The following is a 57276-nucleotide window of genomic DNA, read 5'->3' as shown; positions in this document are numbered from 1 at the left end:
AGAGGTGCCAGAGGTGCCAGAGGTGCCAGAGGTGCCAGAGGTGCCAGAGGTGCCAGAGGTGCCAGAGGTGCCAGAGGGGGCCCGCCGACCGATGCGGCCCGGCCGCCCTGGCCGACCGTCCTGGGTGATCCTGATCCGACCGCCCTGGCCGACCGCCCCGTTCCGGCGGAACCCCTTCCCCGATCGATTTCTTGATCCGTCTTTTGAGGCCCTGCCGAGCAGGGCCTTTTTTATTCATGTGTGATCATTTGCGCGCGATCGCTGATCTACGGAAAATGTTTCTGCCCCATTACTGCATTCGGGTCGATCCGGCCGTTCGATCATTTGCCGATCGGCTGATGAAGGTCGATTTCATTTACCGCGCACTGTTTTGATCGGCTTCCGCTCCTTACAATCCGTCCACGTCTTGAGCGCTCAGCGTCAAGGAGGACGTATGGCGGAGTTCTTCAACACCCCACTGGCAGGACCGGCGCAAGATTCCGCATTTTCCGCATCTTCCGGCCGATCCACTTCTCTGGCGGCCGCGGTTCTCACTGATGACAATCGCGTCATCGTGATCGCCGTCGCGGTCGTCGCCGTCGCCGCCCTGGTCGTCGCCAGGCTGCTGGTGCGCCAGGTACTGGCGGCCGGCGAGGGCACCGACCGCATGAAGGAGATCGCGGCCGCCGTGCAGGAAGGCGCGAATGCCTATCTGGCCCGGCAGTTGCGTACCGTCGGCATCTTCGCCGTCGTGGTCTTCTTCCTGCTTCTGCTGCTACCGGCCGACAACTGGTCGCAGCGTGCGGGCCGTTCGTTGTTCTTCCTGGTAGGTGCGCTTTTCTCGGCGACCACCGGATACATCGGGATGCGGCTCGCGGTACGCAGTAATGTCCGTGTGGCCGCTGCCGCGCGTGAGGCCACTCCCGCAGAAGGCGAGCCGGAAAAGGATCTCACCGCCGTTTCGCACAGGGCGATGAAGATCGCTTTTCGTACCGGTGGCGTGGTCGGCATGATCACCGTGGGACTCGGCCTGCTCGGCGCGTCCTGCGTCGTGCTCGTCTATGCCGCCGACGCCCCGAAGGTGCTGGAGGGCTTCGGTCTCGGTGCCGCGCTGATCGCCATGTTCATGAGGGTCGGCGGTGGCATCTTCACCAAGGCGGCCGACGTCGGTGCGGACCTCGTGGGCAAGGTCGAGCAGGGCATTCCGGAGGATGACCCGCGCAACGCGGCCACCATCGCCGACAACGTGGGCGACAACGTCGGTGACTGCGCCGGAATGGCGGCGGACCTCTTCGAGTCGTACGCCGTGACGCTCGTCGCCGCGCTCATTCTCGGCAAGGCCGCCTTCGGCGACTCCGGGCTGGCCTTCCCGCTGATCGTCCCGGCGATCGGCGTGATCACCGCGATGATCGGGATCTTCGCGGTCGCCCCGCGGCGCTCCGACCGCAGCGGCATGACCGCCATCAACCGCGGGTTCTTCATCTCCGCGGTGATCTCGCTGGCGCTGGTGGCCGTGGGTGTCTTCCTCTATCTGCCGTCCTCGTACGCGGATCTGGCAGGGGTCGCCGACAGCGCCATCACCTCGCACGGAGGTGACCCGCGCATCTTCGCCCTGGTCGCCGTGGCCATCGGCATCGTGCTGGCCGCCCTGATCCAGCAGTTGACCGGCTACTTCACCGAGACCAGCCGACGTCCCGTCAAGGACATCGGCAAGTCCTCCCTGACCGGTCCGGCCACCGTCGTACTCGCCGGTATCTCGATCGGTCTGGAGTCCGCCGTCTACACGGCGCTGCTGATCGGCCTGGGCGTCTACGGGGCGTTCCTGCTGGGTGGTACGTCGATCACGCTGGCGCTCTTCGCGGTGGCCCTGGCGGGGACCGGGCTGCTGACCACCGTCGGTGTCATCGTCGCCATGGACACCTTCGGCCCGGTCTCGGACAACGCGCAGGGCATTGCCGAGATGTCCGGTGATGTCACGGGCGCCGGTGCGCAGGTCCTCACCGACCTGGACGCCGTCGGCAACACCACCAAGGCCATCACCAAGGGCATCGCCATCGCCACCGCCGTCCTCGCGGCGTCGGCGCTCTTCGGTTCGTACCGCGACACGATCGCCACGGCAGTGGACGAGGTGGGGGCCAGGGCCGGGCAGATGACGCTGAGCCTGGACATCTCGCAGCCCAACAACCTGGTGGGCCTGATCCTCGGTGCCGCGGTCGTCTTTCTCTTCTCCGGTCTCGCGATCAACGCGGTGTCGCGGTCGGCCGGGGCCGTGGTCTACGAGGTGCGGCGGCAGTTCCGCGAGCACCCCGGGATCATGGACCACAGAGAGAAGCCGGAGTACGGGCGTGTGGTCGACATCTGCACCAAGGACGCCCTGCGCGAGCTCGCCACGCCCGGCCTGCTGGCGGTCATGGCTCCCATCGCCGTCGGCTTCACACTCGGTGTCGGGGCGCTCGGCTCCTATCTCGCGGGCGCCATCGGGACCGGCGCCCTGATGGCGGTCTTCCTCGCCAACTCCGGTGGCGCCTGGGACAACGCCAAGAAACTCGTCGAGGACGGTCATTTCGGCGGCAAGGGCAGCGAGGCCCATGCCGCGACCGTCATCGGCGACACGGTCGGCGACCCGTTCAAGGACACCGCGGGGCCGGCGATCAACCCGCTGCTCAAGGTGATGAACCTGGTCGCCCTGCTGATCGCCCCGGCGGTGGTGCAGTTCAGCTACGGGCAGGACGCGAGCGCCGGTGTGCGCGCGGTGGTGGCGGTGCTCGCCGTCGCGGTCATCGTCGGCGCGGTCTATGTCTCCAAGCGGCGCGGGATCGCCGTGGACGACGGGGAAGTGCCCGGTGACCGGGACGGAGGCAGTCCGGCCAAGTCGTCGGGCCAAGCGGCCGTTTCGTGACATCGGGGCCGGGGCGGGTGGTCGGTGCACAGCCCGACTCGGCCCCGATGACCGGGCGGGCGGCGCATGGTGATGCTCCGTCCGCCCGGTCGCATCTCGGCCGATGCGCGGGTCTGTCGTCGGCCTGCCGCCGGTATGTACCCCGTTCGTGTGGTTGTTCGTGCGGGTGTTCCCGAGTGTCGAAGGCTGTGCGGGTGAGTTGTATCTCCCTCATTTCCCTTGGTGCAAATGGCTACAAAAGGTCACTCATCGGACACCCGGCACCCGGGCGGAGGGCGCTCGCCGTGTAAGTTCCGGGGCCGAGAGCCTCGGAAGGGACCGATCCGGTGAACAAGAAGCTTGCGGCCGCGCTGTCCGGCGGTGCGGTACTGGTACTGACGCTGTCGGGCTGCAGCAGCGACGACAACAGCGACAAGGTGAACGACTGGGCCAAGAAGGTCTGCGACCAGGTGCAGCCCCAGCTCCAGAAGATCGCGAACGCCAACGCCGCCATCCAGCAGCAGACCGCCGACAACAGCAAGCCCGCCGATGTCCAGAAGACCGACTCGGCCGCCTTCCAGCAGATCTCGCAGGCGTACAAGGCGCTGGGCGGGGCGGTCGACTCCGCGGGCCCGCCGCCGGTCGACGGCGGTGAGACCACGCACAAGAAGGCCGTGAAGGAGCTCCAGGCGTCCTCCGCGGCGTACGCGAACCTGCAGAAGAAGGTCGACGCGCTCGATACGAAGGACCAGGCGAAGTTCGCCGATGGGCTCAAGGGCATCGCGGACGAGCTGAACAAGATCAGCACCAGTGGTGACGAGGCGTTGAAGAAGCTCCAGTCCGGCGAGGTCGGCACCGCGATGGCGAAGCAGAAGGGCTGCCAGAAGCCGACGGCCTCGGTGCCGCCGAAGTCCGCCGCCTCGCCGTCCACGGAGCCTTCCGCCTCGTCCGGCAAGAAGTCGTGACCGGGCGGCGGCAGCAGCGGTTGTCAGCGGGAGCGGCCACAATGGGTGGGTGAGTACGACCAGTCTCCCCGTGCCCGGCCGTTCGCCCCGGCTCCGCGAAGCCCTGCTTGCCGCCGCCTTCACTGCCGACGGACTCCTCGACCTGCTCGGCGCGCCCGCCTACGCCGCGCTCGCCCGCAGCGAGACGGTCCCGGCGTTGCGCGCCACCCGGGGCGACTCCCCGCTCGAAACGCTGGTGCGGCTCTTCCTGCTCCAGCACCCCGTGCCGTACGGGCGGGCCCGCGCCGCGCTCCCGCTGGCCGAGTGCGTCGAGGACGGCTGGGTGACCCGAGCCGGCGACGAGGTGCGGGCGGCGGTGGACGTCCGGCCGTACAGCGGGCCCGAGGGGCAGGACTGGTACATCGTCTCCGACCTGGGCTGTGCGGTCGGTGGCGCGGGCGGCATCGGTTCGCGCGAGGAGGGTGTGGTGCTGGGGGTCGGCGGGGCGTCCACCACGCTCGCCGGGATCACCGTCCGTACGCCTGTCGCCTCCGCGCTCGACATCGGTACGGGCTCCGGCATCCAGGCGCTGCACGCCTCGCAGCACGCCACCAGGGTCACGGCCACCGACCTCAACCCGCGTGCGCTGGACTTCACCCGGCTGACGCTCGCGCTGTCCGGCGCCGCCCCGGCCGAACTGCACCAGGGCTCGCTGTACGAACCGGTCGGCGACGAGACGTACGACCTGATCGTCTCCAACCCCCCGTTCGTCATCTCGCCCGGCGCCCGCCTCACCTACCGCGACGGCGGCATGGGCGGTGACGATCTGTGCCGGACGCTGGTGCAGCAGACCGGCGACCGGCTGAACGAGGGCGGATACGCCCACTTCCTCGCCAACTGGCAGCACATCGAGGGCGAGGAGTGGCAGAACCGGCTGAGTTCCTGGGTCCCGTACGGCTGCGACGCCTGGATCGTGCAGCGCGAGGTCCAGGACGTCACGCAGTACGCCGAGCTGTGGCTGCGCGACAGCGGCGACCACCGTACGGACCCTGCCGAGTACGCCGCGCGGTACGACGCCTGGCTGGACGAGTTCGAGGCCCGCAAGACCAAGGGCGTCGGCTTCGGCTGGATCACCCTGCGCAAGTCCGCCGCGGCCGCCGCCGGTCATCCGTCCGTTGTGATCGAGGAGTGGCCGCACGCGGTGGAGCAGCCGCTCGGCCCGGCCGTCGAGGCCCACTTCGCACGCCAGGACTACCTCCGCGAGCAGGACGACGCGGCGCTCCTGGCCGGGCACTTCACCCTGGCGGCCGAGGTCGTGCAGGAGCAGGTCGGCCTGCCGGGCGCGGAGGACCCGGAGCATGTGGTGCTCCGTCAGAACCGGGGCATGCGGCGTGCGACGAAGGTCGACGCCGTCGGCGCCGGCTTCGCGGGCGTGTGCGACGGGACGCTGCCCGCGGGCCGGATTCTGGACGCGATCGCCCAGTTGATGAACGAGGACCCGGTGCTGCTGCGTGACCGGACCCCGCAGGCGATCCGGCTGCTGGTCGAGGAGGGCTTCCTGGAGCCGGTTCCTCCGGCGGGCTGATCGGCGCCGGTCCGGTCGGGCGGGGCCTGTGGTGCGCCGGCTGTGCGGCCGGTCCTCCCGGGCTCCGTTCCCTTTCGGGCGCGTGGTGCCGTACGTAAAGAAAGGGTGCTGCGATCAGCGGCTTCCGGTTCGTCGCCGTCCGGTGCGTCGCGGAGGACGCGGATTCCGGATGATGCGGGGGCGAGGGTTTTGGACGGCGCCCGGGTCGGCCCGTCGGCCGGTCCGCGCCCGGGGTGCCCACCCCGTGTCCGTCCCCGGCCCGCCCCATGGCCACGGGACCGGACGGAGCCGGGTGAATCCGGCCATTCACCCGGGGTTCGCATCGGCGACGCCCCGGGGTGGCAGCCTCCCCGGACCGGAGGGCACCCGCCCCGGCCGGGCAGGGACAGGGAGGCGCACGGGCATGGAGAGCGGACCTGCAGTCTTCGCCGGAGCGGCGTTCACGCTGTTCGGTGCCGCGCTGCTGCTGTGGACGGGGGCGCGCGTGCTGCACCGCGCGCCGGTGGCGCATGGTGTGAGCCCCGTCGCCTCCGCCGCTCTCGCCACTGTGTTCGGCGTACTCTTTCTCGTCCTCGGCGTGTGGTGCTTCACCCGTATCTGATCCACTTCCCACCGGCCCGGCCGGCGGCCCGCAGAACACGGGGGCAGTGGCGGGGAACACGCCCGGACCGTACGCGGCCCGCCGCCGGGGACCGCAGCGCCGCAACAGCACCCGGAAACCCGCAGGCAGCGACCGCGCACGCGGCGTACCGGACGGTCCGGGCGGCAGGAATGGCGGAAGTCGGGTTACCGTTCGAGTGGCCGTTGCGGGCTTTTGCCGTTTGACACGGGGGCGGGTTGTACCGTCACACTCCGCAGCGACAGCACCGTCGGCAGCGTCATCGCGCTGCCCGGATGCCCACCGAGCGTCGACCGGAGAGAAGAGCGAAGTTGTCCCCGACCAGCGAGACCGCACAGGGCGGCCGCCGACTCGTCATCGTCGAGTCGCCTGCCAAGGCGAAGACGATCAAGGGCTACCTCGGCCCCGGATACGTCGTCGAGGCGAGCGTCGGGCACATCCGCGACCTGCCGAACGGCGCCGCAGAGGTTCCGGACGAGTACACCGGCGAGGTCCGTCGGCTCGGCGTCGATGTCGAGCATGACTTCCAGCCCGTCTATGTCGTCAACGCGGACAAGAAAGCGCAGGTCAGGAAGCTCAAGCAGCTGCTGGCCGAGTCCGACGAACTCTTCCTCGCCACCGATGAGGACCGCGAGGGCGAAGCCATCGCCTGGCACCTGCAGGAAGTCCTGAAGCCCAAGGTCCCGGTGCACCGGATGGTGTTCCACGAGATCACCAAGGACGCGATCCGGGCCGCCGTCGCCAACCCGCGCGAGCTCAACCAGCGCATGGTCGACGCCCAGGAGACCCGCCGCATCCTCGACCGCCTCTACGGCTACGAGGTGTCGCCGGTCCTGTGGAAGAAGGTCATGCCGCGGCTGTCGGCCGGCCGTGTCCAGTCCGTGGCGACCCGGCTCGTCGTCGAGCGGGAGCGCGAGCGCATCGCCTTCCGCTCCGCCGAGTACTGGGATCTCACCGGCACCTTCGCCACCGGCCGCCCCGGTGACGCCTCCGACCCGTCGGCCCTCGCCGCCCGCCTGAGCACGGTCGACGGCCGCCGCATCGCCCAGGGCCGCGACTTCGGCCCGGACGGACAGCTGAAGCCCGGCTCCGGCCAGGTGCTGCACCTGGACGAGACGAACGCCCGCGCCCTGGCCGCCGCGCTCGCCGACGCCACGTTCGCCGTACGGTCCGTCGAGTCGAAGCCGTACCGCCGCTCGCCGTACGCCCCGTTCCGCACGACGACCCTCCAGCAGGAGGCGAGCCGGAAGCTGGGCTTCGGGGCCAAGGCCACCATGCAGGTCGCGCAGAAGCTGTACGAGAACGGCTTCATCACCTACATGCGTACCGACTCCACGACCCTCTCGGACACCGCGGTCGCCGCGGCCCGCGCACAGGTCACCCAGCTCTACGGCGCCGACTACCTGCCGGACAAGCCCCGCACGTACGCCGGGAAGGTCAAGAACGCGCAGGAGGCGCACGAGGCGATCCGCCCCTCCGGCGACCGCTTCCGCACCCCCGCCGAGACCGGCCTGAACGGCGACCAGTTCCGGCTGTACGAGCTGATCTGGAAGCGGACCGTCGCTTCCCAGATGAAGGACGCGGTCGGCAACTCCGTCACCGTCAAGATCGGTGGCCGGGCGAGCGACGGCCGGGACGCCGAATTCTCCGCGTCCGGCAAGACGATCACCTTCCACGGCTTCATGAAGGCGTACGTCGAGGGCGCCGACGACCCGAACGCCGAGCTCGACGACCGCGAGCGGCGACTCCCGCAGGTCGCCGAGGGCGACGCGCTGTCCGCCGAGGAGATCTCGGCCGACGGCCACGCGACCAAGCCGCCGGCCCGCTACACCGAGGCCTCGCTGGTCAAGGAGCTCGAAGAGCGCGAGATCGGCCGCCCGTCGACGTACGCGTCGATCATCGGCACGATCCTGGACCGCGGCTACGTCTTCAAGAAGGGCACGGCGCTCGTCCCGTCGTTCCTCTCCTTCGCCGTGGTCAACCTGCTGGAGAAGCACTTCGGCCGGCTCGTCGACTACGACTTCACCGCGAAGATGGAGGACGACCTCGACCGTATCGCGCGGGGCGAGGCCCAGGCCGTGCCGTGGCTGAGGCGTTTCTACTTCGGCGAGGGCGACGACGCCGTCAGTGGCGCGGCCTCCGCCGCGGGCAACGGCGACGGCGACCACCTCGGCGGTCTGAAGGATCTCGTCACCGACCTCGGCGCGATCGACGCCCGGGAGATCTCCTCCTTCCCCGTCGGCAACGAAATCAAGCTCCGCGTCGGCCGCTACGGCCCGTACATCGAGCGCGGTGAGAAGGACGCCGAGGGCCACCAGCGGGCGGACGTGCCGGAGGACCTGGCGCCCGACGAGCTGTCCGTGGAGTACGCGGAGGAGCTGCTGGCCAAGCCGAGCGGCGACTTCGAACTCGGTGCGGACCCGGTCACCGGCCACCAGATCATCGCCAAGGACGGGCGCTACGGCCCGTACGTCACCGAGGTGCTGCCCGAGGGCACCCCGAAGACCGGCAAGAACGCGGTGAAGCCGCGGACCGCCTCGCTCTTCAAGACCATGTCCCTGGACACGGTCACGCTGGCCGACGCGCTCAAGCTGATGTCGCTGCCGCGGGTCGTCGGCGAGGACGCCGAGGGTGTCGAGATCACCGCGCAGAACGGCCGCTACGGCCCGTACCTGAAGAAGGGCACGGACTCGCGCTCGCTCACCTCCGAGGACCAGCTGTTCGACATCACCCTCGAAGAGGCCCTCGCGATCTACGCCCAGCCCAAGCAGCGCGGCCGGGCCGCCGCCAAGCCGCCGCTGAAGGAACTGGGCACGGACCCGGTGAGCGGGGCTCCGGTCGTGGTCAAGGACGGCCGTTTCGGCGCGTACGTCACCGACGGCGAGACCAACGCGACGCTGCGCACCGGCGACAGCGTCGAGGACATCACGCCGGAGCGCGGCTACGAGCTGCTCGCCGAGAAGCGTGCCAAGGGGCCCGCCAAGAAGAAGACGGCGAAGAAGGCCCCGGCCAAGAAATCCGCGGCGACCGCGAAGAAGACCGCTGCCAAGAAGACCACGGCGGCGGCCAAGAAGACCGCGGCGAAGAAGACGACCGCGAAGAAGACGGCCGCCAAGAAGACGACCGCGGCGAAGAAGACGACTGCGGCCTCGTCCACGGAGGACTGAGCGGCACGGGCGAACGCCCCGGGGGCCGGATCTTCCGCCCCCCCGGGGCGTTCGCGTGCGGGTGCCCGAGCGCCCGTATGTTCGGACGGGGCCTCCGGGGACCCCGCCGCTCCGGATAGGCTGGGCGGATGACGCGAGCCGAGCAGCCAACGGTCGTGAGCCCCACCTCCGACACACTTGCCGCAGACTCACGCGAGCGCGCCGTACGAGCCCTGTTGCGTGTTCCTCCGCTGAAGCGGTTGTGGAGCGCACAGTTCGTCGGCAGTACCGGCGATGCACTCGCCCTTCTCGTGCTGGTGCTGATGTCGCTGCAAGCGGCGGTCCTGGAGGGCTCATTCGGAGCCGGGTACCGAGGTGCGGCCTTTGCCGTCGCCGCGGTGTTCGGTGCCCGGATCCTTGCCACCCTGCTCTTCGGAGCCGTACTTCTCGGGCCGCTGACGACGCTCACCGCGCCCGGAGGACCGCTGGACCGGCGGTGGCTGATGATCGGGACGGACGGTCTGCGGCTCGCCCTGCTGGTCGTCGCGCCGCTGTGGATCGACTGGATGCCCGACAAGGCACTCATGATGATCCTCATCACCGTCTTCGTCGTCGGCGCGGCCGAACGCCTGTGGACGGTCGCCAAGGACGGCGCCGCGCCCGCGCTGCTGCCCGCCCCGCCCCCCGAGGGCGCCGCGGTCCGCCCGCTGCCCGACCACCTCGACGCACTGCGCCGGCTCTCCGTCCGTACCGACTTCGCCGCGATCCCGGTCGCGGCGGCCGTCCTGCTCGTCGCCACCCTCGTCGGCAACCTGCTGGGCTCGGGCCTGGAGTGGTTCTCGCTCCACCAGGCGGCCCTCGGCTCGTACGTAGCGGCCGGGCTCTTCTCGGCGTCGGTCTCCATCCTGTACTTCCTGGAACTGCCCGGTACGCAGACCCCCCGCCCGCGCTCGCCGCTGGAGGGCCTGCGGCGGCCGTCGGCCGACAACGGACCCGACCGGGGCCGCACCGGAGCCGTCCCGCTGGTCGTCGGCGCGTCGGCCGCGGTCGCCGGGGCCATCGCCGCCGCTGCCGCGGTCTCGGCGCTGCACGCCGCCGACCTGGGCGGCGGACCCGTCACCCTCGCGCTGCTGATCCTCGCCCTGACCGGCGCCACGGGTGCCGGCATCCGGACCGCGGGCAAGGTGCTGCCCACCCTGTCGCGGCGCAGGCTCCTCGCACTGGCCACCGCCGTCACCGGTATCGCGCTGCTCGCCATGGGCCTGGTGCCGGACACGGCGACCGTGCTGATGATCGCGGTGCTCGCCGGGTACGCAGCGGGCGTCGCCGCCCATACCGGTCATGTCCTGGTCGACCAGGAGACTGAGGAGCCCCGCCGGGCCAGGACCACCGAGCACCTCCAGGCCGTCGTACGGGTCCTCATCGCGCTCGGCGCGCTCGCGGGCCCGCTGCTGGCCGCCGCGATCGGCACCCACCGGCTGGTCTCGGGCGACTTCGTCTTCGAGCACGGTGGAGCGGCCTTCGCCCTGATGCTGATCGGCGCGCTGCTGCTGCCGGTCGCCGTGATCGTCCTGGCCAAGACGGACGACCGCTCTGGAGTGCCGCTGCGGCGCGATCTGCGTGAGGCGCTGCGCGGCGGCGACCCGGCCGTCGCTCCAGCCGCGACCGGATTCTTCATCGCTCTGGAGGGCGGCGACGGCGCGGGCAAGTCCACCCAGGTCGAGGCGCTCGCCGAGTGGATCCGCGCCAAGGGCCACGAGGTCGTCGTCACCCGCGAGCCGGGCGCGACGCCGGTCGGCAAGCGGCTGCGCTCGATCCTGCTCGACGTCTCGTCGGCCGGGCTGTCCAACCGGGCCGAGGCGCTGCTGTACGCCGCCGACCGCGCCGAGCACGTCGACTCGGTCGTCCGCCCGGCGCTGGAGCGCGGTGCGATCGTCATCTCCGACCGCTACATCGACTCGTCCGTCGCCTACCAGGGCGCGGGCCGCGACCTCTCCCCGACCGAGATCGCCCGGATCTCGCGCTGGGCGACCAGCGGGCTCGTACCGCATCTGACGGTGCTGCTGGACGTCGATCCGGAGACCGCGCGGGAACGCTTCACCGAGGCGCCCGACCGGCTGGAGTCCGAGCCGCCGGAGTTCCACGCCCGGGTGCGGTCCGGCTTCCTGACCCTGGCCGCGGCCGACCCGACCCGCTACCTGGTCGTCGACGCGGGCCAGGACCCGGAGTCGATCACCACGGTCGTACGTCACCGGCTCGACCAGCTCCTTCCGCTCTCCGAGGCCGAGATCAAGGCCCAGGAGGAGGCCCGCAAGGCGGCCGAGGAGGAAGCCAGGCGCAGGGCCGAGGAAGAGGCGGCCCGCAAGGCCGAGGAGGAGCGGCTGGAGCGCGAGCGGCAGGAACAGCTCGCCAAGCTCCGTGCCGAGGAGGAGGAGCGCAAGGCCCGCGAGCTGGAGGAGGCCCGCCGGCGCGAGGCCGAACGCCAGGCGGAGGAGGCCCGGCAGCGGGCCGAGGAAGCCCGGCGGGTGGCCGAGGAGGAGCGGGTCCGGCGCGAGGCCGAGGAAGCGGCCCGCGAGGCCGAGCAGGCCAGGCTCCGCAGGCAGGCCGAGGAGGAGGCGCGGCTGCGCAAGGAGGCCGAGGCCCTGCGGCTGGAGAAGCAGCGCAAGGCCGAGGAGGCGCTGCTGCGGGCCGAGGAGGCGCGCAGGCGGGCGGAGGCCGAGGCCGCCGCAGCGGCGGAGAAGGCACGGGCGGAGGCCGCCGCAGCGGCATCCGTGCCGGAGAACGAGATCACGGTGCCGACGCCGATCGTCGACCCGAACGACGTGACGCAGCAGGTGCCCGCACCGGACAGCCCGGCCACGCCCTCCGACCAGGCCGAGACGGCAATGATCCCCAGGATCCAGGACCGCCCGGAGCGGCCCGGCGCGGCGGACGAGACGGCGGTGCTTCCTCCGGTGCGGGACGTGCGGGAGGTCAGGGACGCGGATCCGGCGGACCGGATTCCGCGGGGCATCTTCCGCGACGAGCGCCCGGCGGGCCCCGCGCCGGAGAGCGAGAACGAGCGCACCCGTGAGCTTCCGCAGATCGGCGATCCGCACGCGGGCGCCCCGCAGTCGGCCCAGGACCACTGGGAAGGCCGGGAACGCCAGGAGCGGCTCGCCCGCCGTCCTCGCCCCGACTGGGCCGAGGAGACCCCGCTGGACGATCTGCCGACGCTGGCGGACGAACTGCTGGGTGATCACCGTGACCAGCACGACGACGGGGAATCGGGTCGCTCGGGCCGGGGACGCCGCCCGCGCCGCTGATCCATGCCGGCTGCCGGAGCGGGCGGTCCCGCCCCGGCAGCCGGACCGCCTGGGTGCCGGGATTGTCAGACCCGTCCCCCACAATGGGGGTCGGATCGGGGAAGCCGGACCGACGGGCGGCGACAGCAACGCCGCAAGCAGTGACATCGGAGCTGCGCGGCTCCATCGCACGTCGGCCGCGTGGCACGCACACCACCGGAAGGGCGGTGACTCATGACCGTATGGGACGACCTGGTCGGCCAGGACCGGGTGCAGGAGCAGCTCGGCGCCGCCGCCCGGGACGCCGATGCGCTGGTCACCGCCCACTTTGCGGGGGAGCCTGTCCCGCCGGGGTCGAAGATGACCCACGCCTGGCTGTTCACGGGGCCGCCGGGCTCCGGCCGTTCCACCGCCGCGCGTGCCTTCGCCGCCGCCCTCCAGTGCACCAGCCCCGACCGTGCCCTGGGCGGAGCGCCCGGCTGCGGCTTCTGCGACGGCTGCCACACCAGCCTGATCGGCACGCACGCCGACGTCGAGGTGGTCCGGACCGACCTGCTCTCCATCGGTGTGAAGGAGACCCGCGACCTGGTCCGCCGCGCCCAGCTCTCCCCGGCCGTCGGCCGCTGGCAGGTCATCGTCCTGGAGGATGCCGACCGGCTCACCGAGGGCGCGGGGAACGTACTGCTGAAGGCGGTCGAGGAGCCCGCGCCCCGTACGGTGTGGCTGCTCTGCGCGCCTTCCCTGGAAGACGTGCTGCCCACCATCCGCTCCCGCTGCCGTCACCTCGCGCTGCTCACGCCCCCGGTCGACGCGGTCGCCGACGTCCTGATCAGGCGGGACGGCATCGATCCGGAGCGGGCCGCGTCCGCCGCCCGGGCCACTCAGGGCCACATCGGCAGGGCCCGCCGGCTCGCGACCGACGAGCGGGCCCGCTCGCGCCGCGCCGCCGTGCTCAAGCTCCCGTTGCGGGTCGAGGACATCGGGGGCTGCCTCAAGGCCGCCCAGGAGCTGATCGACACCGCCGCCGAGGACGCCAAGCAGGTCTCCGAGGAGGTCGACGCCAAGGAGACGGAGGAGATGAAGGCCGCGCTCGGCGCCGCCGCCGGGGGACGGCTGCCGCGCGGTACCGCCGGAGTGATGAAGGAGCTGGAGGACAGGCAGAAGCGCCGCAAGACGCGTACGCAGCGCGACAGCCTCGATCTCGCGCTCACCGACCTGACCGGTTTCTACCGTGACGTACTGGCCATCCAGCTCGGCTCGCGGATCGCCATTGCCAACGCGGACGCCCAGGACGCCCTCGACCGCATCGCCCGCTCCTCCACGCCCGAGCGCACCCTGCGCCGGATAGAGGCGGTGATCGCCTGCCGCCGGGCGCTGGACCGCAATGTGGCGCCGCTGCTCGCGGTGGAGGCGATGACGATGGCACTGCGCGCGGGCTGACGCGGCCCCGTTGCCCACTGCCGGGGATGCCCGGAGTCGGTCCACGACCGCCCACCCGCCCCGGCCTGCTCACTATCCCTCATTCACGATCGCTCATTCACTCGTACGAGGAGCGAATCGGGCGAACCGTCACACGGCGACTACGCTCCGGGGATGGACACCAGGCGCCCGCTCCGTATTCTCGCCACCGTGCTCGGCACTGCCGGCCTTCTCATCTCCGGCTGCTCCGGCGGCAGTTCGAAAGGCACCTCACCGTCCGAGTCGGCCACAGCACCCGCGCCGCCCGTCCCTGCGGGGCTCACGTCGTACTACGCGCAACACCTGGAGTGGCGGGACTGCGGCGTCGAGGGGTTCCAGTGCACCACGATGATCGCGCCCCTGGACTACGAGAAGCCGGGCAGCGGCGACATCGAGCTGGCCGTCTCCCGCAAGGAGGCCACCGGCCCCGGCCGACGGGTCGGCTCCCTCCTGGTGAACCCGGGCGGCCCCGGCGGCTCCGCCATCGAATACCTCCAGAGCTATGCGGCCGTCGGCTACCCGGCCCAGGTCCGGGCCCGCTACGACATGGTCGCCATCGATCCGCGCGGTGTGGCCCGCAGCGAGCCCGTCGTATGCCTCAGCGGCCCGCAGATGGACACGTACACGCAGGTCGACCAGACCCCGGACGACGCCCGTGAGGTCACCACGCTGAACAACTCGTTCAACGAGTTCGCGGACGGCTGCGAGCGGCACTCCGGCGAGATCCTGCCCCACGTCTCCACCGTCGAGACCGCCCGCGACATGGACATGCTGCGAGCCCTGCTCGGCGACGAGAAGCTGCACTATGTCGGGGCGTCGTACGGTACCTTCCTCGGTGCGACGTACGCCGGGCTCTTCCCCGGCCGGGTCGGCCGGCTGGTCCTCGACGGTGCGATGGACCCGTCGCTCGATGCCGCCCAGCTCAACCGCGAGCAGACCGCAGGCTTCGAGATCGCCTTCCAGGCCTTCGCCGCCGACTGCGTGAAGAAGAAGGACTGCCCGCTCGGCACCACGTCGACCGCCGATGCGGCCCAGCGCATGAAGCGGTTCTTCACCGACCTCGACGCCCGGCCGATCGCCACCGGCGAAGCCCGCAGGCTCACCGAATCCCTGGGCACCACGGGGGTCATCGCCGCCATGTACGACGAGTCGGCCTGGCCCCAGCTCCGCGAGGCCCTCTCCGCCGCCCAGAACGGCGACGGCTCCGGCCTCCTCTCCCTCTCGGACAGCTACTACGAGCGCCGGCCGAACGGCACCTACGCCAACCTCATGTTCGCCAACGCCGCCGTGAACTGCCTGGACCTGCCGCCCGCCTTCACCGGCCCCGAGGCCGTCATCCGGGCCGTTCCCGACTTCGAGAAGACGTCCCCGGTCTTCGGCAGGGCCTTCGCCTGGGCCGCCCTGAACTGCGCCGACTGGCCGGTCCCGCCCACGGGCGCACCCCACCGCATCGAGGCGAAGGGCGCGGCCCCGATCGTGGTGGTCGGCACGACCCGCGACCCGGCGACCCCGTACAAGTGGGCCCAGTCCCTGGCCGGACAGCTCGACTCCGGCACCCTCCTCACCTACCGGGGCGACGGTCACACGGCGTACGGCCGCGGCAGCGACTGCATCGATACGGCGATCAACACCTACCTCCTGGAAGGCACCCCGCCGACCGAGGGCAAGAAGTGCTCCTGACCACTCCGCCTCACCACTGACCTGCGAGAACCGCCCAGAACGAGGCTGGTACGGAGCACCCCCGGAAACTGTGTAGACTTGGCGACGCTGCTGATCGCACCATGGTGCGACAGGGCGTGCCGCCTTAGCTCAGTTGGCCAGAGCAACGCACTCGTAATGCGTAGGTCTCGGGTTCGAATCCCGAAGGCGGCTCCGATGAAGACCAGGTCAGACGTTGTCTGATCTGGTCTTTTTGTCGTAGGCCTGGGCCGCCGGAGGTGCGGTCTCCGGCCACCGGCATGCTGCTCAGCCCGGTCACTCAGGCCGAGTGGCTGAGGACGGAGCCCAGCGATCTGCCGGACACCGGCTACGGCCGGGGTCTTCGACGCCCATGGCCGGATCGGGCACATCGGCTCGCTGTCGGGGTACGAAGCCCTGGTCGTCCATCTGCCGGAGCCGAAGGCGACTCTGGTCGTGCCCCTCAACTCTCAGGTCGTCAATTCCACGATCAGGGATGTCGCCCGGCCGATGAGTGCCACCTCGTGCGGGCTCGTCGTCGGGTTGGCGGCGCGCTGCGAGGCGGCCTCGGCGAGGTGAGGGGCGGGGATGCCGCCGGATGCGGAGAGGTGCGGGAGCAGGGCATTCAGCAGGGCGCGGGCGCCCGCCGCCAGGGGGGAGCGGGAGTCGACCGCAACCTGGGCCAGGATCAGGGAGGACATGGCCCGGTCCGCGGCCGGAGCGCCCTCCCTGGTGTTGCCCCAGTCGATCACCACCGGGCCCCGGTCCGTCAGCATCACATTGCCCGGATGCAGGTCGAGATGGAGGATCCGGTCCTCGGGGTCCGGGGAGAGCCGGGCCGGAACGGTGTGGAGTTCGGCGAGCAGGCCGGCCAGCACGGCCGCCGCGTCGGCCGCCGACAGGTCGCCGGTCAGCACGGAGTCCAGCATCGTCGGGCCGGTCAGGCGTTGCAGCACCAGGTCGCAGGGCGGCGTCTTCGCGTCCCGGGGGCCCAGGCGGGGGAGCGGGTAGCCGTGTGCGCCGAGGTAGGACATGACCATCCATTCGGGAGTGGCGTCCATGCCGTCGCGGTAACGGCGCAGGACCCACTTCTCGTCCAGTGCGTACACATCGGCGGACCGTCCCGCACCCAGTAGCTCACCCATTCGCATGGAGCGAACCTACGGGGCGGACGCCGGGTGCGGGGGCGTGGTGCCGATACAGGGCCGAAGTCGCTGGTCAGGGGCGCCATAACGTGAAGTGAGGGGGCGGACGGGATCTCCTGGGGATGACGTGTACGCGGCTACCTTGGCGGCAATTCCCCCGAAGTCAAGGAGAGTTCCGTGGAGAGATCCATGCTCCGCAGACGTGCCCTGGCCGCGTGTACCGCCACCGTGGCCGTCGGTGTGCTCGCGCTGGCAGGTCTGACCGACAGCGCGTCCGCCGATCCGGCCCCCGACCTCCGTACCCCCACCGCCACCGGGGCCGAACAGCTCTCCCCCGGTCTGCTGAAGGCCATGCGACGCGATCTCGGGCTGAATGCCGACGAGGCGCGCAGCCGGATCGGCCACGAGACCCGGGCGGCGGCCGTCGCCGCCGGGCTGGAGCGCTCCCTCGGCGCGGACTTCGCCGGTGCCCGGGTGAGCGGTGACGACGCGGCCCTGACCGTGGCCACCACCGACGCCTCGGACGCCGCCCGGATCCGGGCGGCCGGCGCCAGGCCCGTCGTCGTCGAGCACAGCCGGGCCGAACTCGACACGGCCAAGGCCGCGTTGGACCGGTTTGCGCTGCGCAGAGCCCCCGCGGGCGTGCCCGTCCGGTACGTCGACATGGCCACCAACCGGGTCGTCCTGGAGGCCGTCCGCACCTCTGCCGCCGACCGGCTCCTCGCCGATGCGGGTGTGTCGCGCGACGTGGTGACGGTACGTCAGTCAGTGGGGCAGCCGCGTACGTTCGCCGATCTGCGCGGCGGTGACGCGTACTACATGAACGGCTCGGGGCGCTGCTCCATAGGCTTCCCGGTCAAGCGCGGCAGCGGCCAGTCCGGCTTCGTCAGCGCCGGGCACTGCGGAACACCCGGGGTCGGCACCAGCGGCTACAACCAGCAGGCGCAGGGGTCCTTCCAGGGGTCCACCTTCCCCGGCCGCGACTACTCCTGGGTCGCCACCAACACCAGCTGGACGCCGCGCGCCCTGGTGAACGGTTACGGAAACGGCGATGTGACGGTCACCGGGTCCACCGAGGCGCTGGAGGGTGCGGCGGTCTGCCGCTCCGGATCGACGACCGGCTGGCACTGCGGGACGGTTCAGCAGCGCAACACCAGCGTCACCTACCAGGAGGGCACTGTCTCCGGGGTCACCCGCACCAATGTGTGTGCCGAACCCGGTGACTCCGGCGGCTCGTTCATCTCCGGCAGCCAGGCGCAGGGCGTCACCTCCGGTGGCTCCGGCAACTGCTCCCAGGGTGGTACGACGTACTTCCAGCCGGTGAACCCGGCGCTCCAGGCGTACGGGCTCACCCTGGTCACCAACGGCACCCCGACGGACCCGCCCACCGACCCGCCCACCGAGCCGGGCGGCACCTGGGCGGCCGGCACGACGTACGCGGCGGGCGATGTCGTGACGTACGGCTCCGACAGCTACCGCTGCCTCCAGCCGCACGTGGCGCAGCCCGGCTGGACGCCGCCGAACGTGCCCGCCCTCTGGCAGCACGTCTGAGGGCCGCCCTTCGACGGCTCCGGCGGCTCCGGCGGGGCCGCCACCGGAAACCGCGCCCGCCCGGCTTCCGCTCCGGCCTCCCGGCCGGGCGGCGCGCCTCCCGCCCCGCTCTGTGTCATGCACGTGCCCTTCCCCCACCCTGAGGAATCAGCCATGACCCCGGAAACGACCGAAGATACCGGCGGCGAAGACTGCCGGATCAGCCGCAAGACACTGCTCAAGGCCGCTCTCATGGCCGGTACCGTCCCGCTGCTGGCGGGCGGAGGCGTCGCGCTGGCCCGTGACGCCGGGGCCACCGGCCGGCCGCCGGCCCCCACGCCGAACTGCGACGACGGTGACGGTCCGACCCACGACCAGATGGAGGGGCCCTACTTCAAGCCCAACTCCCCGCTCCGCACGAGCCTGGTGACGGACAGCACGCCCGGCGTCCGGCTGACCGTGAGCGGCTATGTCTTCGGGCGGGCCTGCAAGCCCATCCCCGGAGTGCTCCTGGACTTCTGGCAGGCCGACACCAACGGCGCGTACGACATGAGCGGATTCGCCTTCCGCGGGCACCAGTTCACCGACCGGTCGGGGGCCTTCGGCCTGACCACGATCGTGCCGGGGCTGTACCCGGGGCGTACGCGCCACATCCACGTCAAGGTCCAGGCACCCGGCTCGTCCGTCCTCACCACCCAGCTGTACTTCCCCGACGAGCCGCGCAACAACACCGACACACTCTTCGATCCGGCGCTCCTGATGAACGTACGGGACGCCGGATCGGCGAAGCAGGGGACGTTCGACTTCGTCCTCGACATCGCGCAGACCCCGACGGACCCGCCCACCGATCCGCCGACCGACCCGCCCGGCTCCACCACCTGGGCGGCCGGGACGCTCTACAGCGCGGGAGACCGCGTCACGTACGGCGGCGTCGCCTACCGCTGTCTGCAGGCGCACTCGGCCATGGCCGGCTGGGAACCGCCGAATGTCCCCGCGTTGTGGGAACGCGGTTAGACAGGCAGGCCGGCGGGGCGCAGGCCGCGCCGGGGCCGGGCCGGAAGCACCTCCGGCCCGGCCCCCTTCTCACCCCCGGTGCCTGTCCGGGCGGGGAGCCGGGCGGCGGAGTAGCCTGGATGCGTACGGCTCCCGGTGAGCCGCTCCGGTCGGCCTGCGTATCGAAGGGGGCCGGTATCGCATGGACACCCTGATCATGGTCGTGGTCGTCCTCGCGATGATCGCGGTCGCGGCGTTCATCATCCATCTGCTCAATGCCCGCCACCGGCATCAGCATCTGCGTCCGGCGCACTACGACCACGGGCTGGCCGGGTTCGACGAGGGGCCGGGCAAGGGGCAGGGCAAGGGGCCTACTTCGCGTCCGAATAACGCTCCACCACCGCCGTAGTGAACGGGAAGCGCACCGGAGTCGTGCCGAAGGCGGTCCGCCCGGCCAGCTCACCGGCCGCCCGGATCGCCGCCACCACCGCCTGGGCCTCCTCCCGCGGGCAGTGCACGATCACCTCGTCGTGCTGGAAGAAGACCAGCTCGGCGCGGAGGCCGGCGGAGCGGAGCGAGCTGCGCAGGGCGGCCAGGAGCAGCAGCGCCCAGTCGGCCGCGCTGCCCTGCACCACGAAGTTGCGGGTGAAGCGGCCCCGCGCGCGGGCGTTCGTCGATGCGTAACCAGGGGTGAACCCCTCGTCGCCGAAGGACGGTTCGGTGCTCTCCTGCGGGATGCCGGCCTCCTCGTCCGCCCCGTTGCCGGCCGCCGGGGGGCTGGTCCGGCCCAGCCACGTCCGTACCAGGCGTCCCTCCTCGCCCGCCTTCGCGGCATCGTCGACATAGGCCACGGCCAGCGGGAATCTCCGGCGCAGGGCGGCCAGGTTCTTCAGGCCGTCGCCCGAGGTCTGGCCGTAGACCGCGCCCAGCAGCGCGAGCTTGGCGTGGTCCCGGTCGCCGTGGAACGCCCGGTCCGACAGGGCCGTGTACAGATCGCCGTCATGGCCCGCCACCTCCATCAGGCCGGGGTCCCGGGAGATCGCGGCGAGGACCCGGGGTTCCATCTGGTCGGCGTCCGCGACGACCAGGCGCCAGCCCTCGTCGGCGACGACCGCCTGCCGTATCACCTTGGGGATCTGGAGCGCCCCTCCGCCGTTGGTCGTCCAGCGGCCGCTGACCGTGCCGCCCGGCAGGTACTCGGGGCGGAAGCGGCCGTCGCGCACCCAGTCCTGGAGCCAGCTCCAGCCGTGAGCCGTCCAGATCCGGTACAGCTTCTTGTACTCGATGAGGGGCTCCACCGCGGGGTGGTCCAGCTCCGCCAGCTCCCAGCGGCGGGTGGACTTCACTTTGATGCCGGCCTGCGCGAAGGCCTTCACCACGTCGGCGGGGAGGTCGGGGCGGACCCGCCGACCGAAGGCGGCCGACACCTCGTCGGCCAGTTCGGCCAGTCTGCGGGGCTCGCCGCCGCCCGCGTAGCGCTCGCCGAGCAGGTCGTGGAGGACGGCCCGGTGGACATCGGCGCGCCAGGGCAGACCGGACCGGTTCATCTCGGCGGCGACCAGCATGCCGGCCGACTCGGCGGCCGTGAGCAGGCGCATTCTGCCGGGGTGCTCGGTGGTGCCGTGCCGGCGGAGCTGGTCGGCGTAGACCTGGAGCAGGCCGTCGAAGGACAGCTGCGCGCCGGACCGGGGCTCGAAGAGCGAGGACTGCGAGCCGGGCTCCGCGGCGCGGGGCGGAGGATCGGGCGGTACGGGGGCGTTGTGCAGGCGGGCGTGGGCGGCGGCCGCGGAGCGGGGCTCGCCGAGGCGGCCCTCATGGGCGAGCAGGAGGGATTCGGCGACCTCGATGTCGTAGCACCGGCTCACGGGGACGCCGGCCGCCAGCAGCCGCGGGTAGACCTCGGCGGTGGAGCGCCATACCCAGCGGGTGACGTCCGGCCGGGAGCGGACCGCCGCCACGAGGTCGGGCTCGGTGACGACCGGGGCGGCGGGCAGGCCGGAGGGGGTCAGCGGGGCCAGGAGGGCGCCGCCGGTCTCCGTCATGGCCAGAGCCCAGCGTTCGGTCATGTCTTCGAGTCTGGCATCCGGCACTGACAGCGCCCGGTGGGCGGGCGGTGCGTGTCCCCCGGTCCGCAGGTGCCGGGAGGCGGCACCGCGGCCGGGGGAGCGGAGGCGTCAGGACTCGGATTCGGAGGTCCAGGTGCCCAGGGAGATCTCGGCGGTGATGCCGGGGCCGAAGCCGGCCATCAGGCCGCGATGTCCGTCGAGAGCCGATGCCTCGTCGAACATGCGGCCGAGGGCGTCGAGCACCACGGCGCTGGCTATGTTGCCGTACTCGGTGAGCGTGGCGCGGCTGAAGCGGAACGCCTCGGGCGGCACGTCCAGGAAGCGGCTCAGGTCGTCCAGGATGCGCGGGCCGCCCGCGTGGATGATGTAGAAGTCCATCTTGCCGGCGTTCCACTGGTTCTCCTCGGCGACCGCCTCCAGGGCCGGTGCGAGGGGTTCCATGGTTCCGGGCACCCGCTTGTCGAGCTGGAAGTGGAACCCGGTGGACCGGACCGCGTAGGAGATCCAGTCCTCGGTGTCCGGGATGACGAACGAGCCGTTGCGTTCCAGGCGTACCCCCGTGCCGCCGCTGCCCCGGAGCACGACGGCGGCTATGCCGTCGCCGAACAGTCCGTTGGACAGCAGCGATCCCACACCGAGGTCGGTGGGCTGGTAGCAGAGCGAGCAGAACTCGCAGGCCACGATCAGCACATTGGCGTCGGGGTAGGCCGTGCAGAAGTCGTGCGCCCGGTTGACGGCCGCACCGCCCGCCGCGCAGCCGAGCTGGGCGATCGGCAGCTGCCGGGTCTCCGGCCGGAAGCCCATCTCGCCGATGAGCCACGCGGTCGGCGGCGGCATCATGAAGCCGGTGCAGGAGACGTAGACGATCAAGTCGATCTGTCGCGGCTCCAGTTCGGCCTGGTCGAGCGCCCGGCGCACGACCGCCGGAACCCGGGCCTTGGTGTGTTCCTCGTACGTGATGCTGCGGGCGTCGAAGCCCGGGTGCTGCAACACCTTGTCGATCGGCTGGATCAGGTGCCGCTTCTGCACCCCGGTGTGTTCGATCAGACGAAGGACCAGGTCGAGCTGCGGATGGTCGCCGTGCAACCGTTCAGCCAGCTCAAGGGTTTCCTCGTTGGTGATGACGTACTCGGGAACCGCGATGGCCGGCTTGCAGAGAACCGCCATGGAACTCCTCCTAGCGGACTTGGTCCACACGGCCGGCCCGAAGGGTTCCGGGGCGTCCGCCTGCCGGAGACGGCCACTGCGGCTCCGTACACGCGGCGTCGCGCGGACGTGGAGCGCTGGTGGATTCCGGCGCCGGGTCAGGTACCCCTGGAACGGGCGCGGACGGGCCGACCGTCGAAGACTGAGTTCCAGCCGTTCGTGAGCGGAAAGCGGATCCGCCACGGCTGGGGTGGCCGTCGGATTCACGTTACGGCAGGCCGATCGGGGCCGCACGTCGAGCGCGCGTCGTCACGTGCTTCACCCCCGCCCGGCGAGCGTGCGGCAGGGCCGCGCGGCCCTGCCGCACGACCCGGCCGCGCGGCGGGCCTTCGCGCCGGAACGCTCCGGGGCGCCCGGCGCCCCGGAGCGTTCCGGGTTGCGGCCGGCCGCGGGCCGGCGCATCATCGATGACGGCCCGGCGTCGGCCACGGCCACGACGGCGGGTCACCCGCGGGCGGCTCGCCGGCGCTCCCCGGTCACCAGGTGACGGGGAGTTCGAGGGGATAGCGCCAGATCGACGTCTTGTTCCAGCGCACCTCCTCGGCCGGTGTCGCCAGCTTCAGGGCGGGGAAGCGCTTCAGCAGCGTTCCGATGGCGACCTGGAGCTCCGTGGCCGCGAGCGGGGCGCCCAGACAGTGGTGCCCGCCCCATCCGAAGGTCATGTGGGACGGTCCCTCACGCTCCAGGTCCAGCTCGTCGGGACGGTCGAACTTCCGGCCGTCGCGGTTGGCCGTCAGATAGGAGACGTGCACGATGTCCCCTTCCCGGATCCGCACCCCGCTCAGCTCCACGTCCTCAAGGGCGACCCGGGGGATGCCGACACCCTTGCGGAAGGGGATGAAGCGCAGCAGCTCCTCGATGGCCTGCGGAAGCATCTCGGGGCGGTCGCGCACCATGGCGAGCTCGTCGGGCCTGGTGAGCAGCGTGTAGGCGATGTTCCCGATCTCGTACGTGGTGGTGTCCTGGCCGGTGATGAGCAGGACCATGGCCATGACGGTCAGTTCTTTGTCGTTCAGGATCTCGTCCCCGTCGCGCGCCGTGGCCAGCGCGCTGATCAGGTCGTCGCCCGGGTCGGCACGCCGTTCGGCGGTCAACTTCGCGAAGTAGGCGCGGAGATCGGCCTTGGAGCGTACCGCGGCGGGCTTGTTCTCGACCGTGGTGTCCATCATGGTCCGGGCGTGGGCCCGTAGTTGGGCGTGGTCGTCCTGCGGGATGTCGAGGACCTCGCAGATGGTGGTCAGCGGCAGCGGGGCGGCCAGATGCGCGAACAGGTCGGCCGGAGCGCCGTGCTCCTCCATGCGGTCCAGCAGCTCGTCGACCACATGCTGCGTGCGTACCCGCATGCGCTCCATGTGGCGGGGCGCGAAGCCCTTGGAGATCAGGCTGCGCAGGCGGCTGCTGCCGGGCGGGTCCATGACGTTGATCGCCTCGTCCTGGACGATCGGTTCGGGGGTCATGCGCGGGAAGTTCCGGCCGATGATGGCGCTGCGGCTGAAGCGCCGGTCGGTCGTCACCGTACGCACGTCGTCGTAGCCGGTGACGAGCCATGCCTCGCCGTCGCCGTGCGGGAGACGGATGCGGGAGACGGGTTCTTCGGTCATCAAGTGCCTGAGCACCGGGTCGAATTCGAGGGCCTCGGCGTAGTCGAACGGGCAGTGCCGGGCGCCGGCGGCTGGTTCCATGCGGAGCTCCAGATGGGGATCTGACGGGTGGTTCGCGGAAGGTGCGGGCTGGTCGGGACATGGGTGCCCGATCGCCCGAGGGGCCACGCGCCGCTCCGGGCCGATTGGTCCATATGCAGAACGGATTCGGCGATGCCGGTCGCTGGACCGGCGCAATGCGGTGCGGCGACCGGCACGGGCCCGGTGTGTCGTACGGCCGGTCTCAGGCGTTCGGTACGTTCGGAACGACGTCGGTGCCGTCCACCGCGCAGCGCAGGGTGCGGGCGAGCCGGACGCCGTCGCCCACCGCCCAGAAGTGGGTGAAGAACAGGCGGGGTTCCTCCGACAGATGGTGGTTGTGCAGCTCGACGAGCTTGATCCCGCCGCGTCGCAGGGCCCTCAGCACGTGCGGGATCTCGTGGGCGAGCATCGCGCAGTCGCCGCTGAGCGCGGCGCGGCCGCCGCCCACCGGCTGGAAGTTGAACGCGCTGGTCGACCCCAGGCCGGGAGGCAGGATCAGATGGCCGTCCACAACGGTCTCGCGGCGGACGAAGAGGACCTTGTAGAGCCCGTTCTCGATGGCGCCCCTGGTGCCGAGCACCGCCTCCATCCCGGCGATGTCCAGGTCGACCGGGCCCGACCCCGGCGGCGGCACGGGCGGCGGGGTGCCGGTGCGGTCGAGGCCCGCGCGCAGCCCGCGGGCCAGGGCCACGGCGTTGCGGCCGTGCCCGTGGACATGGGTCCACCAGATGTCGGGGGTCTGGGAGAGCAGGTGCTTGTGGAGCGCAGTCTGTTCGATCCCGTGCGCCTGCCATGCGTCGGTCACCCGCTGGAGCTCGTGCTCGGTGACCGCCACATCGCCCATGAGCATCGTGGTGCCGTCGGCGTAGCGGACGAAGGCGACGTGTGTGGCCAGCGCGAGCTCCGGTGTGACGACGACGCCGTCGGAGACCACGCGGAGATCCCGTCGGGGAAAGCCCGTGTGGTAGATCCTGCCGCGCAGCATGTTGCCGGGGCGGCCCAGCGCCCTCGCCACGGCCGCCCAGTCGGCGAGGTCGGTCGGCACCGGCTCGACCCGCTTCCCGTGACCCGTTTTCCCGTGCCTGGCCCTGGTCGTTCCGGTGGGCGTCGTACGGGCGGACGCGGGGCTCGCCGCCGTCAGCACGGGCGCGAGAGCCGCGGCGGCGAGTACCCGCCGCCGCGACGTGGCCGAGCGTGCGCCGCTGTCCTGCTGTCGGTCTCCGGTCATCGTCCGATCGCCTCCATGGGTCGCTTTCATGAGCGAGATGAAAGCATGCGAAATCAGGATAAAAGGAGGAAAGCGGATACATCGTCAGCGGGTGCCGCTGGATGGACTAAACGCGTGGTCCGGCCGGGCCCGGGCCCCTTGTTCCGGGCGTCGCCCCTCAGCCCGCCGCCGACGAGCGGCGCCGCACCGCCCCCACCGCGACCAGCGCGCACACCCCCGCCGCACCGCCCATCAGCGACCACTGCGCCGACACCACGACCGGCGCCGACACCGAGGCCGGCGCGGCGGCCAGGCCCGCCAGGTGCACCGCGGCCACGGGCAGGCCGAGCAGCGCCCCGAGCCCGACCGCGAACAGGGGCTCCCCGGCCACCACCGCGAGGACCCGCGACCGGGTGGCGCCCGCCAGCCGGAGCGCGGTCAGCTCGGCGGACCGTACGGACCCCGCCATCACCATCGTGTCGGCCAGCACGATCACGGTGTAGACCAGTGCGATGCCCAGGATCACGGCCAGACCGGTCCGGGTCTGCGGACTCGTGCGGGGGGTACGTCGCGGCCAGCCACTGCTCCGGCGGCCGCACCGTGCCGCCGGTCGCCCGCAGCCGCTGCGCGACCAGGGCGCGGTCGGCGCCGGGCGAGAGGCGTACGTCGATCCGGTCCACGGCCGCCGCCGGGGCGTTGGCCCTGGTCACATAGGCGCCGTTGTTCCCCGTGCCGAGGGCCAGCACCGCCGCGATCCGCAGTGAGACCGGCCGCCCGTCGCCGAGCCACACCCGTACCACCGAGCCGACGGTGTGCTGCTCCCACTCCTCGTTCACCACGATCGAGCCGTCGTCCAGATCCCCGATGTCGCCCGCCACCACCGGCAGCCGTGCGACCCGCGCCAGGGCCTTCGCGTCGTCCACCGCACGGGCCTCGGAGGTGATGAGCGCGGAGCCCTCCTCGCGTACGTGGACGGCGGTCGGGGCGGAGGCGGACAGCGTGGCGCCGGGCACCGGACGGACCCTCAGCGCCTCGCCCGTCACCACCAGATCGGCCCGGGTGCGCTCTCGGGCCTCCGCCGCCCTCGCCGCCGGCACCGTCATCGCGGAACCGGCCACCGAACCCGCCAGCGCCACGGTGACCAGCACCGGAGCGGCCACCGAGGCCGTACGCCGCAGCCGTGAGGTCGATGCCGGCGAGGGCGGCGACGCCGCCGTGGACGCGGCGCACGGAGCGAAGCCGTACGGCGTCGGCGGCACTCGGGGGCGCGGCGGAGGCGCGGGAGGAAGTCATGCCTTCGATCGAAGCGTTTCCACGCCTCGCGATCACGACCACCAGAGCCCGTCCGGAATGTAGGGCCAGCCCTACTCCGCCGCACCGCCCTGCCTACCCTGACCTCATGGAACCGGTGACCGACCAGGCATTCGCGGCAGCCCTCTACTCGGACGGCGACGCCGGTCTCGACACCGGGGCCTCCCTCCTCGCCGCCGCCCCGGCGGCCGACGCGGAACTGGTCCGGCGCGGCGAGGAGTTCGTCCGCCGGGCCTGGGAGCGCGGCTGGCAGCCCGCCGATGTCGTACGCGTCGTCCGCCGCGAGCTCGACGAGACCGCGGCCGGCCTCGCCGCCGGGCTGATCGGCTCGGAGACCGCACGGTACGAGCGGCTTCCGCCGCGCTGGCAGGCCCAGCTCGACGGGCTCCCGGACGCCCCGCCCCGCAACCGCCCGGACCGCTTCTCCTACGCCTCTGCCGTCCTCGCCCTGTACCGGCTGCTGCTCCGGCTCCCCGCCATCGAACCGGTCGGGCCCCCGCCGGGCACTGCCCCGCACGCGCTCCGGCTGCCGCCCGCGCACGACGAGCCCCGGATGCTGACCCGGATCCGCGCTCTGCTCGCCAAGGCGGAGGCGACCGGCTACCCCGAGGAGGCGGAGGCCCTCACCACCAAGGCGCAGGAGCTGATGGCCCGGCACTCCATCGACGAGGCCCTGCTCGCCGCCCGTACCCACAGCAAGAAGGAGGCGCCGGGGGCCTGCCGGATCGGGGTCGACGCGCCGTACGAGACGGCGAAGGCGATCCTGCTCGACGCGGTGGCCGCCGCGAATCGCTGCCGTGCGGTGTGGAACAGCGACCTCGGCTTCTCCACGGTGGTCGGCTTCGAGCCGGACCTGGATGCCGTGGAACTGCTGTACACCTCCCTGCTGGTCCAGGGCACGGCGGCGATGACGAAGGCGGAGGCGGGCCAGCGGGCCGGCGGACGCAAGCGGACCAAGGCGTTCCGGCAGTCGTTCCTGATGGCGTACGCCCAGCGGCTGGGCAGCCGGCTCGCTGCCGACACCGCCCGGGTCACCGCGGCGGCCGAGGCCGAGCACGAGGCCGGACCGGCCGGGTCCGGTGCCCCTCGGCTGCTCCCGGTGCTCGCCGCCCGGGACCTGGCGGTCACGGACACCGCCGAGCGGATGTTCCCCGAGACCACGACCACCCGGGTCCGGGGCGCCACGGACCCGGACGGCTGGACCCACGGCACGGCCGCGGCGGACCGGGCGCGGATGGGCGGAGGCGGTCCGGAGCTCCGCGGCGGACGCGGGAAGCGTTAGTGCCGCGACCGGCAGGGTTTGCCCCGTCGCGGCGGCCGGCACTTCCCCAAGCTCTCAGCTTCGTTCGAGCAGGGGAGCCCCCATTGCTCGCGGCGTTGGCCAAAAGCCCAGGTAGCGCCGCTACCTGGGCTTTTGGCCGCCTTGCGATCACACGCACCGGCCACCGCTCCTTGACGGGCAGACCCTGCCGGTCGCGGCACCAGGCACCGCCCCGCGGGACAAGAGGGCAAGATCCGACAACTCGGGCCAAAGGGTAATTCCGGATAGGCTCTGGGCATGAGCTGGCTCCGGGCGCTGAAGGCGACCGCCCGCTCGGGCCTGTCGATCGAGCGGCGACGCCTCGAACCGCTCATCGCGATCCGCGGCGCGGCCGGGCTCGCGCTCGTCATCGGGATCAGCCTCGTGTTCTTCGGGCCCGTGGTCGCCGCGAGTTCCGCGTTCGGCGCGTTCCAGGCGGCCATCGCCACCTTCCAGCGCAGCTGGCGCCCCCGGCCCGTGCTCGCCCTGGTCTCCGGGGCGAGCCTCGCCGTGTCGACGTTCCTCGGCTATCTCACCGGCTCCCGGCTGCCGCTGTTCCTCGCCCTGCTGGTGCTCTGGACGTTCGTCGCCGGCCTGTCCTGGGCGGCCGGGCCGACCGCCGGCATCATCGCGGCGTCGAACGTGGCGATCATGCTGGTCACGGTCACCCTGCCCACCTCCGTCGCGAACTCGGCCGTGCACGCCGCGATGATCCTGTTCGGCGGCCTGGTGCAGGCGGTGCTGATCGTCCTGTTCCCGGTACGCAGATGGGGCGCCCAGCGCGACGCCCTCGCCGACGCGCTGGCCGCCGAGGCCGACTACGCCCGCCGGCTGCGCCACGACCCGCTCGCGCCCTTCGACCCGGTGCCGCTGATGACGGCCCGCAACGCGGCGGCGGTCACCCCCCGCCAGGCCCGCCGCCGGCCGCCCGAGCTGCGCGGCCCGCGAGGAGTCGCCGAGCGGATCAGGCCGGTGCTCGCCTCGCTCGCAGACCCGTCGCTGGGCGTGCCGTCCGAGGGGCCGGAGCGGGAACGGGTCCGCGAGCTGCTCGCCGCCGCCGGGTCGGTGCTCGACTCGGCCGCCCGCGCGATCCGGCACGGCGACCCGGTCGAGCTCGCCCCGTCCGCCGTGGCCGCGCTGAAAACCCCGGACACCGGCACCCTCCTCACCGGCCCGCCGAGGCGTGCCGCCGGCCGGCTCGGCGTGCTGCTCTCCGATGTCATCGAGACGGCCGAGGGCGAGGGCACCAAGGAGCAGGAGACCAGGGCCGAGCAGGCCGCCGAGGCCATCAAGGCACCCGCGGACGGAACGCCCGCCGCCCCGCACCGACGCCGCCCCACCCTGCTGCGGATGGTCCCCGTCGTCCTGAAGGCGATGCGCGCCGAGCTGCGCCCGGGGTCGCCGATCCTGCGGCACGCCGTCCGGGTCTCCGCCGTCGCGGCCGGCGGCTATCTCATCGGCACCGTGCTGCCGTTCGGGCACGGCTACTGGGCGCCGATGGCCGCCGTCATGGTGATGCGGCCGGAGTTCTCCCAGACGTACGGGCGGTCCGTGGCCCGGTTCGGCGGCACGATCGTCGGCGTCTCGCTCGCCACCGCGATCGTCGAGACCGCCAGCCCCGGGGTGACCACGGCCGCGGTGCTCTCCGTGCTCTGCGCACTGTCGATGTATCTGCTGATGCGCACCGGGTACGTGGTCGGCCAGGCCTGCGTCTCGGCGTATGTCGTCTTCCTGCTCGGCATGGCGGGCGACAACTGGTCGCAGACCGTGTTCGAACGGGTCGTCCTCACCCTCGTCGGCGGTCTCCTGGCGATGATCTCGTACGCCCTCTACCCGGCCTGGGAGACCCCGAGGCTCCGGGGCAGGCTCGGCGACTGGCTGAAGGCGGACGGGCGGTACGCCGCCTCGGTCGTCGACCAGTACGCCGAACCGGCCGCGCGCGGCCACGACGACGTGCGCACCGCGCTGCTCGACACCCGCGAGGCCCGGGTCGCCTGGCAGGAGGCGCTGGCCACCGCCCAGCACGAACCGGTGCGCAACCGGGGTCTCTCCCGCGCCGCCGCCGACGACACCCAGCACGCGCTCGCCCAGCTCGGCCGGGTGGCGATGCTGCTGGAGGCCCATCTGCCGGGCGGCGGCGCCACCCCCGTACCGGACGCCGCGCGCCTGGCCGAGGCCTTGCGCCGGGCCACCGAACAGGGTGCGAAGGCGGTGCGGGAGCGGCGGGTGCCGGACTGGACCGAGGTGCGCGAGGCGCTGGCGGAGTGGGACGCGCGGCAGCGCGCGGACGAGGAGGGCAGGCACGCGGACGGGGGCGAGGCGGACCCCTTCGTACGGGAAGGGGCCCACCTCCTCCTCGAAGCCCTGGAGGAGTTCTCCCGGGGGCTGGACGGGAAACCGGATCCGAGCCGCAGCCCGTCGGGGGAGCAGGCGGTCTGACGGTCGCCCGTGCGGCGGCCGTCAGGGAGTCGGCAGGCCCTCCAGGTCCGGCAGGCCGGACGGCAGTGCACCCGGGTCGGTCTTGGCCAGGGTGTCCGTGACCCCGCTGTCCCAGGACACCACGACGGTCTTGCCGTCGTTGGACTCGACGGCCCCCGTGCTCCGGTCGTCGCCGCCGTCGACGCACTTCAGCGTGAGCGTCACCTTGCCCGAGCCCTGCACGGTGCCCGTGCAGGCGTGCTGCTCGGTGACGAGCACGGCCTTCCCCGCAGACACCGACAGGACGACCGCCTTGCCGTCGGTCCGGCCGGCCCAACCGCCTTCCAGCGTCGCGGCATCGGTCCCGGAGCCGCCGTCGTCGCCACCGGGAGCCGGGGTGGTCCGCCCGGCGCCGGAGCCGCTGCCCCGGTCGTCGCTCTTCTCGCTGTCACTGCTGCAGCCGGTCAGTGCCACCGCGGTGAGGATTCCGGTGGCGATCACGGCCCCGGTACGTACGCCTCTGCGCATCGGTAATTCCCCCTTGTCGATGAAAGACCGGGCCAAGTTATCAGCGCGATACGGCGGGATGGAGAGCTCGAACGGGGGTAGACGGAGCCGAAACGGCATCAGATACGTCTGTCTCTGTGGATGTTCGTACGGAGTAAAGCTGTAATCGCGAGAACACCCCGCGTGCACGTGCATCCGCACATGCATCTGCCCATGCAGGGAATTTTGAACACAGCTATGATCCGAGACAGTTGACACTTGCACCTTGCAAATCGGGGAGCGTCCTGTGCACCACGTGTACAACGGCATGGCGGCCACAGAGCTTCGCGGAGTCGTCTGGCAGAAGAGCAGACACAGCAACTCCCAGGGTTCCTGTGTGGAGTTCGCGAAACTGCCCGACGGCGATGTGGCGATGCGGAATTCGCGCCACCCCGACGGGCCGGCGCTGGTCTATACGCCGGCCGAGATAGAGGCGCTGCTGCTCGGCGTGAAGGACGGGGAGTTCGACCACCTCATAGCGGGCGGCTGAGCACGTCCCACGGACCTGCGTCCGGCCGTGACCGCCGGCCGCTGCTCGCGGCCGGGCGGGTCACACGCCGTCGGAGAGCCGGAACAGCGCCCAGACCACCTTGCCGCGCGATGCCGACGGGGCGTTCGGGTTCTCCGGCCCCGGGACGGGGTGCCATCCCCAGGAGTCGCTGAAGGATTCCACGAGGAAGAGGCCGCGGCCGGATTCGGCGCAGTCCGGCGCCTCGGAGGCGATCGGGCTCTCCTGGCTGGGGTCGCGCACGGCGCATACCAGGCGCGAGCTCCAGCGCATCAAGTGCAGCCGTACGGGCGGTTCCTGAGGACCCGGCGCGGTGCTGTCCGAGGGCAGGGCATGGCGCAGCGCGTTGGTGACGAGTTCGGAGACCACCAGTGCGACGTCGTCGAAGCGCTCGGACAGGCCCCATCCGTTCAGCGTCGTCCGGGTGAACCGCCTTGCTCCGCCCACCGCTTCGTAGCGGGCGGGCAGGGTGCAGGTCGCCGATCCGGAGACGGCTGAGGGATCGATGGGGGGAAGCCCCTGCCGTAACGGCTCGAGCATCGTCGATCCATTCGTCCCCATGCGAGGCACTCCCGGGATTCGCGGCTGTATCGGTACTGCGGGGGGTACAGCGGCACAACACGAACGAGCACGCAGGTGCGCGAGCCCCATGGTTCCCAATGCGTTGGGCAGATGCAAGGGCAGATGCACGTGCACGCGCCTGACCTGTCCGAAACCGTGCCGGTTCTTGGTCATTTCTTCCCATAGGTATTTTCGCAGCTTTCTGGAAGGCTTCTCATTTCCGTAATCGAATGAGTACGGGCTGAAGCGTTTTGATGGCAGAATCCGGCACTTGGGGTTCAGGGGGGAGCCCCGGTGCCCGGGAAGCGATGGGGAGGGCCGGACCAGTGGCGGCAGGCGAGTCGAGTGGATCGGTGGTGCGGCGCATCCTGCTGGGCTCGCAGCTCAGGCGGCTGCGCGACTCGCGCGGCATCACCCGTGAGGCGGCCGGCTACTCCATCAGGGCCTCCGAATCGAAGATCAGCCGCATGGAGTTGGGACGGGTGAGCTTCAAGGCCAGGGACGTCGAGGACCTGCTCACGCTCTACGGAGTCACGGACGACGCGGAGCGGGACGCTCTGCTCGGCCTGGCCCGTGAGGCCAATGTGGCGGGCTGGTGGCACAGTTACGGGGACGTGCTGCCCGGCTGGTTCCAGACATACATCGGCCTGGAGGGTGCGGCGTCGCTCATCCGGGTGTACGAAGTCCAGTTCGTCCACGGGCTGTTGCAGACCGAGGCCTACGCGCACGCGGTCGTCACCCGCGGCATGGGTGCGGCGCCCGCCGTCGAGATCGACCGCCGCGTGGCACTGCGACTGGAGCGCCAGAAGGCCCTCGTCGCCGAAAGCGCACCCCATTTCCATGCCGTACTGGACGAGGCGGCGCTGCGCCGGCCGTACGGCGACCGCGATGTGATGCGCGCGCAATTGCGGCATCTGATCGAAATGTCGGAACAGCCCAACATCACTCTCCAGGTCATGCCCTTCAGTTTTGGCGGGCATGCCGGCGAGGGCGGTTCCTTTACGATGCTGCGATTCCCCGAATCCGATCTGTCGGACATTGTCTATTTGGAGCAGCTGACAAGTTCGCTCTATCTGGACAAGGCCGAGGATGTCGCCCAGTACGAAAAGGCCATGACGCGACTGCACGAGGACAGTCCCGGGCCCGAGGAGAGCCGCGATCTGCTCCGTGGTCTGCTCCAACTCATCTGATTCGTCAGTACGATGACGGTTCGACGGAGTCTGCACCTGAATTAAGGGATCGCATGTCCTTCTTCTACGAGCTGGCCGACCAATACATCGACGGTGAGTGGCGGACCGGAACCGGCTCGTGGGACATCATCGATTTCAACCCCTACAACGGGGAGAAGCTCGCCGCGATCACCATCGCGACGGCGCAGGAGGTCGATCTGGCCTACCGTGCCGCCGAACGCGCCCAGCGGTCCTGGGCCGCCACCGGAGCGTACGAGCGCCGCGAAGTCCTGGAACGCGCGCTGCGGATCACCGGGGAACTGCGCGACGACATAGTCGACGCGATCATCGACGAACTGGGCGGCACCCGGATCAAGGCGGAGTACGAGGTCCGTGTCGCCGAGGAGTTCCTGCGCGACGCCATCCACCGGGCGCTGTGTCCGCCGGGCAGCATCATGCCCTCGACGGCGGACGCCAAGGAGAACCGCCTCTACCGGCTGCCGGTCGGTGTCATCGGGGTGATCAGCCCCTTCAACTTCCCCTTCCTGGTGGCGATGAAGTCCGTCGCACCCGCCCTCGCTCTCGGCAACGCGGTCGTCGTCAAGCCCAACCAGAACGCACCCGTCGTCGGCGGCACGCTGATCGCGAAGATCTTCGCGGACGCCGGGCTGCCCGCCGGGCTGCTCAACACCGTGATCACCGATGTCGCCGAGATCGGCGACGCGTTCATCGAGCACCCCGTGCCCAAGGTGATCTCGTTCGCGGGCTCGGACCGGGTCGGCCGCCATGTCGGCGCGGTCGCGGCCGGGCACTTCAAGCGGACGGTCCTCGAACTCAGCGGCAACAGCGCTCTGGTGGTGCTGGCGGACGCGGACATCGACTACGCGGTCGACGCGGCCGTCTTCAGCCGCTTCGTGTACCAGGGGCAGGTCTGCATGGCCGCCAACCGCATCCTGGTGGACCGCCGTGTCGAGCGGGAGTTCACCGAGAAGTTCACCGCCAGGGTGGCCGCACTCAGGACCGGTGACCCGCGGGACCCGGAAACCCGGATCGGCCCGGTCATCAACACCTTCCACGCCGACGCGCTCACCGCCCTGGTCGACCGGGCGGTCGCCGAGGGGGCCACCGCGCTCGTCCGCGGCCGCACCCGCGGCAACCTCGTGGAGCCGACCGTGCTCACCGGGCTCCCCGAGGACTCCCCGCTGCTGTCCCAGGAGATATTCGGCCCGGTGGCGCTGCTGGTGGCCTTCGACGGCGAGGACGAGGCCGTACGCATCGCCAATGACACCCCGTACGGGCTGAGCGGCGCCGTGCACACCCGCAGCGTCGAACGCGGGGTGCGCTTCGCGCGGCGTGTGGTCAGCGGGATGTTCCACGTCAATGACTCCACCGTCCAGGACGATCCGCTGGTGGCCTTCGGCGGCGAGAAGTCCTCGGGGACCGGCCGGCTGAACGGCGAGGCGACCGTCGACGCCTTCACCACCAGGAAGTGGATCTCCATCCAGCACGGCCGGAGCGAGTTCCCTTTCTGATCCTGAGTTGAGGACCGGATCTGACCGCAAGGGTCCGTAGCTTGGCCGGTGTCAGGAAGAACCGGCACGGATCATCAAGGCGGACACCATGGTCACTCACGTTCCCTCGGAAGCTCCCGGCGACGAGCGCGGCATGTTCCTCTCCTTCATCGAGGCCCAGCGCGGTGCGATCCGGCGCTCCCTGATCGGGCTGACCGACGAGCAGGCGGCAAGCCGCCCCAGCGCCAGTGAGCTCTCCCTCGCCGGACTGGCCAAGCATGTCGCCGAGACCGAGCTGAACTGGCTGCGGATGGCCCAGCAGCAGCCGAACGAGAAGGCCCGGGACGAAAGCAACTGGGCGGAGAGCTTCCGGCTCGTCGGTGATGAGACGGTGAAGGGGGTGCTGGAGTTCTGGGACGGAGTCGTGGCCGAGGTGGAGGCGTTCATCCGCGCGGTGCCCAGCCTGGACGACACCTTCCCGCTGCCCGAGGCGCCCTGGTTCCCGAAGGACGGGCGGGTCTCGATGAGGTGGCTGCTGGCCCACCTCGTCGAGGAGCACGCCCGGCACGCCGGGCACGCCGACATCATCCGGGAGTCCCTGGACGGCCGGACCGCGTTCGAGCTGGTCGCCGAGGCAGGGGGCTACTCTCATCGGAGTTGAGTAGAAAGGGCGCGTGAGATGTCCGCGATCCGGCTGCTGGTCCTCTGCGCCGTGCGCCAGCACGGCCGGGCGCACGGCTATCAGGTCCGCAACGACCTGGAGTACTGGGGCGCGCACGAGTGGTCCAACGCCAAGCCCGGGTCCGTCTACCACGCGCTGAAGCAGATGGCGAAGCAGGGACTGCTGCTCGCCCACGAGACCGCCCCGAGCACGGCGGGCGGCCCGCCCCGTACCGAGTACGAGATCACCGAACGGGGCGACGAGGAGTACTTCACGCTGCTGCGCGCGGCGCTGACCTCGTACGACCAGAAGCCGGACGTGCTCTCGGCGGCCCTCGGCGGCATCGTCGACCTGGAGCGGTCCGAGGCGGTCGCGCTGCTCAAGGAACGCGTCGCCGGCCTCGCGGCCTGGCGGGCCACGGTCACCGAGCACTACGTGCCGGAGGCGGGGCCCGAGTCGGTCGGCCACATCGGCGAGATCATGAACCTGTGGGTCCACTCGGCGGACGCCGGGGCCGAGTGGACACGCGGGCTGATCGCCCGTATCGAGGGCGGGGCGTACACCTTCGCGGGGGAGGGCGAGCCCTTCGTCGGGGTGCTCGCCGAGGGGCAGCGCAACCCGTACGCGACGGGGATCCCGGACCCCGGCGACGACGACTGACCGGGCGCCGGTCGCGCTCAGTGGTGGAAGGCCGTCGCCGCCTGCCGGTCGTGGCTCATCGGGTACGGCTGGCGGCGCAGGTCGGGCAGGATCAGCCCGATGTCCTCCAGCAGCAGCGCGGCGAGGTCCGACGAGAAGCCGTTGCGGCACACCACCCGGAGCACCGCCAGGTCCTGCCGGTCGGCCGGGAAGGTGTAGGCGGGCACGAGCCAGCCCTGTTCGCGCAGCCGCCGCGACACGTCGAAGACGTCGTACGCCGTCACTTCCGGCGCGGTCGTCAGTGCGAAGACGGGCAGCTGGTCGCCCCGGGTGAGGAGCCGGAAGTCGCCGATCGCCTCGATCCGCTCCGCGAGCCCGACGGCCACGTCCCGGGAGGCCTGCTGAACGGCCCGGTAGCCCTCCCGGCCCAGCCGCAGGAAGGTGTAGTACTGCGCGACCACCTGAGCGCCCGGCCGGGAGAAGTTCAGCGCGAAGGTCGGCATGTCGCCGCCCAGGTAGTTGACCCGGAACACCAGCTCCTCGGGCAGCTCGGCGGGGGAACGCCACAGCACCCAGCCGACGCCCGGGTAGACCAGGCCGTACTTGTGCCCGGAGGTGTTGATGGAGGAGACCCTCGGCAGCCGGAAGTCCCACACCAGGTCCTCGTCCAGGAACGGCGCCACCATCGCCCCGGAGGCCCCGTCCACGTGGACGGGGACGTCGAGACCGGTGCGCTCCTGAAGGGCGTCCAGCGCCGTGCACAGCTCCGCGACCGGCTCGTAGGAGCCGTCGAAGGTGGAGCCGAGGATGCCGACGACGCCGATGGTGTTCTCGTCGCAGAGGTCGGCCGCGGCCTGCGGGTCGAGGTGGAAACGGTCGCCCTCCATCGGGACCGTCCGCGGCTCGACCTCCCAGAAGGTGCAGAACTTCTCCCAGCAGACCTGCACATTGATGCCCATGACCAGGTTCGGCCGGGCGGTCGCCGGATAGCGGTCGGCGTTCCGGGCCGCCCAGCGGCGCTTCAGCGCCAGTCCCGCGAGCATGCAGGCCTCGCTGGAGCCGGTCGTCGAACAGCCCACGACCGTCGAGGGATCGGGGGCGTTCCAGAGATCGGCGAGCATCGCCACGCAGCGCCGCTCCAGCTCGGCCGTGCGCGGGTACTCGTCCTTGTCGATCATGTTCTTGTCGCGGCACTCGCCCATCAGCACCCCGGCCTGGGGCTCCATCCAGGTGGTGACGAAGGTGGCGAGGTTGAGCCGTGAGTTGCCGTCGAGCATCAGCTCGTCGTGGACCAGGCCGTACGCGGTCGACGGCGCCATCGGCCCGTCGGGCAGCCGGTGCCGGGGCGGCGCCGACTCCATGCCGGCGACCGGGTCGGCCTCCCCGTAGAACGGGTTGAGGGCGAGCCGGCGGCGGGCGTCGGACGGTTCCGTGGTCTGGGGCGAACCCTTGTGCAGAGGCATCGGCGGACAGCCCTTCTCGGCTCTCGGCGGTCCGGGCGGCGGCAGGGTCTGCTCGAAACCTCCGACGGACCTGACGGGGCAAATCCATACGGATGCGACGATACGGAAGGGCCGGCCATCCGGCGCGTCGGGCGTGGGGCCCGGCTCACCTCAGCGGCGTACCGTCCTCGTGCAGTTGCATCTGCGGCCGCCCCGTCACCAGCAGCCAGGCGGGCAGCGAGGCCACGCACAGCACCGGGAGCACGGCCACGTCGCCGACCAGCACCGCCGCGGTGAACAGGCTCAGCCAGCCCTGCCGGGTGATGGCCAGCAGGATGCCCAGCACCCCGCAGGACACCGCGAGTGCCATGGGGACCGAGGGGACCAGGGCGTGGGCGCAGAGCCCCAGCGCGACCCCCACGAAGACGGCGGGGAAGATCCGCCCGCCCCGGAAGCCGCAGCTCGCCGCGATCAGCAGTGCGGCCGTCTTCACCACGGCCATGACCGCGAACTGCCCGGCCGACCAGCCGCTAGGGTCGGCGGCGAGCTCCTTCACCTCGTCGAGCCCCTTGAACAGGGTGAGGTGGCCGCCCAGCGCGCCCAGCAGGCCGAGCAGCAACCCGCCCGCGGTCAGTGCCAGGACCGGGTGCTTCAGGGCCACGAAGAACCGGTGCGTGTACGGGAACGCGTACACCGCCAGCAGCCCGAGCGCCGCGCCCGCCAGTGCGACGACGGCGGAGGAGAGCAGGTCGCCCCAGTGCGGGTGGGTGTAGGCCGGCAGTGACAGGTCGAAGCTGGGACGGGCCAGCAGGGTCATGGTGAGCGCGCCTGCGGCGCCCGCCGCGAGCGGGCCGAAGAGGCGGTCCCAGAGCGCCCCGGGTCCGCCTCCGGCGCGCGAGGCGAGCGTCTCGGTCAGGATCAGCGCGGCGGCGACCGGAGTGCCGAAGAGCGCCCCGATGGTGCCGGCAGCGGCGAGCGGGAGCCAGAGCTCCGCCGGCGTGCCGGGCAGGAAACGGCGGCCGAGCCAGAAGGCCAGCGCGACGTTGACGGCCGTGATCGGGTTCTCCGGGCCGAGGCTGATCCCGCCCGCCAGCGTGAGGACGGTGACGAGCAGCAGCCCCGGGACCGCGACCGGCGGCAGCGGCGGGTCGACCAGCCCGGTGGTGGCCGGATCGGGGCCCGCGTGACCGGGCACCGCCCGGATGAGCAGCCCGGCCACCAGCCCGCTCGCGGTGAGCATCACGATCACCCACAGCGCGGAGTAACGGCCGACGGAGAGCGCGTCGGGGAGCGTCTCCCAGAGCACGCCCTGGAGCCGCTCCGCGAGCAGGTCGATGCCGAGCAGGACGAGCGCGCAGACGACCCCGACGGTCAGGGCGGGCGCGATGACGGGCAGCAGCCGTCGTACGGGGGTGGTTTCGGGGGCGGGTCCGGCGAGGGCGGAGGGCTCGGAGGCGGACCCGGCGAGGGCGGAGGATTCGGTGACCACCGGATCACCATAACGGCGTAAAAGGAATACAAGCGCTCGAATGGCGCCGTGGGGGCAGCAATGCGGGCTTGCACCTCACGTCACGTCAGGGCCCAGGCTCGGGACGTACCCGACCGGAGAAGGGAGTGGAGGAGCCATGGAGTACCCCGTGGGAGGTCGCCGGATTCGCCGGAGTCACGGTGCGCACCCTGCACCACTACGACGGCATCGGACTGCTCTCGCCCAGCGGGCGCAGCCGGTCCGGTCACCGCCGCTGCGACGACGGCGACCTCGACCGGCTCCAGCAGATCCTGTTCTACCGGGAACTCGGCTTCCCGCTCGACGAGATCGCGGTACTGCTCGACGAGGTCGGTGCCGCCCCAGCGGCCGGGGAGCCGGCCACCGGTGAGCGGGCGATGGAGCCGGCCGAGGCCCACCGGCGCCACATCGGCAAGTGGTTCTACGAGTGCTCCGCGGAGATGCACCGGGGGCTCGGCGAGATGTATGTGTCCGACGAGCGGTTCCGCGCGTACTGCGACTCGATGCGGCCGGGCCCGGCCGAGCACCTGCGGGACGCGATCGAGGCCAACGCCCGGCGCCTGGCCTGAGCGCCGCGGGGCGGGAGGTTCCCCCGCCCCGCGGCCGTGCCCGCTCAGCCCCGGCTGATCACGGCAGCGGTGCCGTACGCGCACACCTCCGTGCCCACATCGGCCGCCTCGGTCACGTCGAAGCGCATCATCAGCACCGCGTTGGCGCCCCGGGCCTTCGCCTGCTCGACGAGCCGCTCCATCGCCTGGTTCCGGGTCTGGACCAGGGTCTTGGTCAGCCCCTTCAGCTCGCCGCCGATCATGGACTTCAGCCCGGCGCCGATCTGGCTGCCCAGATGGCGGGAGCGGACGGTGAGGCCGAACACCTCCCCGATGACCTCGGTCACCCGGTAGCCCGGTACGTCGTTCGTGGTGACGACCAGGACGTCCGCATGCTCCGACTGCCCACTGCCGTAATCCTCAATGCCCATCGTGTGGCACCTCCTGGGGACAGCTTTGTCCCGGTTGATCCGGAGTGCATCCCCGGCCGAGCCGAAGTGCGTGCCCGAGGGGGCCATCTGGAACCCGGGGGTGTCATCCTGCGTTGATAGCTTTGGGCGGCCACGCAGCCGCCATCGATCGATCCAGGAGCCCCGGACCCTTGAATACGCTTGCGCTCGGCCCGAGCTGGCTGGACCCGGATTTTCTGATCAACAACTTCGGACTTCCCGGCGTCCTCCTCATCGTCTTCGCCGAGTCCGGACTGTTGATCGGCTTCTTCCTCCCCGGCGACTCGCTCCTGTTCACCACAGGTCTGCTGGTGACCACGAACCAGCTGGACACCCCGCTCTGGCTGGTCTGCCTCCTGGTGGCGCTGGCGGCGATCATCGGTGACCAGGTGGGGTATCTCTTCGGCCGCAAGGTCGGCCCCTCGCTCTTCAGCCGCCCGGACTCCCGCCTCTTCAAGCAGGAGAACGTCGAGAAGGCGCACGACTTCTTCGAGAAGTACGGACCGAAGTCGCTGATCCTGGCCCGCTTCGTGCCCGTGGTGCGCACGTTCACCCCGATCATCGCCGGTGTGAGCCGGATGAACTACCGCTCGTTCATCGTGTTCAACATCGTCGGCGGAGTGCTCTGGGGCGTCGGTGTCACGCTGCTCGGCTCGGCCCTCGGCAAGATCGACTTCGTCCACCAGAACATCGAAGCGATACTCATCCTGATCGTGCTCATCTCGGTGGTGCCGATCGCGATCGAGTTCCTGCGGGCCCGCTCCAAGTCGAAGAAGGAAGCGGCGTCCGGCGGCGGCGAGGGCCACGACCCGGCTGCCGGGGGCAGCCCGTCCCCGGGCCAGCGCGGCCGGCACGCCAAGCGCTGACGTACGCCCCGGCCGCCCGACGGGCTCTCAGAAGCCGCGCGTCCGTTTGGCCGCGCGGCGGCCCGCGCCGCCGACCGCTCCCGGCACCCGCATGAACAGCCGGGAGATCTCGCTGCCCAGATTCACCCCGATCGCGATGGCCAGCGCCGTGGCCACCGCGGTCGACAGCGAGGCGAGCCCGGCGTTCACCCGCCCCTGCGCCACGGCCAGCAGACCGAAGTACGTGGCCGAACCGGGCAGCAGCGGGCCGATCGCCGCCGTGATGAAGGGCAGCGACGAGGTGTACCGGTAGCGGGAGAGCAGCTGCCCGAACAGCCCCACCAGACCGGCCGCCGTCGCCGTCGCCGCCACCGGCGAGATGTGGCCGGTACGGGCCATCGCCCCGTAGATCACCCAGGCCACACCGCCGTTGAGGGCCACCACCAGCACCGTGGACCGGTCCTGCTGGAGCAGGATCGCAAAGGCGAAACAGAGCGCCATCGACGCCAGGATCTGCACCACCGGCCGGTCGTGGGCGATGAACCTGGCCTCGGGGTTCAGCTGGGCGCCCAGCTGGAGCCCCAGGTACAGCACCAGCAGCACACCGACGACGATGCCGATGAACAGGTACATGACTTCGAGCAGACGTGCGGCCGCGGTGATGTAGAAACCGGTCAGCCCATCCTGCACACCCGCCACCAGGGCCCGCCCCGGCAGCAGCGCGAACAGTCCACCGGTGATGACCGCGGACGGCTGCAGGTCCGACCAGTGGGTGAGGGTCAGCGCCACCCCCAGCGCGGCCGGCGGCATCGCCGCCGCCACGAACTGGTAGAACTCCGGCAGCCCCCGCCCGGCGCAGAGCCAGGCGAGCCGGTCGCCGAGCATCGCGCCGATGGCCGCCACCAGAAACACCAGCGGACCACCGCCGAGCAGCACCGACGCCGCCCCCGCGAGCCCGCCGGCGGCCAGCGTCAGCACCCAGCCGGAGTACGGGTGCCGGTTGCGCCGGATCTCCGCCAGCCGACGGTAGGCCTCCTCCAGCGAGACCTCGACGTCCTCGGTGGTGATGTCGTCGACCAGCCGGAAGACGGCGGCCAGCCGGGTGTAGTCGGTGGCGCGGCGGCGTACGGTACGGCTCGCCGTCACCGGGTCGTCCACCAGCGACGGCTGGTGCGAGATCGACAGCAGGGTGAAGGTGACCGTGGGCTCGCAGCGGTCCAGGCCGTAGCTGCGGGTCACCGCGAACATGGCCGCCTCGACGTCCTCGGCGCCCTCGCCGCCCGCCAGCAGCAGCTCTCCGATGCGCAGCGTCAGGTCGAGCACGCGCGGCACCGCGGGCCCCGTCCCGTCGGGCTTCTGCACCGTCTCGGGCGCCGGGCGCTCGGCGACCGGCATCCGCAGCATCGTGCGCATCCGGTCCTGCCAGGGGGCCTCCTTGGTCAGCCGGATCATCGGGCTGCCGTGCGCCGGGGTGAAGGCGGGCGGCGAGTGCTGGGCGCTGTAGGTGCTCGGCGGGGCGAAGGCGGAGCCGATCGTCTCCGAACCCGTCCCCGGGGCAGAAGCGGAACCCGCCCCCGGCCCCTGGGGCTCGGCCGCCAGGCTCGCCGGAATGGCGAATTCCGACGTCGGCCGGTCGTCCTCGGAGGCGGACGTGCGCCTGCCCACCCCGGCCGGCGGGACGAAGGCGCTGCGCGCTTCGTCGGACTGGGGCTTCTGGTCCTCCGGACCGCCCTGTTCCGCCACCACTCGATCTCGCTCCTCGTCGGCTGCGCCTCTGTGCCCAGTATGGCCACGGGCCGGGGCGAGGACGAGGGAGGGCCGCCCATGGACGGGAGGGGGCGGCGGGCGGGCCGGGCGGGCATGCGGAACGGGCAGGCATGCGGAACGTGGAACGCGGAACGGGCGGCACCCCTTGGAAGGAGTACCGCCCGTCCGCTGTCCGGAACCGCGGAAGCGGAACCGGTCGAGACCCTCGGGTCAGTGCGCGCCGCCCTGCGCCTCAAGGCGCTTGTAGGAGGCCTCGATCTCGGCCTCGGCCTCGGCGCGGCCGACCCAGTCGGCGCCCTCGACGGACTTGCCGGGCTCCAGGTCCTTGTAGACCTCGAAGAAGTGCTGGATCTCCAGGCGGTCGAACTCCGACACGTGGTGGATGTCGCGCAGGTGCTCCACCCGGGGGTCGGAGGCCGGCACGCACAGCAGCTTGTCGTCGCCGCCGGCTTCGTCCGTCATCCGGAACATGCCGATGGCGCGGCACTTGATCAGGCAGCCGGGGAAGGTCGGCTCCTCCAGGATGACCAGCGCGTCCAGCGGGTCGCCGTCCTCGCCGAGGGTGTTCTCGACGAAGCCGTAGTCCGCCGGGTAGCTGGTCGAGGTGAAGAGTCGACGGTCCAGACGGATCCGACCGGTCTCGTGGTCCACCTCGTACTTGTTCCGCGAACCCTTCGGGATCTCGATAACGACGTCGAACTCCACGGGTGGCTCCTCCATGATCAACACATACGACTGGTGATTAAGTGTCCCCCACGCAGATGTGTGCTCGCGAAAGGGGCTGGTCAACGGTGGACGAGCCGGTGAAGAGACCGTCGGTCAACCCGCTGGACAAGCTGAGCAGGCTCACCCCTCGGGCTGCCCTGAGCAGGCTGAAGGGACTGAACGACCGGCAGTTCACCGCTGTCTCCGCCGGCCTCGGCCTGGCGCTCGCAGCCGGCGCCGTCCTTGCCGCCGGCCCCTGGGACTCGGGTCAGCGTAAGGCCGAGACCGACCTGGCCGCCGCCCGGAACCGTACAGGTGGCGCACATCACGAGCCCGCCGCGCCGTCCGGACCGGCGCCCGCGCCCAGCGCCACGGCCGTTCTCGCGGCTCTCTCCTCCGCCGTCGACAACTCCGCCCCCGACGCCCGCACCGCCCAGGACGGCTCGGCCGCTGCCCTCCGCGCCGCCCTCGGCCCGCTGCTGAAGGACCCCGCGCTGGGCAAGCGGCGCAGCGCCGTGGTCATCGACACCGCCAGCGGCGAGCAGCTGTACGGCCAGGGCGCCGGCACACCCATGACACCCGCCTCCACCGTCAAGATCGCCACCGCGGTCGCCGCCCTGAGCGCCCTCGGCCCCGACCACCGCGTCGCCACGACCGTCCGGGCCTCCGCCGACTCCCGCGGCATCGTCCTGGTCGGCGGCGGCGACCCCACCCTCGACAAGGCCGCCCTGCGCCGGCTGGCCGCCGACACCGCCCGCGCCCTGAAGGACCGCGGCGTCGACAAGGTCCGCCTCGGGTACGACACCTCCCGCTACTCCGGCCCCGCCCGGCACCCGATCGGCCCCAACGAGAACATCGCACCCGTCAGCGCCCTGATGACCGACGAGGGCAGGCTCGACAGCACCGACAGGGGACCCGCCCCGCGCAGCGACGACCCGGCCGGGGACACCGCCCGCACCTTCGCGAAGCTCCTCGACGGCGCCGGGATCGACACCGGGTCCGGCCCGAAGCCAGGTCGCCCGCCCGCCGGGTCCGAGAAGGTCGCCGAACACCGCTCGGCCCCGCTCTCCGCCCTGGTCGAACGGGCCCTGACCAACAGCGACAACGACATCGCCGAGGCCCTCGCCCGGCAGACCGCCCTCGCCGCGGGCGAACCGGCCGACTTCGACGGCGGCCGACGGGCCGTCACCGCCCAGCTCAAGAAGCTCGGCCTGCCGCTGAAGGGTGCCGACCTCGCCGACGGCAGCGGACTCGACCGCAAGGACAAGGTCACCGCCGGACTGCTGGCCGGCCTCCTCGCCCGCGCGGCCGACCCGGACCGTCCCGAACTGCGCCCCGTCCTCACCGGCCTGCCCGTGGCCGGTTTCAGCGGCACGCTCAGCGACCGCTACACCGGGAAGTCCGCGGGCACCGGCCTGATCCGCGCCAAGACCGGCACCCTCACCGGCGTGAACACCCTCGCGGGAACGGTCGTCGACCGGCAGGGCCGGCTGCTGGCCTTCGCCTTCCTGGCATCCGGCACCACCTCCCCCTCCGACGCCCAGTCCGCCCTGGACGCCCTCGCCACCGCCCTCGCCTCCCGCCCTCATTGAGCCGGTCAACAGCACACCGCGGGCGCACCCGAGCACGTACGGTTGACGCATGACGAGCATCGGTGGTGCCGAGATGGTCGACTGGAATCTCGCGGTCGCGACCGCGACCCGCCTCGTGCGGCCGGGGCCGGAGATCAGCCGCGAAGAAGCCCGCGAGGTCGTCGCGGAGCTGCGCCGGCATGCCAAGGCCTCGGAGGAGCACGTCCGTTCCTTCACCCGGATGATCCCGGAGGGCGCCCACCCGGAGGACACCCCGGTCCTCGTCGTGGACCGGGCCGGCTGGATCAGGGCCAATGCCGCGGGCTTCCGCGAACTGCTCCGCCCGCTGCTGGGCAAGATGCAGGACCGGCGTCCGGGCGGCGCCGGCGGCGCCGTGCTCGGCGCGGTCGGCGGCAAGGTGACCGGCGTCGAGGTGGGGATGCTGCTGTCGTTCCTGGCCTCCCGGGTCCTCGGCCAGTACGAGACGTTCGCCCCGGCCACCCGCGAGCTCCCGGCCTCGGCCGACGGCGGCGGCAGGCTGCTGCTCGTCGCCCCTAACATCGTGCACGTCGAGCGCGAACTGGAGGTCGACCCGCACGACTTCCGGCTCTGGGTCGCGCTCCACGAGGAGACCCACCGCACCCAGTTCACCGGGGTGCCCTGGCTCCGCGACCATCTGCAGGGCGAGATCCAGTCATTCCTCGACGAGACCGACGTCGACCCGATGACCCTGCTGGAACGGCTCCGCGAGGCCGCCCAGTCCCTGGCCGGGGGCCGCCCCGAGGGCGAGGACGGCGAGGACGGCGGCCGCAGCCTGGTCGAGCTCGTCCAGACGCCCTCCCAGCGCGAGATCCTCGGCCGGCTCACCGCCGTGATGTCCCTGCTCGAAGGCCACGCCGACTACGTGATGGACGGCGTCGGCCCCGAGGTCGTCTCCTCCGTCGGCGAGATCCGGGAGAAGTTCCAGCAGCGCAGGGCACGCGGCGCCGGCCGCCTCGACCAGGCCCTGCGCAAGCTCCTCGGACTCGACGCGAAGCTGCGGCAGTACCGCGACGGCGAACGATTCGTCCGGGCCGTGGTCGACGAGGTCGGCATGGACGGCTTCAACCGGGTCTGGACCTCGCCGAACACCCTGCCCACCAAGGCGGAGATCTCGAAGCCCGCGGACTGGATCGCGAGGGTGCACCGTAAGGCAGAGTCCTGATCATGACCGTCCCTGAGGCGGGCGACAGGAAGAAAACGCGCCGGTAATCACCCATCCGAGGGACCGTAGGGGCATGGAAAGGCGTGCAATGCTCGATGGACGGCTTGCCTCTGTCACCATCGATGCACTCTGAGTGACGGTCACACTTCCGTCCGGCACTTCGAGGCACCTCCCGAAACTTCACGAAGGGCACCGGACATGGGTCCCCATCCTGCGGTCGCGGCGATACGCCTGGCGGTCCGCCGCGTACTCCACGACGTACTCACCGAGCACACCCGAAGCGCCGAACACACCCGGCACACCCCGCACCCCGAGTTCGCCGAAGCCGGAGCGCGTGCGGGCAGGCAGCGCGCCGCACTCCCCGAGCGCCCCGACACCCCGCTGGTGCTGGTGGCATGCTCCGGCGGTGCCGACTCCATGGCCCTCGCCTCGGCCCTCGCCTTCGAGGCCCCCAAACTCGACGTCCGGGCCGGCGGGATCACCGTCGACCACGGCCTCCAGGACGGCTCCGACACCCGGGCCGCCGAGGTCGTCGACCGCCTCACCGACATGCGCCTCGACCCGGTCGAGGCCGTCGCCGTGCAGGTCGGCCACGAAGGCGGCCCCGAGGCCGCGGCCCGCGACGCCCGCTACGCCGCCCTGGACGCCGCGGCCGAGCGGCACGGCGCCGCCGCCGTCCTGCTCGGACACACCCGCGACGACCAGGCGGAGACGGTTCTGCTCGGCCTCGCCCGCGGCTCCGGCATCCGCTCGCTCTCCGGTATGGCCGCCGCTTCGGGACCGGCCGGACGCTACCGCCGCCCCTTCCTCCAGCTCGACCGGCAGACCGCCCGCAAGGCCTGCCTCGTCCAGTCCCTGCCCGTCTGGGAAGACCCGCACAACGCCGACCCCGCCTACACCCGCTCCCGGCTGCGCCACGAGGGCCTGCCCGCCCTGGAGAAGGCGCTGGGCAAAGGGGTCGTCGAGGCCCTGGCCCGTACCGCCCAGCTCTCCCGCGACGACGCCGACGCGCTGGACACCTGGGCCGCCGAGGCCGACCGCGCCGTGCGGGACGACGCGGGCCGTCTGGAGTGCGCCAAGCTGTACGCGCTGCCGCCCGCCGTACGCCGCCGGGTCCTGCGCCGGGCCGCCATGGAGGCGGGCTCCCCGGCCGGTTCGCTCTTCGCCCGGCACATCGAGGAAGTCGACCGTCTGATCACCGGCTGGCGCGGCCAGCGCGCCATCAACCTGCCCGGGCGGGTCGAAGCCATGCGGCAGGGTGGCAGACTGGTCATTCGGCAGAGCTGAAGCACAGGCGGCCGACACGCAGGCGAGCGGCCGCGCAGGTGCGGGGCAACCCCCCGGACCCGGCAGGCAGAGAAAGAGACGCGGGTGAACGAGAAGGACATGGGCACCGACCTTCAGTCGGTGCTCCTCACCAAGGAAGAGATCGACGCGAAGCTCGTCGAGCTGGCCGCGAAGATCGACGCGGAGTACGCGGGCAAGGACCTGCTCATCGTCGGCGTCCTCAAGGGCGCGGTGATGGTGATGGCGGACCTGGCGCGCGCGCTGTCCACCCCCGTCACCATGGACTGGATGGCCGTCTCGTCGTACGGCGCGGGCACCCAGTCCTCCGGAGTGGTCCGGATCCTCAAGGACCTGGACACCGACATCAAGGGCAAGCACGTCCTGATCGTCGAGGACATCATCGACTCGGGCCTGACCCTGTCGTGGCTGATGTCGAACCTCGGCTCGCGCGAGCCCGCCTCCCTGGAGATCTGTACCCTGCTGCGCAAGCCGGACGCGGCCAAGGTCGCGCTCGACTGCAAGTGGGTCGGTTTCGACATCCCCAACGAATTCGTCGTCGGCTACGGACTCGACTACGCCGAGAAGTACCGCAACCTCCCCTTCGTCGGCACGCTCGCCCCGCACGTCTACGGGGGCTGACCTCCTCCCGGAGCCCTTCGCCCGGCCCCGGGGCGTCCGGACCGACCGGAGCCGACGGCGGGAACCTTTCAAGGGATTCCCGCCGTTGAGCCTTTGAAGGCAGGTTTTGACAGACGTCCCCGGCGGTCGCGGGTGACAATGCTGGGGTACCGTCCGAAGAACAGTCTTTTCTCACAGCAGCATTTACCTACGGGCAGGAGGGACGGGGCGGTTTCGCCCCGTATGGATGGACGTGAAGCGATACTTCCGTGGGCCGGTCATGTGGATCGTGCTGGCCGTCCTCGCCGTGGTCGTGTTGATGACAGTCGTCGGCTCGTCGGGCGGCTACAAATCGGTGGACACCGGCAAGGTGATCCAGGCGATCAGCAAGGACCAGGTGGCGCAGGCCAAGCTGACCACCGGTGACGAACAGATCATCAAGATCGAGTTGAAGAAGGGCCAGGAGCTCTCGGGCGAGTCCGGCACCAAGTTCCAGGCGAGCTACATCGGCGACCAGGGTGTCCAGCTGGCCGACACGCTGCAGAAGAAGTTCGAGAGCGGCGCGATCGACAAGGGCTACACCGTCTCGCCGTCGAAGCAGTCCCCGTTCATCTCGATCCTCCTTTCCCTGCTGCCCTTCGTCCTGATCGTGGTCGTCTTCCTGTTCCTGATGAATCAGATGCAGGGCGGCGGCTCCCGGGTCATGCAGTTCGGGAAGTCCAAGGCCAAGCTGATCACCAAGGACACGCCGAAGACGACGTTCGCCGATGTGGCGGGGTCGGACGAGGCCGTCGAGGAGCTCCAGGAGATCAAGGAGTTCCTCCAGGAGCCGGCGAAGTTCCAGGCCGTCGGCGCCAAGATCCCCAAGGGTGTCCTGCTGTACGGGCCTCCCGGTACGGGCAAGACGCTGCTTGCACGCGCCGTCGCCGGCGAGGCGGGCGTCCCGTTCTACTCGATCTCCGGTTCCGACTTCGTCGAGATGTTCGTCGGTGTCGGTGCCAGCCGGGTCCGTGACCTCTTCGAGCAGGCCAAGGCGAACGCCCCGGCGATCGTCTTCGTCGACGAGATCGACGCCGTCGGCCGCCACCGCGGTGCCGGAATGGGCGGCGGGCACGACGAGCGCGAGCAGACTCTGAACCAGCTGCTCGTCGAGATGGACGGCTTCGACGTGAAGGGCGGCGTCATCCTGATCGCCGCCACGAACCGGCCGGACATCCTCGACCCGGCGCTGCTGCGTCCGGGCCGTTTCGACCGGCAGATCGCGGTCGACCGGCCGGACATGCAGGGCCGGCTGGAGATCCTCAAGGTGCACCAGAAGGGCAAGCCGGTCGCGAAGGACGTCGACCTCGGCGCCGTCGCCCGTCGTACGCCCGGCTTCACCGGTGCCGACCTGTCGAACGTGCTGAACGAAGCGGCGCTCCTCACGGCGCGCGGCAATCTGAAGCTGATCGACAACAAGATGCTCGACGAGGCCATCGACCGCGTCGTGGCGGGCCCGCAGAAGCGGACCCGGATCATGTCCGAGAAGGAGAAGAAGATCACCGCGTACCACGAGGGCGGACACGCCCTGGTCGCGGCGGCTTCCCCCCAGGCGGACCCGGTCCACAAGATCACGATCCTCTCCCGCGGCCGCGCCCTCGGTTACACGATGGTGCTCCCGGAGGAGGACAAGTACTCCACGACGCGCAACGAGATGCTCGACCAGCTGGCCTACATGCTGGGCGGGCGCGCGGCCGAGGAGCTGGTCTTCCACGACCCGACCACCGGCGCCGCGAACGACATCGAGAAGGCCACTGCGACGGCCCGCGCGATGGTCACGCAGTACGGCATGACGGAGCGGCTCGGCGCGATCAAGTTCGGCGGCGACAACACCGAGCCCTTCGTGGGCCGGGAGATGGGCCACCAGCGCGACTACTCGGAAGAGGTCGCGGCCCTCGTCGACGAAGAGGTCAAGAAGCTCATCGAGACCGCGCACAACGACGCGTGGGAGATCCTCGTCGAGAACCGCGACGTGCTGGACAACCTCGTTCTCCAGCTCCTGGAGAAGGAGACGCTCGGCAAGGAGGAGATCGCCGAGATCTTCGCCCCGATCGTGAAGCGCCCGGCCCGTCCGGCGTGGACCGGTTCCGCCCGGCGTACGCCGTCGACGCGGCCGCCGGTGCTCTCGCCGAAGGAGCTCGCCCTCACCAACGGCGCCACCACGGCGAACGGAACGGCCGTCCCCGCGGACACCGTCCCGGCCACCGAGGTCGTCCCGGAGGACCGCCCCGAGAGCTGAGGCCCTGTTCCCGGTGTGGCCCCTTTCACGGGAGTCGCACCGGGCCCGGAATGGAAGCCGCGGCCCCACAGGTTCTAGCCTGTGGGGGCGCGGCTTTTCCGTACGTCCGTGCGGAGACATGCGCGGGTGACAGCTCAGAGGAACGAGGCACAGATGACCGACCCGGTGACGCTGGACGGCCAGGGTCCGATCGGCGAGTTCGACGAGAAGCGGGCCGAGGCCGCCGTACGCGAGCTTCTGATCGCGGTGGGCGAGGACCCGGACCGCGAGGGACTGCGCGAGACGCCGGGGCGGGTGGCACGGGCGTACAAGGAGATATTCGCGGGCCTCCACCAGGAGCCCGAAGACGTCCTGACGACCACGTTCGACCTCGGGCACGACGAGATGGTGCTGGTCAAGGACATCGAAGTGTTCAGTACCTGTGAACACCACCTGGTGCCGTTCCGGGGCGTCGCGCATGTCGGGTACATCCCGGCCACCAGCGGAAAGATCACCGGTCTGTCCAAGCTGGCCCGGCTTGTCGATGTCTACGCCCGGCGCCCGCAGGTCCAGGAGCGGCTCACCACGCAGATCGCCGAGTCCCTGATGGAGATCCTGGAGCCGCGCGGGGTCGTCGTCGTCGTCGAGTGCGAGCACATGTGCATGTCGATGCGCGGCATCCGCAAGCCCGGGGCGAAGACGCTGACCTCGGCGGTACGCGGACAGCTCCGCGACCCCGCGACGCGCGCCGAGGCCATGAGCCTGATCATGGCGGGCTGAGGGAACTCCTGCCCGCAGCGCGCGAGAAGAGCTCGGTGGCCCTACGCGGCCGCCGAGCTCTTGTCGTTGTCCTCGTCCTCCGGGAGCTTGCAGATGCGCTCCAGCCAGAGGGCCGCGGCGATCACCGCGATGCCGGCCAGGACCGCGAAGCCCGCGTAGATCGCCTGGTCGCGGCGGGCCGGGACGTCCAGGGAGCCGAGCAGGAAGACGCCGATGCCGCCGTACATGCCGGAGACCAGGGAGACGACCAGGGCGCTGGCCTGGCCGAAGACGACCGCTCGGGCCGCCAGCAGCGGCTCGACGCCCTTGGCCCCCGGTCGGCGCTCGCGCTGGGCGCGCAGCCGGGAACGGATGGAGAGCGCCGTCGCCAGCAGGATGACGGCGATCACCGCGAGCACGATCGGCGCGGCGAGGGGAACGCTCGGCAGGCTGCCCAGGGAGTCCCAGAGGCGGGCGCCGCCCCAGGAGAGCACCCCGGCCGCGGCGAAGAGGCCGGCCAGTACCCCGAGCCTGAGTTGCTTCACCGAGTGGTCCGCCCTTCGCCGCCAGTGGTCCGTGTCGCCTGCGGTCGCCGTCGCCGGGAAACCGCGGCGCCGGTGATCCGTTTCCGTTGAGCCTAACGACTACTCGGGCAGACGGAGTTCCAGATCGGCCCGGGGCAGTACGCCGTCCCGGCCGACCTCGGCCAGCAGCTCCGCCACGGGTCCGGCGCCGGGCAGCTCGGCATCGGCGTCGATGTCGTGCCACGGGGCGAGGACGAAAGCCCGCTCATGGGCCCTGGGGTGGGGGAGGGTGAGCACCGGGTCGTCGGAGACGACGTCCGCGTACGCCACGATGTCGACGTCGATCGTGCGCGGCCCCCAGCGCTCCTCGCGGACCCGGTCGAAGGCCTCCTCGATGGCCTGGCCGCGCTCCAGGAGGGAGGACGGGGGGAGCGTCGTCTTCACGACGATCACCGCGTTGAAGTACGAGGGCTGGGAGCCGGGGGCGACGCCCCAGGGCTCCGTCTCGTACACCGGGGAGACGGCCTTGACCCGCAGGCCGGGGGTGTCCTCCAGGGCGTCGATGGCACCCTGGAGGGTCTCCAGGCGGTTGCCGAGGCTGGAGCCCAGGGAGATCACGGCACGCTTGGGGTTGGAGAGGGTGCTGTCCGCCGCGTCCACCTGCTCGACCACGGAGGCGGGCACCGGCTGTACGGTCGGGTCGCTCTGCCCGTCGGTGGAAAACGCAGTCATACTCGGCTCCGGGTGATGGTGATGGTCACATCGTCGAAGGGGACGGTGATCGGCGCATCCGGCTTGTGCACCACGACCTCCACCTCCTCGACTCCTTCGTGCTTGAGGCACTTCTGGGCGATGCGCTCCGCGAGCGTTTCGATCAGATCGACGGGTTCACCCTGCACCACGTCGACGACCTCCTCCGCGACGATGCCGTAGTGCACGGTCTTCGTCAGGTCGTCGGCGGCCGCCGCGGGGCGGGTGTCGAGGCCGAGCACCAGGTCCACGATGAACGTCTGGCCCTCTTCCCGTTCCCTGGGGAAGACGCCATGGTGTCCACGGGCCTTGAGGCCGCGCAGCGCGACACGATCCACGCGAATCACTCCTGCTGTCGTTGGGCGTAGAGACACGGGGCCGCGTGCGGACGGCAAGGTGCTCTCTTTCGAATTTACCTGCGAGCACCGACAGTGCTCCCCCGTGGGGGCCGTGTACGCGGCCTCACGGGACTGGTAGCCGCGTATACCCACACTTCCCGGATCCAACCCCCTTTCGGGGGTGCAGCCACTCGACCACCGGGTCAGGAGGGCGTCTCCTCGTCCTCTTCCTCGCCGGTTTCGGTCAGTACGGGCGAGCCGTGGTGGGACCAGAGTTTCCAGCCGTCCGGTGTGCGCCGGAACACATTGGTGGCCACGACGAGCTGGCCGACCAGCGGCCCGAGCGCGTTGCCGTCCTCCGCGGGGCCGCCGCTGAGGATGTTCTCCGTGCAGGTCACCAGGGCGGTGTCGCCGGTCATCGCGACCCTGACGTCGGTCAGGAAGAACTGGATGTACTCGGTGTTGGCCATGATCAGCGCGTAGCTGCGCAGCACCTCGCCGCGGCCGGTCAGCACCGGCCAGCCCGGGTGGACGCAGGAGACGGTGAGGTCCTCGCCGGGCAGCCAGAGCCCGGAGAGCTCCTCGAAGTCGCCGCGCTCCATCGCTTCGTAGAAGGCGGTGTTGGCCTGTTCGACGGCCGCGATGTCGGCGGCCGCCTCCGCGTGCTCGTCGCGGGGCCCGGTCACGCGGCTCCCTCGACGGCGCGGGTGACCCGTACGGCGTCGGCGGTGGCCCGTACCTCGTGGACCCGGACGGCCCAGGCGCCGGCGTGGGCGGAGAGCGCGGAGATCGCCGCGGTGGCGGCGTCGCGTTCGCGGGCGGGCGGCGGTGCGGCGCCCTCGCCGGCCAGCACATGGCCGAGGAAGCGCTTGCGGGAGGCGGCGACCAGCAGCGGCCGGCCCAGGGCACGGAGCTCGTCGAGGTGGGCGACCAGGGCGAGGTCGTGGCAGGCGTCCTTGGCGAAGCCGAGACCGGGGTCGATCACGATCCGTTCCGGGGCGACACCGCCCGCGACCACGGCGTCCATCCGTTCCCGCAGCTCGGTGACGACCTCGGCGACGACGTCCTCGTAGACCGCCCGGCTGTTCATGGACTCGCTGAAGCCGCGCCAGTGCATCACGACGAAGGGGACGCCGGCCGCGGCGACGACCCGGATCATGTCGGGGTCGGCGAGGCCGCCGCTCACATCGTTGACCAGGGCGGCCCCGGCCGCGACCGCGTCCTCGGCGACCCGGGCCCGCATGGTGTCCACGGAGACCGTGACCCCTTCGGAGGCCAGGCCCCTGACCACCGGGATCACGCGCCGCAGCTCCTCCGAGGCGTCCACCCGGCTGGCGCCGGGGCGGGTCGACTCGCCGCCGACGTCGATCAGGTCGGCGCCCTCGGCGACCAGGTCGAGGCCGTGTTTGACCGCGGCCGTGGTGTCGAACCAGCGGCCCCCGTCGGAGAAGGAGTCCGGGGTCACGTTCACGACACCCATGACCGCGCAGCGGTCCCACTCCGGCAGGCCCTGGACCGTGCCTCGTCCACGCAACGTACTCATGCGACCAGCGTAGGCCCCGTACGGCGCGGCGCTACGCAGCGCGGGCGTGCTGCTCCTGGCCGGGTGCCGGGGTGTGGGCGCAGGGGCGGGGCAGGGGGGCCGGGAAGCGGCGGGCGAAGGGGCGGGGGAGGGCGAGGTTCACGAAGCCTTCCGCCTGCATGGCCGCCAGGGAGATGCGGGGCAGGTCGCGGGCGGCGCGGTAGACCACGAAGCGGGGTTCCCAGCGGGGTCGGAACTTGGCGTTGAACTTGTACAGCGACTCGATCTGGAACCAGCGGGAGAGGAAGACCAGCAGCCCGCGCCAGGTCCGCAGCACCGGACCCGCGCCCAGTTTCTCGCCCCGGGCGAGCGCCGAGCGGAACATCGCGAAGTTCAGCGAGACACGCCGGACCTCCAGCCGGGAGGAGGCCTGGAGGGCGGCGACGATCAGCAGCTCGTTCATGCCGGGGTCGGCCGAGCGGTCGCGGCGCATCAGGTCGAGCGACATGCCGTCGTGGCCCCACGGGACGAAGTGGAGTACGGCCTTCAGGTCGCCGTAGGGGGAGTCCGCGGTGTGTTCGTCGGCCTTGTGCGCGGTGGCGATGACGCAGTCGCCGTCGGCCGGGTCGCCGATCCGGCCGAGCGCCATGGAGAAGCCGCGCTCGTTGTCGGTGCCGCGCCAGTCGGCGGCGGCGTGCCGGATGCGGGCCAGTTCGGCCTCGCCGATGTCGCTCACGCGCCGGACCCGGGTCTCGTAGCCGAGCCGTTCAATGCGCTTCACCATCTGGCGTACGTTGCGCATCGCGCGCCCGGCGAGCGAGAAATCCGCGACATCCACCACCGCCTCGTCGCCGAGCTCCAGGGCGTCGAGTCCGGTCTCGCGGGTCCAGACCTCGCCGCCGGTCTCGCTGCAGCCCATCACGGCCGGGGTCCAGGAGTGGGCCTTGGCCTCGTCCATGAACCGTTCGATGGCGCCGGGCCAGGCCTCCACGTCGCCGATCGGGTCGCCGCTGGCCAGCATCACCCCCGACACGACCCGATAGCAGACGGCGGCCTTGCCGCTGGGGGAGAAGACGACTCCCTTGTCGCGGCGGAGCGCGAAGTGGCCGAGCGAGTCGCGGCCGCCGTGTTTCTCCAGCAGGGCACGCAGCCGGGCCTCGTCGTCCTCGGTGAGGCGGGCGGCCGGGTGCTCGGGGCGGAAGGCGAGGTAGATGGTGGTGACGGCGGTCAGCAGGCCGAGGGAGCCGAGGGAGTACGCCACCGTCCAGGAGGTGTCGCCGGCGTACTCGACGGGCCCCTCGAAGCCGAGCATTCCGTACAGCACGTGCTGGAGCCGGTCGGCGACGCTGGGGTTTCCCACGACCCGGCCGGGGTGCGCGCTGACGATGACCAGGCCGAGGGCCAGCGAACCCGCGCCGAGGAGGACGAAGTTGGCCAGGGCCCGCCAGCGGCTCCGGGGGTCGGGGAGCGCGGCGAACTCGCCGCGGTGACGGACCAGCAGCAGGCAGAGCGCCAGCGAGACGAGCGTGCCGATGACCGAGTGCCGGTAGGCGAACTGGGCCAGCGCACCGGCCGGCAGCAGCAGGACGGCGGCGCGCCAGGCCCGCCGCTTGCGCCGCTTGAGGCCGTGGGCGAGCAGCAGCAGCAGGACGCCCGCGCTCAGCGAGAGTGCGGCGGCGAACGGTCCGAGGGCGCCGGGCAGTACTTCGGCGAGCGTGTGCATCCGGCTGTACCGGAAGCGCGGGAAGACGCCGGCGGCGACATCGATCAGGCCGACGGCGGCGCAGGCGGTACCGACCAGCGTCGGTACGGTTTCGGGGCGCGGGCCTCGTACGAACTTGCGTACGTGGCTCGGAACCGATACCGACTTATCCCCATCTAGCGTGACAGACATCGTTTCCCGTGGTTCCGCGAGAGATTCTTGAGTCCTTCGGTCGTAGCCCTCCGGACGATGTGCGACCTGTAGGACGAGGCTTCCGGGCTGCGGGTTCACCCGACAGTCGGAAATTTCCAGACAAGAAAGCTCAACCCCATGGGTCTTACCAGTAGGACATTTCTGGGTCTGGCCATTGTGCTGGCCGTGGTGTTCTTCGCCGCAACGATCTGGCTCTGGCCCCGGCTGGCCCGTCGCAGCGTGTCCGCCGTGCTCGGCAGGGTCGGTCTGCTGCTGGTGACCCAGGTGACGATTTTCGTCACGGTGGGCCTGGTGGCGAACAATTCCTTCCTCTTCTACGGCTCGTGGGCCGACCTGTTCGGCCAGAAGCAGGATCTGGGTGTGGTCACGGACCACGCGGACGGGACGGCGGCCTCCAAGAACATCGTCCGGGTCGGGGTCCAGCGGCCGGACGTGCCGGGCGGTTCGCGGCCCACGATGGCCGGGCGGATCGACAAGGTCGTGATCGCCGGCCGGCAGTCGAAGATCGAGAGCTCGGCGTATGTGTATCTGCCGCCCGAGTACTTCCAGCCGGCCTTCGCCCGCCGCAAGTTCCCCGCGGTCGTCGTGCTCACCGGCTACCCGGGCGTCTCGGAGAACCTTGTGAAGAGCCTCGGGTACCCGCGGACTGCGCACGAACGGGTGAAGGCGGGCCGGGCCCAGCCGATGATCCTGGTGATGCTGCGGCCGACGGTCGCGCCGCCGCGGGACACCGAGTGCGTGGACATAAAGGGAGGGCCGCAGACCGAGACGTACCTCGCGAAGGATCTGCCGCGGGTGATCTCGGAGTCGTACCGGGTCGGCACGCTGGCCCGCAACTGGGGCATCATCGGCAACTCGACCGGGGGGTACTGCGCGCTGAAGATCGGGCTCCACCACCCGGACCGGTTCGCGGCGAGCGTCGGGCTCTCCGCGTACTACAAGGCGGCCGAGGACCCGACGACCGGGGATCTCTTCCACGGCGACCAGAGCGCGCGTGACCGCGCCGATCTGATGTGGAGTCTGGACCACATGCCGAAGCATCCCGACTCGTCCTTCCTCGTCACGACCTCCCGGCACGGCGAGGGGAACTACCGCACCACGCGGCAGTTCATCTCCAAGGTGAAGCCGCCCGCCCAGGTCTCGTCGATCGTGCTCGACAGCGGCGGGCACAACTTCAACACCTGGCGGCGGGAGATCCCGTCCGCGCTGGACTGGCTGAGCAGCCGGCTCAGCGAGAACTGAAGC

The 57276-nt window shown here is 71.3% G+C and carries 47 protein-coding genes and 1 tRNA gene; 29 read left to right on the top strand and 19 right to left on the bottom strand.

Going from position 1 to position 57276, the window contains the following annotated elements; genetic code table 11:
- Window positions 1-433 precede the first annotated feature (433 nt).
- The 9 genes from IE107_RS24150 to IE107_RS24110 all read left to right on the top strand — a co-directional run bounded on the left by IE107_RS24150 (window position 434) and on the right by IE107_RS24110 (window position 15765).
- Entirely contained in the window at window positions 434-2878 is a 2445-nt protein-coding gene (locus IE107_RS24150; protein ID WP_189546199.1) for a sodium-translocating pyrophosphatase, read from the top strand.
- 326 nt (window positions 2879-3204) lie between these two features.
- Window positions 3205-3822 carry a small secreted protein gene (locus IE107_RS24145; protein WP_189546197.1) on the top strand — a complete coding sequence of 206 codons (618 nt, stop codon included), beginning with the start codon at window positions 3205-3207 and terminating at the stop codon, window positions 3820-3822.
- Window positions 3823-3871: 49 nt separating this feature from the next.
- Window positions 3872-5386 carry a DUF7059 domain-containing protein gene (locus IE107_RS24140; RefSeq protein ID WP_189546195.1) on the top strand — a complete coding sequence of 505 codons (1515 nt, stop codon included), beginning with the start codon at window positions 3872-3874 and terminating at the stop codon, window positions 5384-5386.
- 403 nt (window positions 5387-5789) lie between these two features.
- Window positions 5790-5987 carry a hypothetical protein gene (locus IE107_RS24135; protein WP_189546193.1) on the top strand — a complete coding sequence of 66 codons (198 nt, stop codon included), beginning with the start codon at window positions 5790-5792 and terminating at the stop codon, window positions 5985-5987.
- 329 nt (window positions 5988-6316) lie between these two features.
- On the top strand, window positions 6317-9172 hold the full coding sequence (gene topA / locus IE107_RS24130) for a type I DNA topoisomerase (RefSeq protein WP_189546191.1): 2856 nt from the start codon (window positions 6317-6319) through the stop codon (window positions 9170-9172).
- A gap of 128 nt (window positions 9173-9300) precedes the next feature.
- Window positions 9301-12456, top strand: a complete 3156-nt coding sequence (tmk, locus tag IE107_RS24125; RefSeq protein WP_189546189.1) for a dTMP kinase — start codon at window positions 9301-9303, stop codon at window positions 12454-12456.
- A 213-nt stretch (window positions 12457-12669) separates the two neighbouring features.
- On the top strand, window positions 12670-13875 hold the full coding sequence (locus IE107_RS24120; RefSeq protein WP_189546187.1) for a DNA polymerase III subunit delta': 1206 nt from the start codon (window positions 12670-12672) through the stop codon (window positions 13873-13875).
- Between the two features lie 153 nt (window positions 13876-14028).
- Entirely contained in the window at window positions 14029-15573 is a 1545-nt protein-coding gene (locus IE107_RS24115) for an alpha/beta hydrolase (protein ID WP_189546185.1), read from the top strand.
- A gap of 118 nt (window positions 15574-15691) precedes the next feature.
- A tRNA-Thr gene (locus IE107_RS24110) sits at window positions 15692-15765 on the top strand.
- A 275-nt stretch (window positions 15766-16040) separates the two neighbouring features.
- Here the strand turns inward: IE107_RS24110 and IE107_RS24105 are convergent.
- On the bottom strand, window positions 16041-16721 hold the full coding sequence (locus IE107_RS24105; protein WP_189546183.1) for a phosphotransferase: 681 nt from the start codon (window positions 16719-16721) through the stop codon (window positions 16041-16043).
- Between the two features lie 183 nt (window positions 16722-16904).
- Between IE107_RS24105 and IE107_RS24100 the strand changes: the two genes are divergently transcribed.
- The 3 genes from IE107_RS24100 (at window position 16905) to IE107_RS24090 (ending at window position 19647) form a co-directional block, all read left to right on the top strand.
- A complete protein-coding gene (locus tag IE107_RS24100; RefSeq protein ID WP_189546181.1) occupies window positions 16905-18266 on the top strand; it encodes a carbohydrate-binding protein in 1362 nt (453 codons plus the stop codon).
- Between the two features lie 153 nt (window positions 18267-18419).
- Window positions 18420-19259 carry a dioxygenase family protein gene (locus IE107_RS24095; protein WP_189546179.1) on the top strand — a complete coding sequence of 280 codons (840 nt, stop codon included), beginning with the start codon at window positions 18420-18422 and terminating at the stop codon, window positions 19257-19259.
- A 181-nt stretch (window positions 19260-19440) separates the two neighbouring features.
- Window positions 19441-19647 carry a hypothetical protein gene (locus IE107_RS24090; protein ID WP_189546178.1) on the top strand — a complete coding sequence of 69 codons (207 nt, stop codon included), beginning with the start codon at window positions 19441-19443 and terminating at the stop codon, window positions 19645-19647.
- Here IE107_RS24090 and IE107_RS24085 read toward each other — a convergent pair.
- The 5 genes from IE107_RS24085 to IE107_RS24065 all read right to left on the bottom strand — a co-directional run bounded on the left by IE107_RS24085 (window position 19610) and on the right by IE107_RS24065 (window position 25925).
- Complete coding sequence (locus tag IE107_RS24085; protein ID WP_189546176.1) at window positions 19610-21304, bottom strand: bifunctional 3'-5' exonuclease/DNA polymerase; 1695 nt, start codon at window positions 21302-21304, stop codon at window positions 19610-19612. The genes IE107_RS24090 and IE107_RS24085 overlap by 38 nt on opposite strands.
- 108 nt (window positions 21305-21412) lie before the next feature.
- Window positions 21413-22471, bottom strand: coding sequence for a type III polyketide synthase (locus tag IE107_RS24080; protein ID WP_189546174.1), 1059 nt, complete (start codon window positions 22469-22471; stop codon window positions 21413-21415).
- Window positions 22472-22986: 515 nt separating this feature from the next.
- Window positions 22987-24192, bottom strand: coding sequence for a cytochrome P450 (locus IE107_RS24075; RefSeq protein WP_189546171.1), 1206 nt, complete (start codon window positions 24190-24192; stop codon window positions 22987-22989).
- Window positions 24193-24394: 202 nt separating this feature from the next.
- Window positions 24395-25420 (bottom strand): DUF1259 domain-containing protein, encoded by a 1026-nt coding sequence (locus tag IE107_RS24070; protein WP_189546169.1) that lies wholly within the window; start codon window positions 25418-25420, stop codon window positions 24395-24397.
- A 157-nt stretch (window positions 25421-25577) separates the two neighbouring features.
- The gene (locus tag IE107_RS24065) at window positions 25578-25925 is read right to left on the bottom strand and encodes an FtsX-like permease family protein (RefSeq protein ID WP_189546167.1); all 348 of its coding nucleotides are present in this window, start codon (window positions 25923-25925) and stop codon (window positions 25578-25580) included.
- Between the two features lie 203 nt (window positions 25926-26128).
- Here IE107_RS24065 and IE107_RS24060 point away from each other — a divergent pair, with 203 nt between their 5' ends.
- The 3 genes from IE107_RS24060 (at window position 26129) to IE107_RS24050 (ending at window position 30449) form a co-directional block, all read left to right on the top strand.
- Window positions 26129-26755: a hypothetical protein gene (locus IE107_RS24060; RefSeq protein WP_189546166.1), complete on the top strand. Its 627-nt coding sequence runs from the start codon at window positions 26129-26131 to the stop codon at window positions 26753-26755.
- Between the two features lie 43 nt (window positions 26756-26798).
- Window positions 26799-27992, top strand: a complete 1194-nt coding sequence (locus tag IE107_RS24055; RefSeq protein ID WP_189546164.1) for a DUF2786 domain-containing protein — start codon at window positions 26799-26801, stop codon at window positions 27990-27992.
- A gap of 276 nt (window positions 27993-28268) precedes the next feature.
- Window positions 28269-30449, top strand: coding sequence for an FUSC family protein (locus tag IE107_RS24050; protein ID WP_189546162.1), 2181 nt, complete (start codon window positions 28269-28271; stop codon window positions 30447-30449).
- Window positions 30450-30470: 21 nt separating this feature from the next.
- Here IE107_RS24050 and IE107_RS24045 read toward each other — a convergent pair whose 3' ends face one another.
- Window positions 30471-30956 (bottom strand): hypothetical protein, encoded by a 486-nt coding sequence (locus IE107_RS24045; RefSeq protein ID WP_189546161.1) that lies wholly within the window; start codon window positions 30954-30956, stop codon window positions 30471-30473.
- 265 nt (window positions 30957-31221) lie between these two features.
- Between IE107_RS24045 and IE107_RS24040 the strand changes: the two genes are divergently transcribed.
- The gene (locus IE107_RS24040) at window positions 31222-31464 is read left to right on the top strand and encodes a DUF397 domain-containing protein (RefSeq protein ID WP_037690973.1); all 243 of its coding nucleotides are present in this window, start codon (window positions 31222-31224) and stop codon (window positions 31462-31464) included.
- Between the two features lie 60 nt (window positions 31465-31524).
- On the opposite strand, the gene IE107_RS24035 is transcribed toward IE107_RS24040, so the two are convergent.
- Window positions 31525-32022, bottom strand: a complete 498-nt coding sequence (locus tag IE107_RS24035; RefSeq protein ID WP_189546158.1) for an ATP-binding protein — start codon at window positions 32020-32022, stop codon at window positions 31525-31527.
- Window positions 32023-32351: 329 nt separating this feature from the next.
- Between IE107_RS24035 and IE107_RS24030 the strand changes: the two genes are divergently transcribed.
- From IE107_RS24030 to IE107_RS24015, 4 genes are all read left to right on the top strand, one after another.
- On the top strand, window positions 32352-33233 hold the full coding sequence (locus IE107_RS24030) for a Sco1979 family transcriptional regulator (RefSeq protein WP_189546156.1): 882 nt from the start codon (window positions 32352-32354) through the stop codon (window positions 33231-33233).
- Between the two features lie 53 nt (window positions 33234-33286).
- Window positions 33287-34744, top strand: a complete 1458-nt coding sequence (locus IE107_RS24025) for an aldehyde dehydrogenase family protein (RefSeq protein ID WP_189546154.1) — start codon at window positions 33287-33289, stop codon at window positions 34742-34744.
- Window positions 34745-34832: 88 nt separating this feature from the next.
- Window positions 34833-35384, top strand: coding sequence for a DinB family protein (locus IE107_RS24020; protein ID WP_189546152.1), 552 nt, complete (start codon window positions 34833-34835; stop codon window positions 35382-35384).
- A gap of 18 nt (window positions 35385-35402) precedes the next feature.
- Window positions 35403-36044 carry a PadR family transcriptional regulator gene (locus tag IE107_RS24015; protein ID WP_189546151.1) on the top strand — a complete coding sequence of 214 codons (642 nt, stop codon included), beginning with the start codon at window positions 35403-35405 and terminating at the stop codon, window positions 36042-36044.
- A 17-nt stretch (window positions 36045-36061) separates the two neighbouring features.
- On the opposite strand, the gene gad is transcribed toward IE107_RS24015, so the two are convergent.
- Together gad and IE107_RS24005 are read right to left on the bottom strand one after the other, a co-directional pair.
- Entirely contained in the window at window positions 36062-37486 is a 1425-nt protein-coding gene (gene gad, locus IE107_RS24010) for a glutamate decarboxylase (protein ID WP_189546150.1), read from the bottom strand.
- A 145-nt stretch (window positions 37487-37631) separates the two neighbouring features.
- Window positions 37632-38864: an ion channel protein gene (locus tag IE107_RS24005; protein ID WP_229867201.1), complete on the bottom strand. Its 1233-nt coding sequence runs from the start codon at window positions 38862-38864 to the stop codon at window positions 37632-37634.
- A gap of 215 nt (window positions 38865-39079) precedes the next feature.
- Between IE107_RS24005 and IE107_RS24000 the strand changes: the two genes are divergently transcribed.
- Entirely contained in the window at window positions 39080-39541 is a 462-nt protein-coding gene (locus IE107_RS24000; protein WP_189546148.1) for a MerR family transcriptional regulator, read from the top strand.
- Window positions 39542-39585: 44 nt separating this feature from the next.
- Here IE107_RS24000 and IE107_RS23995 read toward each other — a convergent pair whose 3' ends face one another.
- On the bottom strand, window positions 39586-39951 hold the full coding sequence (locus tag IE107_RS23995) for a YbjQ family protein (RefSeq protein WP_189546147.1): 366 nt from the start codon (window positions 39949-39951) through the stop codon (window positions 39586-39588).
- Window positions 39952-40121: 170 nt separating this feature from the next.
- On the opposite strand from IE107_RS23995, the gene IE107_RS23990 reads away from it, so the two are divergent.
- Window positions 40122-40835: a DedA family protein gene (locus IE107_RS23990; RefSeq protein ID WP_189546146.1), complete on the top strand. Its 714-nt coding sequence runs from the start codon at window positions 40122-40124 to the stop codon at window positions 40833-40835.
- Between the two features lie 27 nt (window positions 40836-40862).
- On the opposite strand, the gene IE107_RS23985 is transcribed toward IE107_RS23990, so the two are convergent.
- Both IE107_RS23985 and IE107_RS23980 read right to left on the bottom strand, forming a co-directional pair.
- The gene (locus tag IE107_RS23985) at window positions 40863-42560 is read right to left on the bottom strand and encodes a threonine/serine exporter family protein (RefSeq protein ID WP_189546145.1); all 1698 of its coding nucleotides are present in this window, start codon (window positions 42558-42560) and stop codon (window positions 40863-40865) included.
- Between the two features lie 231 nt (window positions 42561-42791).
- Window positions 42792-43286 carry an inorganic diphosphatase gene (locus IE107_RS23980; RefSeq protein ID WP_031090989.1) on the bottom strand — a complete coding sequence of 165 codons (495 nt, stop codon included), beginning with the start codon at window positions 43284-43286 and terminating at the stop codon, window positions 42792-42794.
- A gap of 86 nt (window positions 43287-43372) precedes the next feature.
- Here IE107_RS23980 and dacB point away from each other — a divergent pair, with 86 nt between their 5' ends.
- From dacB to folE, 6 genes are all read left to right on the top strand, one after another.
- Window positions 43373-44878 (top strand): D-alanyl-D-alanine carboxypeptidase/D-alanyl-D-alanine endopeptidase, encoded by a 1506-nt coding sequence (dacB, locus tag IE107_RS23975; RefSeq protein WP_229867194.1) that lies wholly within the window; start codon window positions 43373-43375, stop codon window positions 44876-44878.
- A gap of 49 nt (window positions 44879-44927) precedes the next feature.
- Window positions 44928-46061 carry an Rv3626c family coenzyme F420 biosynthesis-associated protein gene (locus IE107_RS23970; RefSeq protein ID WP_189546144.1) on the top strand — a complete coding sequence of 378 codons (1134 nt, stop codon included), beginning with the start codon at window positions 44928-44930 and terminating at the stop codon, window positions 46059-46061.
- Between the two features lie 198 nt (window positions 46062-46259).
- Window positions 46260-47348: a tRNA lysidine(34) synthetase TilS gene (tilS, locus tag IE107_RS23965; protein WP_189546143.1), complete on the top strand. Its 1089-nt coding sequence runs from the start codon at window positions 46260-46262 to the stop codon at window positions 47346-47348.
- Between the two features lie 99 nt (window positions 47349-47447).
- On the top strand, window positions 47448-47987 hold the full coding sequence (gene hpt / locus IE107_RS23960) for a hypoxanthine phosphoribosyltransferase (RefSeq protein ID WP_072487175.1): 540 nt from the start codon (window positions 47448-47450) through the stop codon (window positions 47985-47987).
- 226 nt (window positions 47988-48213) lie between these two features.
- Window positions 48214-50244 carry an ATP-dependent zinc metalloprotease FtsH gene (gene ftsH / locus IE107_RS23955; RefSeq protein WP_189546141.1) on the top strand — a complete coding sequence of 677 codons (2031 nt, stop codon included), beginning with the start codon at window positions 48214-48216 and terminating at the stop codon, window positions 50242-50244.
- 153 nt (window positions 50245-50397) lie between these two features.
- Entirely contained in the window at window positions 50398-51003 is a 606-nt protein-coding gene (gene folE / locus IE107_RS23950; RefSeq protein ID WP_189546139.1) for a GTP cyclohydrolase I FolE, read from the top strand.
- 41 nt (window positions 51004-51044) lie between these two features.
- Here folE and IE107_RS23945 read toward each other — a convergent pair whose 3' ends face one another.
- The 6 genes from IE107_RS23945 to IE107_RS23920 all read right to left on the bottom strand — a co-directional run bounded on the left by IE107_RS23945 (window position 51045) and on the right by IE107_RS23920 (window position 56010).
- Window positions 51045-51527, bottom strand: a complete 483-nt coding sequence (locus tag IE107_RS23945; RefSeq protein WP_189546137.1) for a DUF3180 domain-containing protein — start codon at window positions 51525-51527, stop codon at window positions 51045-51047.
- Window positions 51528-51626: 99 nt separating this feature from the next.
- Complete coding sequence (gene folK / locus IE107_RS23940; protein ID WP_189546135.1) at window positions 51627-52238, bottom strand: 2-amino-4-hydroxy-6-hydroxymethyldihydropteridine diphosphokinase; 612 nt, start codon at window positions 52236-52238, stop codon at window positions 51627-51629.
- Window positions 52235-52594, bottom strand: coding sequence for a dihydroneopterin aldolase (gene folB, locus IE107_RS23935; protein ID WP_189546133.1), 360 nt, complete (start codon window positions 52592-52594; stop codon window positions 52235-52237). Before folB ends, folK begins: the two co-directional genes overlap by 4 nt.
- 203 nt (window positions 52595-52797) lie before the next feature.
- Complete coding sequence (locus tag IE107_RS23930) at window positions 52798-53280, bottom strand: nuclear transport factor 2 family protein (RefSeq protein WP_189546131.1); 483 nt, start codon at window positions 53278-53280, stop codon at window positions 52798-52800.
- Window positions 53277-54137, bottom strand: a complete 861-nt coding sequence (folP, locus tag IE107_RS23925) for a dihydropteroate synthase (RefSeq protein ID WP_444545020.1) — start codon at window positions 54135-54137, stop codon at window positions 53277-53279. The genes IE107_RS23930 and folP overlap by 4 nt, the downstream gene beginning before the upstream one ends.
- A 31-nt stretch (window positions 54138-54168) precedes the next feature.
- Window positions 54169-56010 (bottom strand): phosphatidylglycerol lysyltransferase domain-containing protein, encoded by a 1842-nt coding sequence (locus tag IE107_RS23920; RefSeq protein ID WP_189546128.1) that lies wholly within the window; start codon window positions 56008-56010, stop codon window positions 54169-54171.
- Window positions 56011-56148: 138 nt separating this feature from the next.
- Between IE107_RS23920 and IE107_RS23915 the strand changes: the two genes are divergently transcribed.
- Window positions 56149-57273 carry an alpha/beta hydrolase gene (locus IE107_RS23915; protein ID WP_189546127.1) on the top strand — a complete coding sequence of 375 codons (1125 nt, stop codon included), beginning with the start codon at window positions 56149-56151 and terminating at the stop codon, window positions 57271-57273.
- Window positions 57274-57276 lie beyond the last annotated feature (3 nt).

It is taken from the genome of Streptomyces gelaticus, from assembly GCF_014649535.1.
GTDB classification, from domain to species: Bacteria; Actinomycetota; Actinomycetes; order Streptomycetales; family Streptomycetaceae; genus Streptomyces; species Streptomyces gelaticus.
The sequence above is the reverse complement of the archived record's forward strand: the minus strand, read 5'-3'. Positions and strand labels throughout refer to the sequence as shown.

Coding starts and splice junctions, on each gene's coding strand:
- IE107_RS23920 (WP_189546128.1), bottom strand. CDS start 56,010: ATGTCTGTCACGCTAGATGGGGATAAGTCGGTATCGGTTCCGAGCCAC.
- IE107_RS24025 (WP_189546154.1), top strand. CDS start 33,287: ATGTCCTTCTTCTACGAGCTGGCCGACCAATACATCGACGGTGAGTGG.
- folP (WP_444545020.1), bottom strand. CDS start 54,137: ATGAGTACGTTGCGTGGACGAGGCACGGTCCAGGGCCTGCCGGAGTGG.
- tilS (WP_189546143.1), top strand. CDS start 46,260: ATGGGTCCCCATCCTGCGGTCGCGGCGATACGCCTGGCGGTCCGCCGC.
- IE107_RS24030 (WP_189546156.1), top strand. CDS start 32,352: ATGGGGAGGGCCGGACCAGTGGCGGCAGGCGAGTCGAGTGGATCGGTG.
- gad (WP_189546150.1), bottom strand. CDS start 37,486: ATGCCTCTGCACAAGGGTTCGCCCCAGACCACGGAACCGTCCGACGCC.
- tmk (WP_189546189.1), top strand. CDS start 9,301: ATGACGCGAGCCGAGCAGCCAACGGTCGTGAGCCCCACCTCCGACACA.
- IE107_RS24075 (WP_189546171.1), bottom strand. CDS start 24,192: ATGGAACCAGCCGCCGGCGCCCGGCACTGCCCGTTCGACTACGCCGAG.
- folE (WP_189546139.1), top strand. CDS start 50,398: ATGACCGACCCGGTGACGCTGGACGGCCAGGGTCCGATCGGCGAGTTC.
- IE107_RS24070 (WP_189546169.1), bottom strand. CDS start 25,420: ATGACCGGAGACCGACAGCAGGACAGCGGCGCACGCTCGGCCACGTCG.
- IE107_RS24135 (WP_189546193.1), top strand. CDS start 5,790: ATGGAGAGCGGACCTGCAGTCTTCGCCGGAGCGGCGTTCACGCTGTTC.
- IE107_RS24035 (WP_189546158.1), bottom strand. CDS start 32,022: ATGCTCGAGCCGTTACGGCAGGGGCTTCCCCCCATCGATCCCTCAGCC.
- ftsH (WP_189546141.1), top strand. CDS start 48,214: ATGGACGTGAAGCGATACTTCCGTGGGCCGGTCATGTGGATCGTGCTG.
- IE107_RS24085 (WP_189546176.1), bottom strand. CDS start 21,304: ATGACCGAACGCTGGGCTCTGGCCATGACGGAGACCGGCGGCGCCCTC.
- IE107_RS24115 (WP_189546185.1), top strand. CDS start 14,029: ATGGACACCAGGCGCCCGCTCCGTATTCTCGCCACCGTGCTCGGCACT.
- hpt (WP_072487175.1), top strand. CDS start 47,448: ATGGGCACCGACCTTCAGTCGGTGCTCCTCACCAAGGAAGAGATCGAC.
- IE107_RS24055 (WP_189546164.1), top strand. CDS start 26,799: ATGGAACCGGTGACCGACCAGGCATTCGCGGCAGCCCTCTACTCGGAC.
- IE107_RS24045 (WP_189546161.1), bottom strand. CDS start 30,956: ATGCGCAGAGGCGTACGTACCGGGGCCGTGATCGCCACCGGAATCCTC.
- IE107_RS24120 (WP_189546187.1), top strand. CDS start 12,670: ATGACCGTATGGGACGACCTGGTCGGCCAGGACCGGGTGCAGGAGCAG.
- IE107_RS24150 (WP_189546199.1), top strand. CDS start 434: ATGGCGGAGTTCTTCAACACCCCACTGGCAGGACCGGCGCAAGATTCC.
- IE107_RS24090 (WP_189546178.1), top strand. CDS start 19,441: ATGGACACCCTGATCATGGTCGTGGTCGTCCTCGCGATGATCGCGGTC.
- IE107_RS24015 (WP_189546151.1), top strand. CDS start 35,403: ATGTCCGCGATCCGGCTGCTGGTCCTCTGCGCCGTGCGCCAGCACGGC.
- folK (WP_189546135.1), bottom strand. CDS start 52,238: ATGACTGCGTTTTCCACCGACGGGCAGAGCGACCCGACCGTACAGCCG.
- IE107_RS23995 (WP_189546147.1), bottom strand. CDS start 39,951: ATGGGCATTGAGGATTACGGCAGTGGGCAGTCGGAGCATGCGGACGTC.
- IE107_RS24020 (WP_189546152.1), top strand. CDS start 34,833: ATGGTCACTCACGTTCCCTCGGAAGCTCCCGGCGACGAGCGCGGCATG.
- IE107_RS24095 (WP_189546179.1), top strand. CDS start 18,420: ATGACCCCGGAAACGACCGAAGATACCGGCGGCGAAGACTGCCGGATC.
- IE107_RS23970 (WP_189546144.1), top strand. CDS start 44,928: ATGACGAGCATCGGTGGTGCCGAGATGGTCGACTGGAATCTCGCGGTC.
- IE107_RS24050 (WP_189546162.1), top strand. CDS start 28,269: ATGAGCTGGCTCCGGGCGCTGAAGGCGACCGCCCGCTCGGGCCTGTCG.
- IE107_RS23915 (WP_189546127.1), top strand. CDS start 56,149: ATGGGTCTTACCAGTAGGACATTTCTGGGTCTGGCCATTGTGCTGGCC.
- IE107_RS24105 (WP_189546183.1), bottom strand. CDS start 16,721: ATGCGAATGGGTGAGCTACTGGGTGCGGGACGGTCCGCCGATGTGTAC.
- IE107_RS24100 (WP_189546181.1), top strand. CDS start 16,905: ATGCTCCGCAGACGTGCCCTGGCCGCGTGTACCGCCACCGTGGCCGTC.
- IE107_RS24080 (WP_189546174.1), bottom strand. CDS start 22,471: ATGGCGGTTCTCTGCAAGCCGGCCATCGCGGTTCCCGAGTACGTCATC.